Source organism: Desulforamulus profundi (assembly GCF_002607855.1).
Genome location: NZ_AWQQ01000037.1, coordinates 57,672 through 115,342, shown reverse-complemented (window position 1 = coordinate 115,342; position 57,671 = coordinate 57,672). Strand labels below are relative to the sequence as shown.

50 protein-coding genes, 15 pseudogenes and 1 riboswitch (2 of these 66 cut by a window edge) are annotated in these 57,671 nt (G+C 51.7%); of the genes and pseudogenes, 63 read left to right on the top strand and 2 right to left on the bottom strand.

Translation table 11 applies throughout. The annotated features are described in order from the left end of the window. The 33 genes and pseudogenes from fliF to fliY all read left to right on the top strand — a co-directional run. On the top strand, positions 1 to 1,405 hold the 3' portion of the coding sequence (fliF, locus tag P378_RS05395) for a flagellar basal-body MS-ring/collar protein FliF (RefSeq protein WP_238472913.1). Its footprint begins 119 nt before the window's first position; only the last 1,405 of its 1,524 coding nucleotides appear in the window; its start codon lies beyond the left edge, outside the window; its stop codon occupies positions 1,403 to 1,405. A 32-nt stretch (positions 1,406 to 1,437) separates the two neighbouring features. Next, complete coding sequence (fliG, locus tag P378_RS05390) at positions 1,438 to 2,448, top strand: flagellar motor switch protein FliG (RefSeq protein WP_099082528.1); 1,011 nt, start codon at positions 1,438 to 1,440, stop codon at positions 2,446 to 2,448. A gap of 1 nt (position 2,449) precedes the next feature. Continuing rightward, a complete protein-coding gene (locus P378_RS05385) occupies positions 2,450 to 3,148 on the top strand; it encodes a FliH/SctL family protein (protein WP_238472916.1) in 699 nt (232 codons plus the stop codon). Positions 3,149 to 3,152: 4 nt separating this feature from the next. Beyond that, positions 3,153 to 4,482: pseudogene (fliI, locus tag P378_RS05380) on the top strand (flagellar protein export ATPase FliI). Between the two features lie 2 nt (positions 4,483 to 4,484). Further along, positions 4,485 to 4,919: a flagellar export protein FliJ gene (locus tag P378_RS05375; RefSeq protein ID WP_099082526.1), complete on the top strand. Its 435-nt coding sequence runs from the start codon at positions 4,485 to 4,487 to the stop codon at positions 4,917 to 4,919. A 132-nt stretch (positions 4,920 to 5,051) separates the two neighbouring features. After that, positions 5,052 to 6,770 (top strand): flagellar hook-length control protein FliK, encoded by a 1,719-nt coding sequence (locus P378_RS05370; protein WP_238472912.1) that lies wholly within the window; start codon positions 5,052 to 5,054, stop codon positions 6,768 to 6,770. A gap of 11 nt (positions 6,771 to 6,781) precedes the next feature. Beyond that, positions 6,782 to 7,621, top strand: coding sequence for a TIGR02530 family flagellar biosynthesis protein (locus P378_RS21060; RefSeq protein ID WP_238472911.1), 840 nt, complete (start codon positions 6,782 to 6,784; stop codon positions 7,619 to 7,621). Between the two features lie 73 nt (positions 7,622 to 7,694). Beyond that, positions 7,695 to 9,467, top strand: coding sequence for a flagellar hook-basal body complex protein (locus tag P378_RS05355; protein WP_099082525.1), 1,773 nt, complete (start codon positions 7,695 to 7,697; stop codon positions 9,465 to 9,467). A gap of 56 nt (positions 9,468 to 9,523) precedes the next feature. Further along, a complete protein-coding gene (locus P378_RS05350; RefSeq protein WP_099082524.1) occupies positions 9,524 to 9,652 on the top strand; it encodes a flagellar basal body rod C-terminal domain-containing protein in 129 nt (42 codons plus the stop codon). 45 nt (positions 9,653 to 9,697) lie between these two features. Then, complete coding sequence (locus P378_RS05345) at positions 9,698 to 10,180, top strand: flagellar basal body-associated FliL family protein (RefSeq protein ID WP_238472910.1); 483 nt, start codon at positions 9,698 to 9,700, stop codon at positions 10,178 to 10,180. A 9-nt stretch (positions 10,181 to 10,189) separates the two neighbouring features. Beyond that, positions 10,190 to 10,579, top strand: a complete 390-nt coding sequence (locus P378_RS05340) for a FliM/FliN family flagellar motor switch protein (protein ID WP_238472909.1) — start codon at positions 10,190 to 10,192, stop codon at positions 10,577 to 10,579. 32 nt (positions 10,580 to 10,611) lie between these two features. Beyond that, positions 10,612 to 11,004, top strand: a complete 393-nt coding sequence (fliO, locus tag P378_RS05335) for a flagellar biosynthetic protein FliO (protein ID WP_238472908.1) — start codon at positions 10,612 to 10,614, stop codon at positions 11,002 to 11,004. A gap of 40 nt (positions 11,005 to 11,044) precedes the next feature. Beyond that, positions 11,045 to 11,752, top strand: coding sequence for a flagellar type III secretion system pore protein FliP (gene fliP / locus P378_RS05330; protein ID WP_338013837.1), 708 nt, complete (start codon positions 11,045 to 11,047; stop codon positions 11,750 to 11,752). A gap of 11 nt (positions 11,753 to 11,763) precedes the next feature. Beyond that, positions 11,764 to 12,033 carry a flagellar biosynthesis protein FliQ gene (fliQ, locus tag P378_RS05325; RefSeq protein WP_099082521.1) on the top strand — a complete coding sequence of 90 codons (270 nt, stop codon included), beginning with the start codon at positions 11,764 to 11,766 and terminating at the stop codon, positions 12,031 to 12,033. Between the two features lie 59 nt (positions 12,034 to 12,092). Next, positions 12,093 to 12,811: pseudogene (gene fliR, locus P378_RS05320) on the top strand (flagellar biosynthetic protein FliR). A gap of 73 nt (positions 12,812 to 12,884) precedes the next feature. Further along, positions 12,885 to 13,910, top strand: coding sequence for a flagellar biosynthesis protein FlhB (gene flhB, locus P378_RS05315; RefSeq protein WP_238472907.1), 1,026 nt, complete (start codon positions 12,885 to 12,887; stop codon positions 13,908 to 13,910). Then, positions 13,911 to 15,982: pseudogene (gene flhA, locus P378_RS05310) on the top strand (flagellar biosynthesis protein FlhA). It abuts the gene before it with no gap. Further along, a complete protein-coding gene (gene flhF / locus P378_RS05305; RefSeq protein ID WP_238472906.1) occupies positions 15,979 to 17,136 on the top strand; it encodes a flagellar biosynthesis GTPase FlhF in 1,158 nt (385 codons plus the stop codon). Before flhA ends, flhF begins: the two are co-directional and overlap by 4 nt. Next, positions 17,075 to 17,215, top strand: a complete 141-nt coding sequence (locus tag P378_RS22775) for a hypothetical protein (protein ID WP_274378642.1) — start codon at positions 17,075 to 17,077, stop codon at positions 17,213 to 17,215. Before flhF ends, P378_RS22775 begins: the two co-directional genes overlap by 62 nt. Then, a complete protein-coding gene (locus P378_RS05300; RefSeq protein WP_099082520.1) occupies positions 17,196 to 18,056 on the top strand; it encodes a MinD/ParA family protein in 861 nt (286 codons plus the stop codon). The genes P378_RS22775 and P378_RS05300 overlap by 20 nt, the downstream gene beginning before the upstream one ends. Positions 18,057 to 18,060: 4 nt before the next feature. After that, positions 18,061 to 18,207: a hypothetical protein gene (locus tag P378_RS21055; RefSeq protein WP_238472905.1), complete on the top strand. Its 147-nt coding sequence runs from the start codon at positions 18,061 to 18,063 to the stop codon at positions 18,205 to 18,207. Then, positions 18,174 to 18,722, top strand: a complete 549-nt coding sequence (locus tag P378_RS05295; RefSeq protein WP_338013842.1) for a flagellar brake protein — start codon at positions 18,174 to 18,176, stop codon at positions 18,720 to 18,722. Before P378_RS21055 ends, P378_RS05295 begins: the two co-directional genes overlap by 34 nt. A 15-nt stretch (positions 18,723 to 18,737) precedes the next feature. Continuing rightward, positions 18,738 to 18,980: a hypothetical protein gene (locus P378_RS23420; protein WP_338013836.1), complete on the top strand. Its 243-nt coding sequence runs from the start codon at positions 18,738 to 18,740 to the stop codon at positions 18,978 to 18,980. Continuing rightward, entirely contained in the window at positions 18,941 to 19,492 is a 552-nt protein-coding gene (locus P378_RS05290; RefSeq protein WP_338013835.1) for a sigma-70 family RNA polymerase sigma factor, read from the top strand. The genes P378_RS23420 and P378_RS05290 overlap by 40 nt, the downstream gene beginning before the upstream one ends. Before the next feature lie 16 nt (positions 19,493 to 19,508). Then, positions 19,509 to 20,282, top strand: coding sequence for a flagellar basal-body rod protein FlgF (flgF, locus tag P378_RS05285; protein WP_099082519.1), 774 nt, complete (start codon positions 19,509 to 19,511; stop codon positions 20,280 to 20,282). A gap of 44 nt (positions 20,283 to 20,326) precedes the next feature. Then, positions 20,327 to 20,533: a flagellar basal body protein gene (locus P378_RS21050; RefSeq protein WP_238472903.1), complete on the top strand. Its 207-nt coding sequence runs from the start codon at positions 20,327 to 20,329 to the stop codon at positions 20,531 to 20,533. A 2-nt stretch (positions 20,534 to 20,535) separates the two neighbouring features. Further along, positions 20,536 to 21,126: a flagellar hook-basal body protein gene (locus tag P378_RS05280; RefSeq protein ID WP_238472902.1), complete on the top strand. Its 591-nt coding sequence runs from the start codon at positions 20,536 to 20,538 to the stop codon at positions 21,124 to 21,126. 61 nt (positions 21,127 to 21,187) lie between these two features. Beyond that, positions 21,188 to 21,688, top strand: coding sequence for a chemotaxis protein CheD (locus tag P378_RS05275; protein WP_099082518.1), 501 nt, complete (start codon positions 21,188 to 21,190; stop codon positions 21,686 to 21,688). Position 21,689: 1 nt separating this feature from the next. Beyond that, complete coding sequence (locus P378_RS05270; RefSeq protein WP_099082517.1) at positions 21,690 to 22,490, top strand: CheR family methyltransferase; 801 nt, start codon at positions 21,690 to 21,692, stop codon at positions 22,488 to 22,490. Position 22,491: 1 nt separating this feature from the next. Continuing rightward, positions 22,492 to 23,109, top strand: coding sequence for a chemotaxis protein CheC (locus P378_RS05265; protein ID WP_099082516.1), 618 nt, complete (start codon positions 22,492 to 22,494; stop codon positions 23,107 to 23,109). A 20-nt stretch (positions 23,110 to 23,129) separates the two neighbouring features. Next, a pseudogene (locus P378_RS05260) lies at positions 23,130 to 23,497 on the top strand (response regulator). A gap of 36 nt (positions 23,498 to 23,533) precedes the next feature. Continuing rightward, complete coding sequence (gene fliM / locus P378_RS05255; RefSeq protein WP_099082515.1) at positions 23,534 to 24,526, top strand: flagellar motor switch protein FliM; 993 nt, start codon at positions 23,534 to 23,536, stop codon at positions 24,524 to 24,526. Further along, positions 24,519 to 25,748 (top strand): flagellar motor switch phosphatase FliY, encoded by a 1,230-nt coding sequence (fliY, locus tag P378_RS05250; protein ID WP_099082514.1) that lies wholly within the window; start codon positions 24,519 to 24,521, stop codon positions 25,746 to 25,748. The genes fliM and fliY overlap by 8 nt, the downstream gene beginning before the upstream one ends. Positions 25,749 to 25,851: 103 nt before the next feature. On the opposite strand, the gene P378_RS05245 is transcribed toward fliY, so the two are convergent. Together P378_RS05245 and P378_RS05240 are read right to left on the bottom strand one after the other, a co-directional pair. Next, positions 25,852 to 26,283 carry a DUF1015 family protein gene (locus tag P378_RS05245; RefSeq protein ID WP_099082513.1) on the bottom strand — a complete coding sequence of 144 codons (432 nt, stop codon included), beginning with the start codon at positions 26,281 to 26,283 and terminating at the stop codon, positions 25,852 to 25,854. Between the two features lie 21 nt (positions 26,284 to 26,304). Further along, positions 26,305 to 26,633 (bottom strand): annotated as a pseudogene (locus P378_RS05240) (nucleotide pyrophosphohydrolase). 152 nt (positions 26,634 to 26,785) lie between these two features. On the opposite strand from P378_RS05240, the gene P378_RS05235 reads away from it, so the two are divergent. From P378_RS05235 to ligA, 30 genes and pseudogenes are all read left to right on the top strand, one after another. Continuing rightward, positions 26,786 to 27,715: an outer membrane lipoprotein-sorting protein gene (locus P378_RS05235; RefSeq protein ID WP_238472901.1), complete on the top strand. Its 930-nt coding sequence runs from the start codon at positions 26,786 to 26,788 to the stop codon at positions 27,713 to 27,715. Beyond that, entirely contained in the window at positions 27,669 to 28,208 is a 540-nt protein-coding gene (gene hpt, locus P378_RS05230) for a hypoxanthine phosphoribosyltransferase (RefSeq protein ID WP_099082512.1), read from the top strand. Before P378_RS05235 ends, hpt begins: the two co-directional genes overlap by 47 nt. A gap of 69 nt (positions 28,209 to 28,277) precedes the next feature. Then, positions 28,278 to 29,818: pseudogene (gene guaA, locus P378_RS05225) on the top strand (glutamine-hydrolyzing GMP synthase). A gap of 327 nt (positions 29,819 to 30,145) precedes the next feature. Then, positions 30,146 to 30,245, top strand: a riboswitch (purine riboswitch). A gap of 253 nt (positions 30,246 to 30,498) precedes the next feature. After that, positions 30,499 to 31,871: pseudogene (locus P378_RS05220) on the top strand (NCS2 family permease). A gap of 20 nt (positions 31,872 to 31,891) precedes the next feature. Beyond that, positions 31,892 to 32,406, top strand: a pseudogene (gene purE / locus P378_RS05215) (5-(carboxyamino)imidazole ribonucleotide mutase). A gap of 34 nt (positions 32,407 to 32,440) precedes the next feature. Next, positions 32,441 to 33,733 (top strand): adenylosuccinate lyase, encoded by a 1,293-nt coding sequence (purB, locus tag P378_RS05210; protein WP_099082511.1) that lies wholly within the window; start codon positions 32,441 to 32,443, stop codon positions 33,731 to 33,733. A gap of 126 nt (positions 33,734 to 33,859) precedes the next feature. Next, positions 33,860 to 34,567: a phosphoribosylaminoimidazolesuccinocarboxamide synthase gene (gene purC, locus P378_RS05205; RefSeq protein ID WP_099082510.1), complete on the top strand. Its 708-nt coding sequence runs from the start codon at positions 33,860 to 33,862 to the stop codon at positions 34,565 to 34,567. 247 nt (positions 34,568 to 34,814) lie between these two features. Beyond that, a complete protein-coding gene (gene purS / locus P378_RS05200) occupies positions 34,815 to 35,063 on the top strand; it encodes a phosphoribosylformylglycinamidine synthase subunit PurS (protein ID WP_099082509.1) in 249 nt (82 codons plus the stop codon). A gap of 3 nt (positions 35,064 to 35,066) precedes the next feature. Further along, positions 35,067 to 35,768, top strand: coding sequence for a phosphoribosylformylglycinamidine synthase subunit PurQ (gene purQ / locus P378_RS05195; RefSeq protein ID WP_099082508.1), 702 nt, complete (start codon positions 35,067 to 35,069; stop codon positions 35,766 to 35,768). 6 nt (positions 35,769 to 35,774) lie between these two features. Next, positions 35,775 to 37,993 (top strand): annotated as a pseudogene (gene purL / locus P378_RS05190) (phosphoribosylformylglycinamidine synthase subunit PurL). Continuing rightward, on the top strand, positions 37,978 to 39,402 hold the full coding sequence (gene purF, locus P378_RS05185; RefSeq protein ID WP_099082507.1) for an amidophosphoribosyltransferase: 1,425 nt from the start codon (positions 37,978 to 37,980) through the stop codon (positions 39,400 to 39,402). The pseudogene purL and the gene purF overlap by 16 nt, the downstream one beginning before the upstream one ends. A gap of 12 nt (positions 39,403 to 39,414) precedes the next feature. Continuing rightward, a pseudogene (gene purM, locus P378_RS05180) lies at positions 39,415 to 40,465 on the top strand (phosphoribosylformylglycinamidine cyclo-ligase). Between the two features lie 62 nt (positions 40,466 to 40,527). Continuing rightward, a pseudogene (purN, locus tag P378_RS05175) lies at positions 40,528 to 41,165 on the top strand (phosphoribosylglycinamide formyltransferase). Further along, a pseudogene (gene purH, locus P378_RS05170) lies at positions 41,155 to 42,695 on the top strand (bifunctional phosphoribosylaminoimidazolecarboxamide formyltransferase/IMP cyclohydrolase). The pseudogenes purN and purH overlap by 11 nt, the downstream one beginning before the upstream one ends. A 55-nt stretch (positions 42,696 to 42,750) precedes the next feature. Beyond that, complete coding sequence (gene purD, locus P378_RS05165) at positions 42,751 to 44,019, top strand: phosphoribosylamine--glycine ligase (protein ID WP_099082506.1); 1,269 nt, start codon at positions 42,751 to 42,753, stop codon at positions 44,017 to 44,019. Positions 44,020 to 44,471: 452 nt separating this feature from the next. After that, on the top strand, positions 44,472 to 44,789 hold the full coding sequence (locus tag P378_RS05160; RefSeq protein WP_099082505.1) for a YerC/YecD family TrpR-related protein: 318 nt from the start codon (positions 44,472 to 44,474) through the stop codon (positions 44,787 to 44,789). 16 nt (positions 44,790 to 44,805) lie between these two features. After that, the gene (locus P378_RS05155; protein ID WP_274378641.1) at positions 44,806 to 45,600 is read left to right on the top strand and encodes an ATP phosphoribosyltransferase regulatory subunit; all 795 of its coding nucleotides are present in this window, start codon (positions 44,806 to 44,808) and stop codon (positions 45,598 to 45,600) included. Then, positions 45,549 to 45,872, top strand: a complete 324-nt coding sequence (locus tag P378_RS22770) for an ATP phosphoribosyltransferase regulatory subunit (protein WP_338013841.1) — start codon at positions 45,549 to 45,551, stop codon at positions 45,870 to 45,872. The genes P378_RS05155 and P378_RS22770 overlap by 52 nt, the downstream gene beginning before the upstream one ends. A 372-nt stretch (positions 45,873 to 46,244) precedes the next feature. Further along, positions 46,245 to 46,913, top strand: coding sequence for an ATP phosphoribosyltransferase (gene hisG / locus P378_RS05150; protein ID WP_099082504.1), 669 nt, complete (start codon positions 46,245 to 46,247; stop codon positions 46,911 to 46,913). Further along, the gene (hisD, locus tag P378_RS05145; protein ID WP_099082503.1) at positions 46,900 to 48,192 is read left to right on the top strand and encodes a histidinol dehydrogenase; all 1,293 of its coding nucleotides are present in this window, start codon (positions 46,900 to 46,902) and stop codon (positions 48,190 to 48,192) included. The genes hisG and hisD overlap by 14 nt, the downstream gene beginning before the upstream one ends. A 52-nt stretch (positions 48,193 to 48,244) precedes the next feature. Further along, positions 48,245 to 49,336 carry a histidinol-phosphate transaminase gene (gene hisC / locus P378_RS05140; RefSeq protein ID WP_099082502.1) on the top strand — a complete coding sequence of 364 codons (1,092 nt, stop codon included), beginning with the start codon at positions 48,245 to 48,247 and terminating at the stop codon, positions 49,334 to 49,336. Next, positions 49,333 to 49,921: pseudogene (gene hisB / locus P378_RS05135) on the top strand (imidazoleglycerol-phosphate dehydratase HisB). The gene hisC and the pseudogene hisB overlap by 4 nt, the downstream one beginning before the upstream one ends. Further along, on the top strand, positions 49,922 to 50,533 hold the full coding sequence (hisH, locus tag P378_RS05130) for an imidazole glycerol phosphate synthase subunit HisH (RefSeq protein ID WP_099082501.1): 612 nt from the start codon (positions 49,922 to 49,924) through the stop codon (positions 50,531 to 50,533). It abuts the pseudogene before it with no gap. Further along, positions 50,530 to 51,381, top strand: coding sequence for a 1-(5-phosphoribosyl)-5-[(5-phosphoribosylamino)methylideneamino]imidazole-4-carboxamide isomerase (gene hisA, locus P378_RS05125; protein WP_143338416.1), 852 nt, complete (start codon positions 50,530 to 50,532; stop codon positions 51,379 to 51,381). Before hisH ends, hisA begins: the two co-directional genes overlap by 4 nt. After that, positions 51,263 to 52,021 (top strand): imidazole glycerol phosphate synthase subunit HisF, encoded by a 759-nt coding sequence (gene hisF / locus P378_RS05120; RefSeq protein ID WP_099082500.1) that lies wholly within the window; start codon positions 51,263 to 51,265, stop codon positions 52,019 to 52,021. Before hisA ends, hisF begins: the two co-directional genes overlap by 119 nt. 82 nt (positions 52,022 to 52,103) lie before the next feature. After that, complete coding sequence (gene hisIE, locus P378_RS05115) at positions 52,104 to 52,793, top strand: bifunctional phosphoribosyl-AMP cyclohydrolase/phosphoribosyl-ATP diphosphatase HisIE (protein ID WP_099082499.1); 690 nt, start codon at positions 52,104 to 52,106, stop codon at positions 52,791 to 52,793. A 227-nt stretch (positions 52,794 to 53,020) separates the two neighbouring features. Further along, the gene (locus tag P378_RS05110) at positions 53,021 to 53,338 is read left to right on the top strand and encodes a hypothetical protein (RefSeq protein ID WP_099082498.1); all 318 of its coding nucleotides are present in this window, start codon (positions 53,021 to 53,023) and stop codon (positions 53,336 to 53,338) included. A gap of 205 nt (positions 53,339 to 53,543) precedes the next feature. After that, positions 53,544 to 55,706 (top strand): DNA helicase PcrA, encoded by a 2,163-nt coding sequence (pcrA, locus tag P378_RS05105; protein ID WP_099082497.1) that lies wholly within the window; start codon positions 53,544 to 53,546, stop codon positions 55,704 to 55,706. Positions 55,707 to 55,735: 29 nt separating this feature from the next. Then, positions 55,736 to 56,613 (top strand): annotated as a pseudogene (locus P378_RS05100) (lipid II flippase Amj family protein). Positions 56,614 to 56,676: 63 nt separating this feature from the next. Next, positions 56,677 to 57,671, top strand: a pseudogene (gene ligA / locus P378_RS05095) (NAD-dependent DNA ligase LigA); it runs 1,015 nt beyond the window's last position.

Here is a 57,671-nt window from a genome sequence, read left to right as displayed (position 1 = left end):
GGCGACACTCACCCGACCCAGTTATGCCCTACTGCTGGGGGATTTGGAACCCAAGGATGCCGGAGATATTGTCGCCCAGTTGGAAAGTCAGAAAGTTCCGTACCAGTTAACAAACCAGGGAACAACCATTCTGGTCCCCAAGGAGCAAGTGGATGAGATAAGGGTTAAACTGGCCAGTGACGGATTATTAACAGGTGTTGGCCACGGCTTTGAGTTGTTTGATAAAAGTAAGTTCGGCGAAACGGACTTTGAACAACAAATCGCCTACCAGAGGGCGCTGCAGGAAGAACTCAGGCGCACCATCACCAAGGTGGAAGGGGTCGACCAGGCCAGGGTTCACCTGGTGATTCCGCAAAAGAGTGTCTTTATAGAGGAAGAAGGGACAGCCTCTGCCTCGGTGGTGATCAAACTAAAACCGGCAGCCAAACTCAAACCTGAACAGGTTAAAGGTCTTAATGACTTGATTGTCGGTAGTGTGGAAGGGCTAAAGGCCGAAAATGTACATATCATTGACACCGAAGGGAATGTCTTAAACGAATTTCTTAAAGATCCGGCCGGAATAGGCAGCGGTGGCTTTGCCGGAACCGCCGTAGAACGTCAGCAGCAAATTCGCCGGGCCTTTGAAAAGGAACTGGAGAACAGGGTACAAACGATGCTGGCCAAAGTGATGGGGCCCAACAAGGCTGTGGCCATGGTGACCGCAGAACTGGATTTCAATCAGCAGCAAACCAATACCACAGAAGTAGTCCCCGGTCAAATAGTCAGCGAACGAAGCACCAAAGAGAATGGAAGCGACGGTAATGGCGGGGGGGTCCCCGGATCCACCACGCAAATGCCGGGACAAAGTATCCCCGGACAAGTTACCAACGGTCAGAGCAGCTATACAAAGTCTGACGACATTAAGAACTACCAGCATGGCACGAAGGTAGAATCCGTGGTTCAAGCCCCCGGTAAAGTTCTTAAACTTTCCACCGCCGTGGTGTTGGATGAATCGATTAAGAATCTGGATAGAGCCCAGGTTGAACGGATTGTCACGGCAGCCATTGGTTTTGACCAGCAGCGGGGTGACCAAATAACTGTTTCCACCATGACCTTTGACAGGAGTCAATATGATTTGGGTCAGGATTTGGAGAAAACACAACCGGGTAATGAACAGTTATACATGATGATTGCAGCTGCAGCGGGCGGTATACTGTTCCTGTTAGCCCTTATAATCTTCTTTATCCGTCGCCGCAAGAAAAAGACAGAACCGCAGATTATAGAAACCCCGGGCTTACCGGTTGATGAAGCGGCTAAAACCGAGGAAGAGGAAGAGCCTGTGTGGGAGATTCCTCCTCCCAAGGATAAACAAAAGCAGTTAAAGGATCTGGCAGAAGATCGACCTGACGATGTCGCTCGGTATTAAAAGTATGGCTTAGGGAATAAGGTGATAAAACCATGAATTATGATAAACTTACCGGAGAACAAAAAGCAGCCATATTACTTATATCCCTGGGAGCCGATATATCTTCTAAACTCTTAAAGCATGAATTCACGGAGGACGAGGTTGAACGAATTACCGCATCCATTGCGGAAATGGATAAAGTTCCTAATGAAATTCAAAAACAGGTCATTGAGGAATTTATCTATTTGATTCAGGCCAGGGATTATCTGTTAAACGGTGGCGTTAACTATGCCAAGGAACTGCTGGAAAAGACCTATGGCTATGAAAAAGGCTCCGAGATATTAGACAGGATTAGCTCCACCATGCAGTCAATGCCCTTTGGCTCCCTTAGAAAGACCGACCCCAGACATATTTTGAGTTTTATTAGGGAGGAACACCCGCAAACCATTGCCTTTGTCTTGTCCTATTTGAAGCCCGACCAGGCAGCAGTTATCCTGGCCGAGTTGAACCCGCAAATACAAAGCGAGGTTGCCAGGCGGGTGGCTATTTTAGACAGAATTTCACCGGAAGTCGCCAAAGAGGTGGAGAAAGTTCTGGAGAAGAAGCTGGCCTCGGTGGCCCAGCACGAGGAAACGGTGGTTGGCGGCGTGCAGTGTCTGGTTAATATTTTAAACAGGGTAGACCGTGCCACCGAGAAAGCCATCTTCGAGCAACTGGAGCGGGCCGACCCCAACCTCAGCGAAGAGGTTCGCCGCATGATGTTTATCTTTGAGGATATTGTCAAGCTTCACGATATCTCCATTCAAAAGGTGCTGCGTGAAGTGGATAATAAAGATCTGGCACTGGCTATGAAGGGCGCCAACCAGGAGGTGAACAACCGGATTTACAAGAACATGTCCAAACGTGCTGCGGACATGCTCAAGGAAGAAATCGAATACATGGGACCTGTTCGACTAAAGGAAGTAGAAGAGGCCCAGCAGCGCATCGTAAATGTCATCAGGCGTCTGGAAGAAGCCGGAGAAATCGTCATTTCCCGTGGTGGGGAGGATGCGATACTTGTTTAAGGTGATAAAAAGTGCCCCGGTGAATCAGGCCGATCAGGTTTTGCCGTTACGGCAGCTTTCTCTGCCAAGTTCCGTGGAAGACAGTACTCCCACTCCTGAAGAACTTCTAATGACAGCCAAGCACCAGGCCGAAGAAATGATTGCCAGGGCCAAGCACGAAGCAATTCAAATAGTTGAACAGGCAAAAGCGGAGGCTGAACTTATCGCCCGGCAAATAAAGGAGCAGGCAAAGCAGGAAGGCTGGCAGGAAGGAATCAGTGCTTCTGAAGATGAGGCTGAGAGAATTCGCCAACAAGCCAGGGAGGTCTTACAGCAGGCCCGGGAGATATACCGGCACACCCTGAATAAAATGGAACCCGAAATCGTTGACCTGGCGGTGGATATTGCTGAACGGGTGGTCATGACTCAGCTTGCTGTTGAACCACAGACGGTGATGGAAATCGCCAGGGAATGTATGGAATTAGTTAAGAACAGGCCCTTAGTCAATCTCTATGTAAATCATGCTGATCTTCACATTGTAGAAGAAGGCAAGAATCAACTGCTTCAGGGATTACCAGGAAAAGTGGAACTAAACATCCTGGTAGACAACGGTGTTAAGCCCGGGGGCTGCCTTATCGAAACAGACCAGGGACAGGTGGATGCCACCATGGATACCCGGTGGCAGGAAGTATTGAAGGCTTTATACGGCCAGGAGGAATAAACCGATGGAGATTAAGGTTGATATTAACCTTACTCCTTATAAAGAAAGGGTAAACAGGGCCAGAGTTATCAAGCCCATTGGTAAAGTAACCCGGGTTATCGGTCTGATGATTGAGGTTCAGGGGATCATTGCCCGCATTGGAGAGGTCTGCGACATCGTAGTACAGGGAGAACTTGAACCTGTAAGGACTGAGGTGGTGGGCTTCCGGGACAAGCATTCCCTGCTAATGCCACTGGGTGAACTGAGAGGCATTTACCCGGGCTGTGCCGTGGTTCCCACCGGTCGCAACCTAACGATTAAAGTGGGGAAACACTTGTGGGGAAAAGTGTTGGACGGCCTTGGGAGACCCCTTGAGGAAGACGTGAACTTAAGCCTGGGTGAAGAATTTGCCGTGGATAATCGTCCTCCCAATCCTCTTAAACGCCGGCGTATCGACACCGTACTGCTACCGGTGTTCGAGCCATGGATGGATTGCTCACCTGCGGCAAAGGTCAGCGCATTGGTATTTTTGCCGGCAGCGGTGTAGGAAAAAGTACCCTCTTAGGGATGATTGCCCGGCATGGTAGTGCCGATGTAAACGTGATCGCGCTGATTGGGGAGCGGGGGCGTGAGGTGCTGGAATTTCTCCAGGAAGATCTGGGTCCCGAAGGATGGCCCGGTCAATTATTGTGGCCGCCACTTCTGATCAGCCGGCTCTGGTGAGGCTTAAAGGTGCTTTTGTAGCCACCGCCGTCGCTGAATACTTTCGCGATCAGGGTCTGGATGTCATGCTGATGATGGATTCAGTAACCCGTTTTGCCATGGCCCAGCGGGAAGTGGGCCTGGCGGTGGGGGAACCGCCGGCCACCAAAGGCTACACCCCGTCTGTTTTTGCTTTACTGCCCAAACTATTGGAACGTTCCGGGATGGGACAACGGGGTTCGATTACTGCTTTTTATACGGTTCTGGTAGATGGTGACGACTTGAACGAACCCATTGCCGATGCGGTACGCGGTATTTTGGACGGTCATATCGTTTTGACCAGAACCCTTGCTTCCCGCAACCATTATCCAGCCATCGATGTGCTGCAAAGTGTAAGCCGTCTGATGCCGGATATTGCTTCGGAAGAACATAAGGCTCAGGCCGGGATCATTAAAGACTTACTGGCTACCTACCGGCAGTCGGAGGATTTAATTAATATCGGAGCTTATGTTAAGGGGTCTAACCCCAAAATCGATGAAGCTATAGAAAAATATGACAGGATCCTAAGCTTCTTGAAACAATCTCCATCCGAATACAGCGGATACGAGGAGACCTTAAACGGTCTGGCCGATCTGGTGGCAGGGGGTAGATAGTCGTGAAAAAGTTTCAATTCCGACTGGAGCAGGTCCTACAGCAAAAGATAACCAGGGAAGAGCAAGCCCTGCTGGAACAAGTGAAAGCGCAACAGGAATGCAGCCGTTGTGAACAAGAACTGCTGACTACCAAACAAAAGTTAGAGGAAACGCTGTATTACTCCCAAAGGGTTATGGAACCCGGTGAACAAATGCAAACTTTGATGTACCGGGAGCATTTACTTTTAACCATAGACCGCCAAAATAGAAGTTTGCGGCGAGCCCAGGATATATTCCGACTTCGTAAGGATACAGCCATAGCAGCTCGTCAGGAACGCATGGTTTTGGAAAAATTAAAGGAAAAACAATTTGGAGAATATAAAGAACTGGAAATTTATTTGGAGCAAAAAGAGATAGACGAGCTGGCCACCCTCGGTTACTCCCGTAAAGGTTATTAAAAATTTTCAAATGATTGAAAGGAGGTGAAACATGTGCAGATAGGTAAGGTCATGGAAGATTTGGGAGGCTATTTACAGGAAGACGGGTACAGCAAGGTCAACGGGGAAGGGTTTGCCGACCTGCTTCAACTAATGATGGGTTTGGTATCTCAAAGTGACGTTCAAGGGTTGCCGTCATCAAATACGTTACCGTTGGACGGAAAAGAACAGGGATTTCCCGTAACGGCCGAAGCTGGACCAGAAGAAGATGACTTCAACAAGCAAAATAATTTAACTCAAAATAATATTCTCGTTGCAAATCCCGTTTTCTATAACCTGTGCAGCATTGTTCCAGTTAACCAGCCTACGGATATTCAAAGAACTGCCGAAACCTCTCCCGGAGCAGAAGTACCTGCGGGTGGGACATTCGCCAATTTCGGCGGCAATAACTTGACCTCTCAACAAGCATCACAGAACCGTGAGCAATTAGAAATGATGGTAAACCTCAGTCCCTCCGGCAATGAGGGAAACGTCACAATCCAGTCTAAAGCCCTGACTTTGGAACAGGGAAGAGTAACCGGTATTCCCTCATACGACGATGCGGAGCTGACTACATCACCTAAACAAGCGGGTCAAGGAGTTCTGTCACAACCATTGGTTGAGGGGAATTCGCCGTTACAGCTAAATAATGACATACCGCTGAATAAAACTGTTCTGTCTCCAGGGCTGCCGGAGAATAATCAACTCCTGATAACACCTCAAGTGAAAGACGCTACACAACAGGTTGTTTGTGTTTACGATTCCAGCCCTCGCCCCGGAGTATTTGTACAGGAAGCTGATACAGTTATTCGGCCGGTGGAACAAACAGCAACCCCGGACTCTATGGAAGGAAACGCTTTTACACCCGTTAAGGAACGTGGACATTTTACCGGTATTCCCGGTCAAGAAGGCTCAAAATTACAACCTCTTCCCGGAAACATAGATGAACCGGGCAGTGCTGTTGAAATAACAAGAGTTTCCGCAGGCAAGGAGAAGCCGCTGGAGAAGCTGTTAGGACAGGAATCAACACCGAATCTTCCAAACGATCAGGAATTACAGCAGGCAGAGTCCCGGAAAAATGGAACGTCAGTGGTTCCGTCACAGCCTGTCCTAAACCCAAAGGATGAACAACAGGTTGATGCCGGAATAACCCGGGGAAAACCTTCTCTGTCCGTTGATCAACTGGTTGAAACGGGGGATGCAGGGAACCAACCAAATGGTGACCTCTCCGGGGGAAAACAAAACTTAGATCGATCAGCTAAGAAAGAAACTGTTCCCCAAAAGGAAGGGGTTTCGCCAGAGGTAAAATTGCACTACGCTCAGGAAACGATCCATAGTTCTGCTGCCAAGCCGGTGGAACAAAACAACATTTCTTTTTTGAACAGGGAGGTGCCGATAACACACCTACCGGTCCGACTGACTGAAATGATCCGGGCCATGCTGGTTCAGCAAAGCGCCGGGGAGACAACGTTAAAAATGAGGCTTAAGCCTGAACAGTTAGGTGAAGTTACTGTAAAATTGACCTGGTCTAAAGGGGAGCTTACCGCCCAATTTGTTACTTCTTCCGGCATGGCAAAAGAAGCATTGGAGTCTTCCTTTCCTCAGCTAAAGGAAATTTTGGCTCAACATAACATCCGGCTTGGTGAAGCGGCGGTGTTTGTGGGACAGCAGAGTGGGCAAGGGAACCAACACTCTTTCAGCCAGAGTCAACTATGGTACACCAAAGGACAGGGTAAGTATAAAGGGGGATACCCCGGCATCCAAGTTCAAGAGGAACCAACCTCTACCGGTCATATCTTAAATGAGGATACAGGGGTCAATATTGTGGTGTAAGGAGGTGTGGTATGGAAGTTAATCAAACAAACAACAGCAATAACAGCGATCTTTACCTTTCCAATAAAAAGCAGAGGGAACCGATCAAGACCCTGGACAAAGATGCCTTCCTGCAAATTATGATTGCACAGCTAAGGTACCAGGACCCCAGCAGTCCAATGGACAGCAGTAAGTTCATTGAACAAATGGCAGCATTTACCACCTTGGAGCAAATTACAAATTTGAACAGCCATATGGAAAAGTTATATTCCTTACAACAATTCAGCCAGGCTTCGTCCTTGATGGGGTGCGAAGTGACTCTGATGAACGGGGAAGAACCACTTACCGGCACGGTTGAACGGGTTACCATGGGCGAGAAAGACATAAAGCTCTGGGTAAGCGGTATGCCCTACACTTTGGAGCAAGTGATCGCAGTAGAAAGGAGGGCCACTGATGGATCTGAAGAATTACTCCAATTACTCACCAATACTCACCAACAGCAGGCCGGTAGCACCTCCGAAGCGAATCAGCCACAGACGAGGAAGCCGGGGCAGCCGAACCAACCTCATAACGTCTCCTTTGATGAGCTGTTACACCGGGAGCTAAACTGGCAGCAGGAAGTAAAATTATCCGCCCATGCGGAAAAAAGGCTTAAGGAAAGAAACATCTCTTTATCGCAAGAGGACTTCAACAAAATAAACAAGGCCGTTCAACAGGCGGCAGCCAAGGGTTCCAGAGATTCCTTGATTTTATACAGGGATATGGCCCTGGTAACCAGTATTACAAACCGAACAGTCATTACAGCCGTAGACGGCAAGAGTATGGAAGAGCATGTTTTCACCAATATTGACAGTGCAGTAATTGTCAAGTAGCGCAGCTGGCCCGAAAGGAAGCTGCTGAATTCCACTGACCGACTGAAGTGGAATCAAAAAGGAGGATAAATAAATGATTCGTTCTTTATATTCCGGTATTTCGGGCATGAGAAACCACCAAATTCGTATGGACGTGGTGGGTAATAACATCGCCAACGTAAACACCACCGGTTTTAAGGCCGGTCGGGTAAACTTTCAGGATGCCTTGAGTCAGACAATCCGTTCCGGCGGAGACGGCACCAACCCCGCACAGGTGGGTTCGGGAATGTCTGTGGGATCTATTTCTAACAACTTTTCTCAAGGCCCCAAACAGAGCACCGGCAGAACCCTCGATATGGCCATTGATGGCAATGGTTTCTTTGTAGTTAAGGATAGCGCCAACAATGAGTATTACACCAGGGAAGGTATCTTCTTTATGGACGATGAGGGCTACCTGGTAAACGGCGACGGGTTGAGAGTTCAGTCCAGCCAGGGGGATATCAGGGTGTATAACGGCCCCATTTCAACCATTAGCGTTGGCCCCAATGGCGCCATAACCGGTACAAACACTTCGGGAGATCCCTTGATGTTTACTTCAGGTGCCTCAGTTAAACCTCAACCGACCAAAGTTATAGAAGCAAGCCTGGTAGGGGGGGCAATAACAAACCCTGTACCAATTGTTTCATCAAACGGTTCATTAGCTGGGGATGCTATTGTGCCAGCTGTACCTCCGGTAGAGGCAAAGGTAGCCGGCAATAGTGACGGCGTTGTGCAGCTGGGCATATCTTTACCACCGGTTGATATGTCAGGCGCAGCCTATGAACTTACAATTGAGTATAATGACGGTAATACTACAATAGGACCTATTACTCTTAATGGAGGACTAAATAGTGTGTCGAGTTGGCAAGATTTAGCTACCAAACTACAGGCTGCTATCGACGGGTCCGCTATTGGTCCCAATAAGGTTAAAGTCAGCTATAATGAAAGCCCCTTTGGTAGTTTGGTATTCGAGACGATAACTGATCCGGATGCTACTAACGGAGCCGGGGATCCTATTACACCGAGCATTACCTTAGGCGGTGCAGGTGTTGCTAAATATATGGGAAGTGTCACTAACCTAAGTAATGCAGGTACTGCTGTGGTTACCAAAGATTGGTCAGGAAGAACATTTTCCGTTGACGTTGGAGACGGATGGCATAATATAACCACAGATGCTTCCTTTAACGCTATTACAAGTGGTAATGACCTTGCAAGTAAACTTCAAGCTTTAATTGATGCGCAAGCTGGGGGTGCAGGTAATGCAAAAGTAAAGGTAACATGGGATACTGACCACTTGGTCTTTACACCTGCTTCCGGGTACTCCAAAATAACTCTTGGCGGGCCCGATCTCCCGGATTTCGTTGGAGCAGCTTCTACAGCACAAGAAAATAACATGGACTGGAGTAAAAAGGATATCTCCGTTAATTATAACGGGACAACTTACACCTTCACTGAGTATGAAATGAAAATGGCAGGGCTAAATAGCATTACAAGCGGAAGCGCCCTTGCCGCTGCAATGAAAAAACTGATCAATACTAAAATAGGATCCGATAAGGTTGACGTTACCTGGTCTACCGACCACCTTGTTTTTAATACTAAAGATACGACCGGCTTAGGTATTAAGCCTAATATTACTATAACCGGGGCGGATGCCGACGACTTTATTGGAAATAGCCCTATTATCAAAGAAGGAACTGCCAGCATGTTACCGCCACCGGCTTCTCAGGAACCTAATAATGTTATTAAATTGGCTACCTTCCAGAATCCGGAAGGGCTTACCAAGGCAGGCAGAAACTTGTTCCAAACTTCTGCATCATCAGGACGGTAACTTACGGAAGAGGAAACTCTCCCGGCTACGGTACCATCCAATCGGGTTACCTGGAAATGTCCAATGTCGACCTGACAGAAGAATTCACCAACATGATCACCACCCAGCGCGGCTACCAGGCCAGTGCCAGGGTCATCACAGTATCTGACACATTACTTGAGGAACTTATCCAGCTTAAACGGTAGTCCCGTAAGTAAACCAAATTCAAACATGTAAAGGGTGAGTAGAAAGTGGCGGCAGCACCGCAGCAAGCAGCACCGCAGTTGCAGAAAAAGAAATTCTTTACCGTCAAGACCTTGCTGATTATCCTAATTATCCTTTTATTATTAGCCGGTCTGGGTGTAGGGGGCTATATCTACTTGAAAAGCACTCTCGCCAGTGAAAAAAAATCAGGCCCGGACCCTGAAAAATTGGTTACTTTCAGTATGGGCAGCCTGCTGGTGAACCTTGCTGATCCCGGTGGCAGCAACTTTATGCGACTCACCCCGGTATTGGAATACGAGGAAAACAAGAAACTTGGAGAGGAACTCACCAAGAACAAAGTAATTCTGCAAGACTGTATTATACGGGTCATCCGTAAAAAGAAGCTGGCGGATGTTCAACCGCCGGACAGCATTGATAAAGTGGCAGATGAGTTAAAGGCGGAGATTAATAAAAACCTCCACCAAGGCAAGATTCACCGGGTTTATTTTTCGGAATATCTCACTCAGTAAGGGTGATGCATGATGATGACGGAAAAAGAAATAGAGCAGTTTCTGAGTGAGCTGAACGGAACACAGAGCGGGGGGGAAGCGGCCGTGAAAAAGGTCCGCTTTCCTCCCCTGGATTCCTTGCGCCAGGAGAGAACAATTAAAACCAGTTTGGCCCATATTGAAGATGTTAAAGTGACCATCAGCGCTGAACTGGGAGAAATAACGTTAAAGTTTCGTGAAGTGCTGAACCTGGATGTTGGTTCCGTAATTGACCTTGAAAAGTCCGCCGGTGACGCTATTAATGTTTATGTCAATGACAAAAAAGCAGCTCTGGGGGAAATAATTGTAGTAAACGACAGTTTTGCTGTAAGGATAAACAAGCTTATACCCCCGAAAAAGGTCAGGCGAGAGAGTGAATAATGGATAGCGAAACTCTATGGCTGTTTATAAGAATGATCATTCTATTACCTCTGGTGCTGGTGCTGGCCTATTTTACCATTAAATACGGCTTAGCCCGCAACAAAGGGTTTACCGCCGGCGCCCGGCACATGAGGGTTGTGGAGCATTTGCCCCTGGGGCCGAAGGGCGGGCTGACCCTGGTGGAAATCGGAGGACGCTATTATCTGGTGGCCTTCCAGGAAGACAGCATTTCTCTATTAAAAGAATTTGATTCATTACCGGAACCGATCACCGGCACTGGGGCTGGCCCCGGGTCGGTAAAGGATTTTAAAGAAGTTTTGTCCCAGCAGATGAAGCAGTTATCACAACAATACCTGACCGGGTTGCGCCGGCAGGGAAAAAGCGGGAGTGGGTGTCCGGAAGGTGATCAGGAGGAAAAAAAGTAGCAAATTCATTCTATTGATTCTTACAGCGCTGTTTCTATTTATGCTGCCAACCGGGGTTTTTGCGGAACCCCTGATTCCGATACCCAATATTAACTTAAATGTGGAGACAGCCAACCAACCCCAGCAGGTGGTAGACAGTGTCAAGCTGTTAATCTTTTTAACCCTGCTGTCGCTGGTCCCCGCCTTTTTAATAATGCTGACTTCCTTTACCCGGATTATTGTGGTGCTTTCTTTTTTACGCAGTGCCCTGGGCACCCAGACACCGCCCAACCAGGTGTTGATCGGATTGGCCCTCTTTCTTACGATTTTTATCATGTCGCCTGTTTACCAGGACATGAACCGGAATGCCATTCAACCTTATTTAGCCAATCAACTGACCTATGAACAGGCCATGGATAAAGCAGCGGAACCACTGAGGAACTTTATGTCCAGGCAAACCCGGGAAAAGGACCTGGGCTTGTTCCTCGGTGTGGCCAAGATGGACAAGCCCAAGAACATCAATGAAGTTCCCATGTCCGTTCTGGTGCCTGCCTTTGTGATCAGCGAGCTGAAGACGGCCTTTCAAATTGGTTTTATTCTATTCGTACCGTTTCTGGTTATTGACCTTGTGGTGGCCAGCGTCCTGATGTCCATGGGGATGTTTATGCTGCCGCCGGTCATGGTTTCCTTGCCCTTTAAACTGCTGTTGTTTGTGATGGTGGACGGCTGGTACCTGGTGGTTAAATCCCTGGTGGAGAGCTTTAGGTAGGAGGGCTTGCTGTGACTCAAACATACGTATTGCACCTGGCTCGGGAAGCCTTAATGATGGTGGTAATTCTTTCCCTCCCCGCCCTGGGAATGGCTATGCTGGTGGGTCTGATTATCGGTATTTTACAGGCCACCACACAAATCCAGGAACAGACCCTGTCCTTTGTGCCCAAGATGGTGGCGGTCTTTGTAACTTTAATTGTGGCCGCAGGGTGGCTTTTGAATATTGCCATCAGGTTTACCACCCGGCTGTATGAGCAGATCCCCAATCTGGTCCGCTAGGAGTGCAGGAAGTGCTGAATCTTGATTTTATCACTGTTTTCTTTTTGGTATTTATACGGATGGCCTCCTTTGTCTTCTCCTGCCCCCTTTATGCTGTGCCGGGGATTCCCCCGCTGGTAAAGGCCGGACTTTCCTTTATCCTGGCGGTGCTGGTGACTCCCCTGGTGCAGCCGCCCTCCCTGGAGTTTCCCGGCGGCATGTGGGGGTTTGGCCTGGCGGTGTTCAGTGAGGTGGGTGTGGGACTGGCCCTGGGCCTGGTATGCACCTTTGTCTTTAACGTAGTAAAAATTGCCGGGCAACTACTGGACTTTCAAATCGGCTTTGCCATGTCTGCCGTAATGGACCCCTTGAGCGGCAGTATGAATACCCTTATTTCCAAGTTTCTTTTCTTTATGACACTGGTTTTATTCATGAATGTGGACGGGCACCATGCCTGATCAGGGCGCTGATCAAAAGTTACGAGATGGTCCCTTTAACAGCGGCAGGGATTAACGGGGAAGTCACGCTTTTAATCATACGAATTTTTACCGATACCTTTGCCCTGGCCATACAAATCTGCGCGCCGGTGGTGGCAATTTTAGTCATTACCGACCTGGCCATGGGTCTGATTGGTAAGACAGCACCTCAGTTGAACATTTTCCAACTGGGCTTTCCTTTGAAGATTGCGGTGGGGGTTTCGTCGCTGGCCATCCTTTTACCGGCCCTGACCTCCGTCTTTAAATATTTGTTTGATACCCTGCAGAAAGATCTCTTACTCTTAATGAAGGGGTTGGCCTGATGCCGGAAGGTTCTCAGGAAAAACCGAACAGGCGACGCCCAGGCGGTTGCAGGAGGCCAGGCGGAAAGGTCAGGTGCCGAAAAGCGCCGATCTGAACGGGGCTCTCCTGCTGCTGGTGGCCGGATTGTTTGCGCTGTTGTCCAAGGACGATCTGATCACCCAAACCCAGAAGTATTTCTATACATACTTTAACAGCTTTGTGCACCGCCAGCAGCCGGATTCTTATTTAGTAGAACTGCTGATTGGATTTACGGTGAATGTTTTTGCTGTTTTCGTTCCCTTCTTTATCATCCTGATGGTGGTGGCCCTGGGAGCCAATTTGGCCCAAATCGGTTTTTTGTTTGCCCCCGAGGCCATTAAGCCCAGGCTGGACAAATTGAACCCGCTGAACGGCCTGAAAAACATGTTCAGCGGCCGCGCCATGTTTGAGTTGGTTAAATCACTGTTTAAAATTGTTATAGTGGGATGGGTCATTTACGCAGCGGTGATGGGTGAACTGGCCAACCTTCTGGCCATCTTTCACTCGCCCCCGCAAACCATGTTCAATCAGGTCTTGACGGTGGCTCTCAAAGTACTTTTATGGGGTGCCGCGGTTTACCTGGGCATCGCCTTGCTGGACTTAGTCTACCAGCGGTATGCCTTCCAAAAGCAGATGCGGATGAGCAAGCAGGAAGTAAAGGATGAGTATAAGCAGACCGAAGGAGATCCGCAAATCAAGGGCTGGCTGCGCAGGCGCCAGCGCCAGTTATTGATGAATTTGGTCCGTAAGGAAGTACCCCGGGCCACGGTGGTTGTCACCAACCCCACCCATTATGCGGTGGCGTTAAAGTATGAACAACCCATGGCGGCTCCGCTGGTGGTGGCCAAGGGTACAGACCAACTGGCCAAACAGATTCGGCAAATCGCCAAGGAACATAACGTTCCTGTTATAGAAAACGTCGAGGTAGCCCGGTTTCTTTATGCCCATGTGGAGATTGGGCAGGCCATCCCGATAACAATGTACCAGGCAGTGGCAGAAATACTGGCCATGGTATACCGGTTAAGCAGAAAAGAAGGTATTTTTAAAGATAAAGGCAACAAAAATGGAGGTTTGCAATAAGTGGCAGCACCCACATCCCTGGCAGCCAATTTAAAACAGTATAGCGACCTGATCATTGCCGGTCTTGTTATCGGCATTGTGCTGCTGATTATTATTCCCCTGCCCCCGGGCATGCTGGATTTTTTCCTCATTCTCAGCATGTCGTTGGGTCTGGTGATTATGTTAATCACCATGTTTACCACGGAGCCCCTGCAGTTTTCGATTTTTCCGACACTGCTGCTGGTGACCACGCTGTACCGGCTGGCCCTTAATATTTCTTCCACCCGCCTGATCCTGGGGGACGGGGCCGCGGGAAAGGTCATCGAGCCTTTGGCCAGTTTGTGGTGGGCGGCAATTATGTAGTCGGCGCGGTGGTCTTTATTATCATCACCGTTATTCAGTTTGTGGTCATTACCAACGGTTCAGGCCGGGTGGCGGAAGTGGGTGCCCGTTTTACCCTGGATGCCATGCCGGGAAAGCAGATGAGCATCGATGCGGACCTCAACTCCGGCTTAATTACCGAAGATGAGGCCCGGGCCAAAAGGGAACGCTTGCAAAGGGAAGCGGATTTCTTTGGGGCCATGGACGGTGCCAGTAAATTCGTGCGCGGCGATGCCATTGCCGGTATTGTCATTCTACTAATTAATATTTTAGGCGGCTTTGTCATTGGTGTGGTCCAAATGGGCATGCCCATGGACGAGGCCTTAAAAAGGTTCACCATCTTAACCATCGGTGATGGACTGGTGGCCCAGATACCGGCCCTTTTAATCTCCACGGCCGCCGGTATTTTGGTGACCAGGGCCACTTCCGACGGCACCTTTGGCAAGGATTTGTCCAGGCAATTTCTGAATTTCCCCAAGGTGCTGTTGCTGGCGGGGGTTATTCTGGGCATTATCGGCTTGATTCCGGCCATGCCCAACCTTTTAATCCTGTCCATGGCGGCGGTGCTGCTTTACTCGTCCCTGGCCATTACGCGGGAAAGAAACAAGAAAACCTTGGCCGAGCAGCAGGCCCAGGCATTACAGTCCCAGAAGCAGCAAAGACGTGAGCCGGAAAATGTTTTCAGCTACTTTCAGGTGGACCCGCTGGAAATTGAAATTGGCTACAATTTGATTTCCCTTACGGATGAATCCCAGGGCGGCGACCTGCTGCAGAGGTTGGCTGCCGTTCGCCGGCAGTGCGCCTCCGAAATGGGCATTCTTGTGCGGCCTATCCGTATCCGGGATAACATGCAGCTCCCTTACAACGCTTATGTCATTAAAATCCGCGGCGTAGAAGTGGCCGGCGGGGAACTGATGCCGGGGCATCACCTGGCCATGGACCCCCTGGGACAGGACCTCAAGTTCAACGGCATTCCCACCACAGAACCCACCTTTAACCTGCCCGCCTGGTGGGTGACCGGGCAGGACAGGGAGTTTGTGGAGCTCAATGGGTTTACGGTGGTTGATTGTTCCACGGTTCTGGTGACGCACCTCACAGAAATTCTCAAACAGCATGCCCACGAACTGCTGGGCCGGCAGGAAGTAAAAGAATTGGTTGAGGTGGTGAAGGAAAAGAACCCGGCGGTGGTGGAAGAACTGGTGCCGGATATGCTTTCTCTGGGTGAAATCCAAAAGGTGCTGCAAAATTTACTGAAAGAAAGAGTTCCCATTCGGGACCTGGCAACCATTTTGGAAGCCCTGGCGGACGGGGCCAGGTTAAACAAAGACCCGGATTACCTGACAGACAATGCCCGCCAAAGCCTGTCCCGGACCATTTGCCAGCGCTATGCCGACGGGCAGGGCAAGCTGTCTGTTATTACATTGCATCCCAAGTTGGAGCAAAATGTTCAGGAGGCCATTCAGCAAACGCAATTTGGCGCCTACCCTGTCCTTGAGCCCCGACTGGTGAGAAAATTACTGGATAAGCTAAATGCCGTGGTGGAAGATGTCACGATGCGGGGTGCCAACCCGGTGCTGCTTTGCTCCCCCAGGGTACGTTTACCCTTCAGGCGGTTAATCGAAAGGTATCTGCCGAACCTGGCGGTGCTTTCCTTAAATGAAATACCGGCAAATGTAGAAGTGGAAGCCATTGGGACGGTGAGCATTGATTGAAAATAAAAAAATATACCGTCAGCACGATGCAGGAAGCAATTCAGCTCATTAAACAGGATTTAGGTCCTGAGGCAGTTATTGTCAGCAGCTATAAAATAAAAGGCCCCGGTTGGACGGGCTGGTTTCGAAAGATACTGGAGGTTACAGCGGTGCTGGATGACGCCCCGGTACTGGAAGTAAAAAAACTGCCCCCGGCGGCGGAACCGGAGGAAAAGTTAAACTTGAAGCCCCAGCCGGAGCCCCCGAGACCAACCTATTATACAAATTACCAGGTGATACGAAGCCAGGGCACTGCTTATGATACCTTTAACGGCCGCGTTGAGCGGGTGAAACTACCGGAAACCAATTTTCAACCTTTACTGGACGAGGCGCTGCTGCAGATGGCGGAAATAGACCTTGGAACGAAGGTGAAAGGCATGGAACTACATGGCAGAAACAATCATGTATACCAGCGCTGGCTTGACAAACTGCTGGATATGGATATCCAGGAGGGAGTGGCCAGGGCTTTGCTGGAGGCAACCCTGCGGGAAGTCAGAGAGTACGTGTCCGATGATATGATCGAGCTGTCATTGATAAATAAGACCGCCGAAATTTTAAAGTCCGCTTGCCGTAGAGAAGAGGACGCTCGTTTTATGACCTTTGTGGGGCAGCCCGGCGTTGGAAAAACTACCACTCTGACAAAACTGGCTACCCGATTCCAGCTGCTGCAAAAGAAAAAAGTGGTTCTAATTACCATTTATACCTATCGATACGGTTCTACCGATCAATTAAAGGTCTATGGGGAAACCCTTGACGTGCCGGTGGAAGTGGTCATGACCCCTGCCGAACTGCGCCAGGCCATTGAAAAACATACTGATAAAGATCACCTTTTAATTGATACCGTTGGCCGTTCTGCCAAAAATACCGGGCAGGTACTGGAACTGAAGGCTTTTTGGAAGTCATTCCCAATGAACAGGATATTTTCCTGGTTCTTAATGCCAGCACCAAGGACCGGGATATGTTCCGTACCATCAAGGACTTCCGCATTGCCCATTTTAATAAATTTATCTTTACTAAGACTGACGAAACCGAAACACTGGCTCCATATTAAATGTGGTAAGCCGCACCGGGTTGCCCATTGCATATTATACGGACGGGCAGAGTATTCCCGATGACCTGGAAAAGGCTCATCCCAAAAAGTTAGCCAATTTATTGTTTAGGAGTGCCGATCGTTATGAGGAGTCCGGATCATAACTTGCTTCAGACAGTCAACCGAAGAAGTGACTCCGGGTCCAGGGTTATTGCAGTAACCAGTGGTAAGGGGGGCGTTGGGAAATCCAATCTGGTGGTAAACCTGGCCGTAGAACTCAACCGGCGTGGCTACCGGGTGGCTATTTTTGATGCCGACCTGGGAATGGCCAATGCCGAGGTGCTGTTGGGGATTGTCCCAAAGTACACTTTATACGATTATTTGTTTAACGGAAAAAGCATTGATGAAATTCTGGCGTCTTCCCCCCAGGGAATTGAGATCATTTCAGGGGGTTCCGGCTTTGTGGAACTGGCCAACCTGGACCATCAGGCTAGAAAGCGGCTGGGGCGAGGACTGCAGGAACTTGACCGCAAGTTTGACTTTGTACTGGTGGATACCGGTGCCGGTATTTCCAGGACAGTCCTGGGATTTGTTGCCGCGGCGGACGAGGTCATTGTCGTTATTACGCCGGAGCCAACCTCCCTTACGGATGCCTATGGATTAATTAAAGTTCTTTCAAAATATAATGTTCATAACGAAATGATGGTTGTTGTTAACCGGGCCACCGACGAAAGGGAAGCCCAGCGAACCTACCAGTCTATGGAATCAGCCACAGGTCAATTTCTGCAAGTTCGCCTGATCAACCTGGGTTACCTGCCGGAAGACAGTACGGTAGTCCAGGCAGTAAAACACCAGCAACCTTTTATCAAGATGGCTCCTGCCGCCCCGGCATCACAGAATTTGGCAAAAATCGCCAGCCACCTGATTTCAGGCAGAGAGGAAGAACCCATGGGGATACAAGGTTTCTTTGGTAAGCTAATTCGTTTGTTTGGTAAAGGGAGCTAAAAGTATGAAAGTAGAAAAGTTAAAAATCGGACAGAAGGTTACCATTTTTCCTGTGGATCAGGACGAACAGTATGTGAGTTCGGTATATGACATTGATGCCAGAGGCATTTATGTACTATCCCCTTTGCCGGTGCTCGCCCGCTGGTACTGACCCACGGGCATAAGGTTCAGTTGAAATACCTGGGGGAAGGCAGTGCCTACATTTTTGTTACCGAAGCCATCGGCAGGAAAAGTGAGCAGGACAGGCTCCCCATGTACATATTTAAACATCCCCCGGATTCGGAAATCAGAAGAATCCAAATGCGGGAATTTGTCCGGGTGCCTGTTACGATCAAGGTGCAATATGCCCCGCCCCATGAAAAGGATACAGCTGTTCTCAAAAAAGCTTACACCGTTGATATAAGCGGCGGTGGAATGAAGGTTGCCGTTAAGGAGCCCATTAACAAAGGGACCATGGTTCTGTTAACCTTTACGCTGAATATAAAGACCAAGAAAAAACAGCAGGAATTTAAGTTACCGGCCCAGGCTGTTCGATGCCAGTTGGTTGATGAAGATACAAAGGTGTATCACGTGGGATTCAAATTTCTGGATATCAAGCCACCCCAGCAGGACTTGATAATGGCTTATGTTTTTGAGCGTATGGTGGAGATAAAACGCAGACAGTAACTGGAAGTGGAAAGTATGTCGATAAACCTGGCATGGGAAAAGTTTATAACGACCCGGGATGAGGAAGCCAGGCAGAAACTTATTATTCACCACCTGCCTTTGGTCAAACATTTGGCCGGCCGGGTGGCGGTAAAACTGCCCGCCCTTATTCAACGGGAGGACCTGGAAAGTTATGGAGTCATCGGACTGATGGAGCACTGGACAAATATGACCCTGCCATGGGGAACAGCTTTGATTCCTATGCCTACCACCGCATAAGGGGGGCCATGCTGGATGAAGTTCGCCGGCAAAACTGGCTGCCCAGGACCGCCTGGCAAAAGTTTCAACTTTTGAAAAGCACCCGGGAGCGTCTGGAAGCAGAACTGGGACAAGCTGTTTCTGATGTGGTGTTGGCCAGAGAAATGGGGATACCCGTGGAGGAGCTGCACCAGTTGATTTTTCACGCCAACCGCATGTACTTGCAGTCACTGGACGAAGAACTGTCCGGCAATGACGGCAGTCTCATGAGCAAACTGGATTTGGTGGAAGACATAAACAGCCCGGATCCCTTAAGCATTGTGGAGGAGAAGGAAAATAAGAGGCTTTTAACGCAAGCCATCGAGATGCTGGGAGAAAGGGATAAGCTGATCCTGTCTCTTTACTATAGTGAAGGTTTAACTTTAAAAGAAATTGGTCAGGTGTTGGAGGTATCGGAATCCAGGGTTTGCCAGCTGCATACCCAGGTCATGAAAAGGTTGAGAGAAACCCTGCAGGATATGCTAAATCGTTAGTTCGGAGGGGAAAGAAATGCTGCGAGGTCTGTATATCACCATGAACAGCCTGGACGTTCAACAGGCGAAATTAAACAATATCTCGAATAATTTGGCAAACCTTGCCACAACCGGATACAAAAAGAACAATGTGGTGGTAAACCAATTTTCCGAAACCCTGCAACTGGCTTTGGAGGCCAACGGTCCCGGCGGCAAGCGTCAACCCATCGGCCAGGGCAACCTGGGCAATATGGTTACCCAGGTGCATATCGATTATAAACCGGGCCCCCTGACAGAAACCGGCAATTTAACGGATTTGGCCCTGGAAGGGAAAGGATTTTTTGTCGTGGAAAACGACAACGGCGACCAGCTCTATACCCGGGACGGTTCCTTTCATGTGGATGCCGAAGGCAATCTTTTGAGCAGTGAAGGATACCGGGTGCTGGGCGAAGGGGGACCAATAACCCTCGAAGACCCGGAACACCTGGCGATACGGGAAGACGGCACCATTTTTTCGGGCGAGGGTGAAGAGGTCGAAGAAGTGGATAAACTCCAGATCGTAGAGTTTGCAGACCCTGCTTTGTTAAAAAAGACAGAAGGCAATTATTTTACCGACCCGGAAGGGTCCGCTGAACCGGCTGTATCCACCACGGTGGTGCAGGGATGGCTGGAAAGATCCAATGTGGACCCGGTGCAGGAAATGATTGATATCATTCCTGTGGCCCGTATCTATGAGTCCAGCCAGAAATTGGTTCAAGTGAACGATGAACTGCTGGATAAGGTCATCAACCAGGTAGGGCGTGTCAAGTAGACTTGGGACTTTATCATATAAAATTTTTATAAGCGGGTGATCGAATGATTATTAAGACCCTGGCCAGCGGAGCCTCCGGCATGCGGGCCCACCAAGTAAAGTTAGACACCATCGGCAATAACATCGCCAATGTCAATACCACCGGCTTTAAAAGAAGCAGGGCCAATTTTGCGGATATCGTCCGGCAGGCCTTAGGAGATGAAGGTGTTCCTACCACCGATGATCCAGGCCTGAGGGAGGTTCCGGGGTAAGGATGGTGTCCATCGCCAGAATCATTGATCAGGGGGACTTGATGCAAACCGGTCGTGACCTGGATTTAGCCATTGAAGGGCAGGGGTTCTTCAAGGTGATGCCTGCCAGCGGAGAGGATGATAAAGAATACTATACCAGAGACGGTTCCTTTTACATTACTACCGTCGATGACGAACCGAAATTAGTAAATTCAAGCGGTTATAAGTTGGACTGGGACGGTGAACTGGACCCGGAAACCTATAAAGTCTATACCGTAGACGAAAAGGGTAAGGTCTGGGGCCAAAAAATTGCAGATGGCAAAATGGAGGAGTTAGGGACCATTGAACTGCATACCTTCCCGGCTCCAGGCAATCTACTGAATAAAGGCAACAACCTTTATATTCCAACTGAAGCCAGCGGCGAGGCTACATCCGGGGCACCCGGCGAAGAGGGGCTGGGATTGATACGGTCGGGCTATCTGGAACGCTCCAACGTGGACCTGGCCACGGAAATGATCGGCATGATTGAGGCCCAGCGGGCCTATGCGGCCAATTCCCGCACCATTCAAACAGCTGATGAAATGTGGGACCGGGCCAATAATTTACGAAAATAAGGTAAATCTGCCTTAATATAGAGAGATTGGACATGATATCATAGCCTAAAGGGGGGCAGACATGGAGCTGTCAAAGGGAAATGCGGAAATCCAGGTCGGCATCGCCGACTACAAGGTCGCAACTTCCCCCCATCGACTGATAACCCTGGGTCTGGGTTCCTGTGTTGGGGTGGCGCTATACGATTCTGTTACGAAGGTAGGGGGGCTTTTACACATCATGCTTCCCGACAGTACACAATTTAACAACGTAACCAAGCTGGCGAAGTTTGCGGATACAGGGATTCCGATCATGATCGAAGACATTAAGCGCAGGGGCGGCAACCCGAGCCGGTTAACCGCCAAACTGGCAGGGGGAGCCCAGATGTTCTCGGGGCTGGATGAAAAATTTGTATTAAACATCGGACAACGAAACTCAGCCATGGTCCGTGACATCTTATGCAGAATAGGGATCCGCATCCTGGCCGAAGAACTGGGCGGCAACCGGGGCCGAACCATGATCTTTGATACTTCCAACGGGCAGGTAACGATACGAACAATCGGATCTCCCTTAAAGGTGATATAAAATGACAGACTTTGAACGTTTTAAGGAGAGGGTTTATCAAACCTTTGGTCTGGATCTTAACAGTTATAAAGAGAACCAACTGAAAAGACGTTTGGATAATTTATTAACCCGCAAGCAATATGCAGATTGCCAGGTTTTCTTTAACTACTTGAATAGCAACCGAAATGCCTGGCACGAGTTTTTGGACTATCTGACCATCAATGTCTCGGAATTCTTTCGGGATGTTAAAATGTTTCAAACCTTGGAGTCCAAAATATTGCCGGAGCTGTTGCAGAAAAGGGGCAGTCTGAAAGTCTGGAGCGCAGCATGTTCCAACGGGTGCGAGCCCTATACCATCTCCATCATTCTGGAGGAGATCGCTCCCGGAAAGAGACATCAAATCGATGCCACTGATATCGACAGCACCATCCTGCAGGCGGCAGCGGTGGGCAGCTACGGTGCGGATGCGGTAAGAAATGTGGCAAAGGAACGGTTAGCCAGATATTTTACCCTGGAACAAGGGAAATATCACATTTCCAGTAAAATAAAATCGAAAGTTACCTTTAAGCAGCATAACCTGTTGGCCGATAATTATCCTAAAGGCTACGATTTGATTGCCTGTAGAAATGTGACCATCTATTTTACCCGGGAAGCCCAGGATAAGGTGAACTTCAAATTTGCCCAGTCCTTGAACCCCGGAGGGTACTTATTTATCGGTGGCAGTGAAACGATCTTCAATTATGCAGAAATGGGCTTTGAAAAGGTTTCTCCGTGTTTCTACCGAAAAAATAACCAGTTGACGGTGGCTGAAAGGATGGGATGAAATGGCCGGTAACCGGGTTTTGACAGATACCCATATGGACGTACTGAAGGAAATTGGCAATATAGGTCTTGGTAATGCAGCTACCGCTTTGGCTACCATGGTCAATAAACGTATCAATATGGCAGTTCCCCAGAGCAGGTTCCTGTCTCTGGAAGAGTTGATGGAGCTGGTGGGCGGTTCGGAAGAAGTAGTTTGCTGCGTGAGCCTACGGCTGGAAGGAGATGTGCCGGGACAGATCCTGTTTTTATTCAACCTGGAAAGCACACTTAACCTGGTGGATATGCTGATGGGCCTGGAAAAGGGAACTACCCGGGAACTGGATGAAATGGGAGAGTCGGTGGTCAAGGAAATAGGTAATGTTTTAACAGGCTCTTTTCTCAGCGCCATCGGTACCATGACCGGGCTGAAACTGCTGCCCACCGTTCCCATGTTTGCCACCGATATGCTGGCTGCGGTGCTGAGCGCTTCGCTGGTTGCCGGGGGTTACGTTGAGGAGCATATTTTGATGATTGAAACATTGTTGTTTGAGGACCAGGAACAAATCAGGGGGCACTTTTTCCTAATTACTGAACAGGGCTCACTGCAAACGCTATTTAGTTCTTTAGGGCTCACACTATAATTATTAGGGGGATTAGTAGAATGAGCAAGCGTATTCTTATTGTGGATGATGCTGCCTTTATGCGTATGATGATTAAAAATATACTGACCAAGAATGGTTATGAGGTTGTGGGAGAAGCTGAAAACGCTGCAATCGCACTGCAAATGTACAAGGAACTAAAGCCGGATTTAGTAACAATGGATATTACGATGCCCGAAATGGATGGCATCCAGGGTGTAAAGGCCATCCGGGCAGTGGATCCCAACGCAAATATCATTATGTGCAGTGCCATGGGCCAGCAGTCCATGGTTATGGAGCCATTCAGGCCGGAGCCAAGGACTTCATTGTTAAGCCCTTCCAGCAGGACCGCATTCTGCAGGCCATTGAACGTGTACTTTCCCGGGGTTAATCTGAAAAGTATCCTGGTTTAGAGGGGGTGTAAAAGTTGTCCAAGGAAGTTCTGAGCCAGGGGGAAATAGACTCGCTGCTGGCGGCGTTAATGGCAGGAGACGTACCCCGGGAAACCATGGAAAACAAGGAACATAGAAAGTTAAAGCTCTACGATTTCCGGAGGCCTAATAAATTTACCAAGGAACAGCTGCGCACCCTTCAGGTATTGCACGAGGGTTTTGCCCGGCTGCTCTCCAACTTTTTATCAGGTTATTTAAGATCTTCCATCTCCATTGAAGTTGCTTCCATGGGGCAATTTACATATGAGGAATTTATAAATTCAGTCCCCAGTCCAACGGTGATGACGGTCTTCAGCCTGGCGCCCCTTAAGGGAACAGCCTTGATGGAAACCAACCTGCAGTTTTTATTCCCGGTGCTCGACCTTCAATTCGGCGGGCCAGGAGAATTGCCCTTTAAAATGAGAGAGCTGACGGATATTGAACTTTCTGTGGCCAACCGTATTATCAAAAGACTTTTGGATCATTTAACCATCACCTGGAAAGATATTGTCAGCATTACGCCCAAGGTGGAATCAATCGATGCCAACCCGCACCTGCACCAGTTGATGTCGCCCAACGATATCGTTGCGGTGATCACCTTTTCCGCCGGTGTGGGAGAGGAAGTGCGGGGACTTATCAATCTCTGCCTGCCTTACAGCCTGCTTGATTCCGTACTTTCCAGATTTTCTATGGCCAACCAGTTTACCAGGGAGACCGAGCAGGAAGAGAAGGACCTGCAGGCGCTGGAGTTCTGGCTGGGCGAGTCAGACGTAGAAGTCAGTGTCATTGCAGGACATGCAGACATTGCTGTAAAGGATTTCCTGCAGCTTCAGGTGGGGGATGTACTGCCCTTGAACAGAGGTTTTACCCAGGATCTTGATCTGTATGTGGATGATGAACTTAAATATAAAGTCCAAGTGGGAACGGTCGGCCAGAGCCTGGCGGTTCAGGTGACCTCACTGGCCGAGGAGGCGTGGGAAATTGTCTAAACTGTTAAGCCAGGAAGAAATTGATGCTTTAATGAGAGCCCAAATAACGGGCAGCAACCCGGACTTGTCACCGGAAACAGAGGCGGCGGTGGAAAGTGCCGGGGCCCTGCCCGAGGAACCGGCAGGCATCGCGGCCATGCCGGGAGACCAATTGGAAAATCTGGATATAACCGGATTAATGACCCCTGAGGAAATGGACGCCCTGGGGGAAATCGGCAACATATCCATGGGGTCTGCTTCGACCACCCTATCGGAAATTTTAAGTCAGAAGGTCAGTATAACCAGCCCGCGAGTTAGAATTCTAACCAAGAAGGAATTATTTGATTCTTTTGTTGTTCCTTATCTGGTGATTAAGGTTGATTTTAGCGAAGGGCTGAGTGGATATAATTTATTGGTCATTCGTTTAAATGATGCTGCCACCATGGCCAGCCTGATGATGGGGGGAGACGGCACCCCCATGTCCGAGGAAATCTCGGACCTGGAAATCAGTGCAGCGTCCGAGGCCATGAATATGATGATTGGTACGGCCGCGACCTCCCTGTCACAGATGTTCCACCGTCCAATTAACATTTCACCGCCTGAGACCAATCTTTTGAGAACAAAGGAAGATCCGCTGGCGCACCCGCCGGAAAAGATAGAGGACATTATTGTTGCTGTCTCCTTTGATATGAAGATCGGTGATTTGGTTGATACCGAGATCATGCAGATCATGAGTGTGGAGACGGCCAAAGAGGAAGCGAACCTTCTCTTAAGGGACATCATGGGCACACCGGAACCACAGCCTGAGGCAGCCAAAGAGGAATTATCCGGTGTACCCAGCTCGGATAAGTTGGGCGAACTGGTAGGCATGTTACCGCAGGAGAGTACCCCCCCGCCGGCCCCGGCGCCTGTAGCGCCGCCGCCCGTTGTCCAACCGGAATATAAACCCTTGTCTCTGGGATCCCTGGAGCAAAGGAACCTGGATTTGATCCTGGATATCCCCCTGCGGGTCAGCGTTGTTCTGGGAAGAACGAAACGCCCCATCAAGGATGTATTAAAGATTGCTCCCGGTTCAGTGGTTGAATTGGATGCCCTGGCCGATGAACCGGTGGAAGTTTTGGTGAACGGAACTTTGGTGGCCACCGGTGAAGTGGTGGTTGTCAACGAAAACTTCGGCATTCGCATTACCAATATCATTAGTCCCATGGAGAGAATTAAGAGGTTGGGCAATAAAAGATTTTAAAAAGAACAGTTAGAGGTGAGACGGGTAATTCGGTAAACGGATTCCCTTCTCACCTCTTTTTGCTTGACTGATTGGAGATTGCCGTCAATCCGGTGACGGACAGCTATTCATTCAGTATGAAGACGAACGAATATTGGGCTTCATCTACGGCTTTCAGGGCGGAGGCCAGGTCTTCGGTGTAAGTGACATTTTCCCCTTGCTCCCGGGGGTCCAGGCCCAGGATACCTTCCAATACCTCCTGTTTAAAGACAGCCAGGGTTTTATCCTTTTCATTGGGAGAAATGGTTTGTAAAAGGCTGCTTTTTTCCTTTAATGTATTGATGAACGAGCAGTCTCCTCCCGCGAATAAAACAAAGACCGGCCGCTTCTCGCCGTCGGCACGCCGGCTGAGGGCATGTATTCTGCTTAACAAAAGGTCAAGGTTCCGGTATTCCTGGTACAAGATAAAATCCTCTTGAACAAAGTCCCTGGTTAGCCTGTCCAGCAGGGAAAGGGGATGCATGCCGGACTGTTTAATTAAAGCCGCCTTAGCCATCTGCATCTACCTCCGTATACATTATTCTTCCTCCGGCTGGATGCGAGTCCAGCGGTTGCTGTCCCGCTGCCGGTATTTCTCCATCATTTCCTGAAAGGCCTTGTCCAGATCAATATTCAATGAATTGGCGAAACAGCGACGATAAACAAAATATCCGCTAACTCCAGATCGAGGTTACCCTCCGGTTCCCCTTCCTTTTTGGGCTTTTGGCCATACAGGTGGTTAACCTCCCGGGCCAGTTCACCCACTTCCTCGGTCAAGCGGGCCAGCATGGACAGGGGGTGCCAGTAGCCCTCTTCAAACTGGCTAATCCATTCGTGTACATTCTTTTGCATGTCTTTGAGACTCACAGAACCCCTCCCGATTAGACAAAATCAAACAGGTATATTATACCATTGACTCCCTTTTATTGTTACCCCTGGCGTCTTTTTCATGTGATATTGGTATAAAGTAGAAGTCTCAACAGTATTATTTAAAAAGAACTTAGCCTGGGGGGATTTTTGTGCTCACACCGAGATGGATATTTTTAAACAGGCGCAGGCTCGGCCCGATGGCGGCCGTGGCAGGAATTATTATTGGCATTGTTTTTTTAAGCAGCTGGTTGTTTTCAGGGACCGGCCAGGTAGATGAGGAAAAAACCTTTGAAACAGCCCTGGATAACACCTTCGCCAGCCGGAGCTTTCGCTTTGTGGTGGAATCAAAGCTCCTGGGGGAGAATGAGTTTTACAGCAAGGTGGAAGGCGAGCGGGTGATGCCCGATAAGGTTCATATCAAGGGCACGGTCCTGAAAACACCGGTAGAATTTACCCAGGTTGAAGACAATACCTATATGAAGGATCCCTTCTCCGGCAAATGGCTGACCCTGAAGGATTTAAAGCTGTCGCAAACTGAATTGTTTATTTCGGAGTTAAACCCTTTGGCCAATTTTAATTTTAAAGATATCCCGGAACTGGCCCTGGTTGGTGAGGAAAGGTTGGACGGGGAAAAATGCCTGGTCTATGAACTGAAGCCCAATGTGGAGAACGTGTTTTTAGAAGACCAATTTGATGATTTTTATTATAAAGTTTGGGTGGATAAAAAAGATACAAACATTCGCCAGGCCATGATCAGAGCAAACAAGATGGACACGAATACCGGTGGACTGGAAATGCTGATCAAAATATGGGATTATGACCGTGACCTGAAGATTGAGGTCCCGCCGGAAATACGAAAAACTCTGGAGACTCAGCCTAGTAAAGTTTTCTATGCCGTTCCCAAAGGGAGCGGCATTTTTATCCCGATATCGGAAAATCTAAACAGTGGAACTTGGACATCAACTATTGACGAAAAAAAGGTTTTTTTGTTATGCTCAGTTGGTAGGCAATTACTGGCAAGGAGTGAAGATGATGCATCCCCATGTGGAAAAAATACTTTTAGACGAGAACCATATTAATGAACGGGTAAGGCAGTTAGGGCAGCAAATCACACAGGATTACCAGGGTGAAAGCATCCTGATGGTCGGTATCCTCAAGGGTGCCATGATCTTCCTGGCAGACCTGGTGCGTCACATCGAAGTAACCACTTTTTTTGATTTTATGGCCGTTTCCAGTTACGGTGCCGGCACCATTTCGTCCGGAGTTGTACGGATATTAAAGGACCTGGACAAGAGTATTGAAGGGAAGCACGTCATTATCGTGGAAGACATCGTCGATACCGGGCTGACCCTGCGGTACATGGTGGAAAATATGAAATCCCGGGGTCCGGCCAGTCTAAAAATTTGCACGCTCCTGGATAAGCCCGACCGCCGCAAAGTGGAGGTTCCCATCGATTATAACGGGTTCAGCATCCCGGATGAGTTTGTGGTGGGTTACGGTTTGGACTACAACGAGCGTTATCGTAATTTACCTTACATCGCTGTACTGAAGCCGGAAATATACAAGGGCTAATTCGAGGTTCGATTAATGTAGGGAGTACAACTTCTTAACAAGAGTTTTACTGAACGGAGGAATAACTTTATGTCTTTAGCTGAGCAGGAGCTCATCTTGGTCCTGGATTTCGGTGGACAGTATACCCAGCTCATTGCCCGTCGTATTCGGGACTGTAATGTATACTGCGAAATTGAACCCCATAACGTTTCCATTGACAAGATCAAGGGGAAGAATCCCAAAGGCATCATCTTTTCCGGCGGCCCGTCCAGTGTTTACGTGCAAAACGCACCCACTGTCGATCCGGCAGTTTATGAACTGGGCGTACCCGTACTGGGCATTTGTTACGGCATGCAGTTGATGACCCATCAATTGAGGGGGAAAGTGGTTTCCGCCGAACAGCATGAGTACGGCCGCACTAATTTGAAAGTAATGCAGTGCGACAATATTTTTAAAAACCTGATGGCCGATGAGGAATGCTGGATGAGTCATGGCGACCGGGTTGAAGAGGCGCCGCCGGGCTTTCAAGTCACCGCCAGAACCGAAAAAGCTCCTGTGGCTGCCATGGCCAACCCGGAACAGAAGTTATATGCCGTTCAATTTCACCCGGAGGTCGTTCATACTCCCAAGGGAATGGAGATTCTAAAGAGCTTTTTGTTTGACATTTGCGGCTGCACCGGCTCTTGGAACATGGGTTCCTTCCTGGAGGAAGCCGTGCATGACGTCAGGCAAAAGGTGGGGGATCGCCAGGTATTGTGTGCCTTAAGCGGCGGGGTGGATTCTTCCGTTGCCGCGGTGCTGGTGCACAGGGCGGTGGGGGACAAGTTGACCTGTGTGTTTGTGGATCACGGGTTGTTGAGGAAAAACGAAGCACAGCAGGTGGTAAATACCTTCCGCAACCAGTTTAATATTAAGCTGGTACACGTGGATGCCTCGGAACGGTTCCTGGGGAAACTCAAGGGTGTCACCGACCCCGAACAAAAACGTAAAATCATCGGCACCGAGTTTATCCGGGTGTTCGAAGAAGAGGCCAGAAAACTGGGAGAAATCGATTTCCTGGTCCAGGGGACCCTGTATCCGGACGTAGTTGAGAGCGGCACCGCTACAGCGGCGGTGATTAAATCCCACCACAATGTAGGCGGCCTGCCGGAAGATATGAAGTTTCAACTGGTTGAACCCCTGCGCTGGCTGTTTAAGGATGAGGTGCGCCGGTTAGGCGAAGAATTGGGCCTGCCGGAGGAGATTGTCTGGCGTCAGCCCTTCCCCGGCCCCGGACTGGCTGTCAGGATCCTCGGGGAGATTACCAAGCCAAAATTGGAGATTTTAAGAGAGGCCGACTTTGTGGTGACCGATGAGATTAAAAGGGCCGGCCTGTCCAGAGAGATCTGGCAGTACTTTGCGGTGCTGCCGGATATGCGCAGCGTTGGCGTAATGGGTGACGGGCGTACCTACGCCTACGCCATCGTGGTGCGGGCTGTTTACAGCCACGACGGCATGACTGCCGACTGGGCACGCATTCCCCACGATGTACTGGCCAACATCTCCACCCGCCTGGTGAACGAGGTGGAAGAGATAAACCGGGTCTCTACGACATCACTTCCAAACCTCCGGGAACCATTGAGTGGGAGTAGGTCGGTAGAGGCGTGGTGCCTCGAATTGAAAGTCCTTAAAGCATTATGAGTTATTATTACTGGTGGTTTTGATTTCTAAACAATTTAGGAGATCAAAACCACTAATAACTAAATTGTTGGGATTTTGCCAATTAATTCCATAATTTTTAGGAGTTTAGAAGAAAATACGGGTTAAACAAATACTATTTGCAGTGGAATTATAGTTAAACTATTATACCGTTTCTCCTTTGCTGAAAATACCCTTGTTAGTAAGCTTACATCCGCAGATTAAGCACTGTAAAATTTGTCCTAGCTCGTTGACAAATTTACACGGTCTTGCTAGTATTGGATTGTACAAATCAATCGTTCCGTATATGCTTGGGAATTGGCCCAAGTGTTTCTACCAGGCAACCGTAATTGCCGGACTACGGGAGGGAAAGTGTACCTAGGGTTCCACAACCCATGAGGGTTGGTTTGGTCCAAGCGGTACAGGCGTTTTGCGCTACACCGATAGGGATAAAAGCCCAGGCGGTAGGTTTCACTCTGCTTTAGAATGAAACCTATCGTTCTGGGCTTTTTTGACTTTGTGTGGCTTGTAAAAACCTGTTAACGCATTATAAATTTTCTAGGGGTAATAATAATCTAGAAAAATGAACCCGGGACACTGTGAATCTCATTTAAATAAGGAGGAAGTCTGGAAAGTGCTGGAACAGCTATTCAAGCTCAAAGAGAACAAAACCACCGTAAGGACAGAAGTGGTGGCAGGTCTGACGACTTTTATGACCATGGCCTACATTTTGTTCCTGAACCCCAACATCCTGTCCGCCACCGGTATGGATAAGAATGCTGTGTTCTTTGCCACAGCCGCGGCAGCCGGTTTGGTAACCATTGCCATGGGTCTGTTTGTTAATTTCCCCATCGCCCTGGCACCCGGTATGGGTCTTAACGCGTTTTTCGCCGCCGTGGCCGCCCAGCATGTAGGTATGCCCTGGCAAGTGGCCCTTGGCGCTGTGTTTATTTCCGGTATTATCTTTGTTATTCTTACGGTGACCAAGGTGCGCCAAATTCTGGTTCTGGCTGTGCCAAACTCCCTCAAACGGGCCATCACCGTTGGTATTGGCTTGTTTATTACCATTATCGGTTTGAAACTTTCCGAACTTACCATTGTTAAAGCGGGTCCCGTTATCCCCCCAACATTGGAGGCCCTGCAAAAAGGCGGGGTAGCCACCCTGAAATTCTTTGAATGGAACAGCTTCCTGGGATCTTTTCATAACCCCGCCACCATGTTAACCCTGATCGGTCTCGCCATCACTGCGGTTTTAATGGCCAACCGGGTGAAAGGGTCCCTGCTGATCGGGATTCTGGCTTCCACCTCATCGGGATTCCCATGGGCGTTACCGTAATTCCTGAAAATTTTACTCCCTTTGCTTTACCGGATTTCGGCAATCTTTATGTGGGTGAACTGGACATTCTGGGTGCCTTGAATATGGGCATCTGGACCGTTGTGTTTACCTTTACCTTCGTAGAACTGTTTGATACCTTCGGAACCCTGGTGGGTACCGCCGATAAAGCCGGTTTGCTGGACGAAAAGGGCCAGTCCCCGAAAATCGGCAGGGCCATGCTGGTTGATGCTCTGGGTGTTTCCTTCGGCGCTTTTATGGGCACCAGTACCGTCACCGCCTACGTGGAAAGTGCCGCCGGCATCGGTGAAGGCGGCCGGACCGGTCTGACTGCCGTCACCACCGGTGTTCTGTTCCTGCTGGCCCTGGCCCTGGCGCCTCTGGCCGGTCTGATCCCCAGCGCTGCCACAGCGCCGGCTTTGATTATCGTCGGGGTGCTGATGGTTTCCGCTGTACGGGATATTAACTTCGATGACTTTACCGAAGGCTTTCCGGCCTTTATGACCTTTGCTTTAATGCCCTTTACTTACAGCATCGCCAACGGCATTGCCGCAGGGATTATTTTCTACACCGGTTTAAAGGTTCTCTCCGGGCGTGCAAAAGAAGTTCACTGGATGATGTACATTCTGTTTGCCCTGGTGGTTACCCGCTTTATTTTCCTGGGCGGTGAATAAAAATTGAAGGAGGTTTCGCCATGACAGCCCTGGTTGGTATTGTACTTGGCAGCGATTCTGACCTGCCCCTGATGAAAGACGCTGTAAAAACCCTTGAGAAATTCGGTATCCCCTATGAATTGTCCATCTCTTCCGCCCACCGGGCGCCGGATAAAACCGCCGCCTATGCCCGGACCGCCGAGTCCAGGGGATTAAAGGTACTTATTGCCGCCGCCGGCCTGGCAGCGCACCTGCCGGGTGTCGTGGCAGCCCACACTGTTCTGCCGGTCATCGGGGTACCGGTTAAATCCGCGCCCTGGACGGGGTGGATGCCCTTTATTCCATTGCGCAAATGCCCCCGGGCATTCCGGTGGCATCAGTGGCCATTAACGGGGCGAAGAATGCTGCCATCTTAGCTGTGCAGATGATCGCCCTATCCGATGACACCGTCCGGGAAAAACTACACCGGTTCAAGGAAGAGCTGGCCAGGGAAGTGGAGGCCAAAGACGCCCGGATCAAAGAACTGGGTGTAGACGGTTACCTGGCCGCCAAATAGGGATTGTAAAGGAAACGGAGGACTCTTTTGCCATATGATTGAACGTTATACTTTACCGGAAATGAAGCATATCTGGTCAGATCAAAATAAGTTTCAAAAATGGCTGGACGTAGAGATTGCTGCCTGTGAGGCCATGGCAGAGCTGGGCCAGGTGCCGGCGGAAGCGCTGGCGAACATCAAAGCCAGGGCGGCCTTCAGCGTGGAACGCATCCTGGAAATCGAGGAAGTCACCCGTCATGACGTAATCGCCTTTTTAACCTGCGTGGCGGAAAACGTCGGGGAGGACTCTAAGTATATTCACATGGGCCTGACATCCTCCGACGTAGTGGACACCGCCCAGTGTGTGCGCATGAAAGAAGCTGGCGAACTGATCCTGAAAAGGTTGGAACGCTTGCGTGAGGTGCTGCTGGAAAAAGCCAAGGAACACCGGAATACCCTGATGATCGGGCGCACCCACGGCATTCATGCCGAACCCATGACTTTCGGCCTTAAGATGTTGCTCTGGGTGGCGGAGACCGAACGAAATATCGAAAGATTGCAGCATGCCGTTAAGACCGTCAGTGTCGGCGCCATTTCCGGCGCTGTGGGCACCTATGCCAACATTGATCCCAAAATTGAAGCCTACGTTTGCAAAAGACTGGGGCTGAAACCTGCCAGAGTATCCACCCAAATCCTCCAGCGGGACCGCCATGCGGAATATCTCTGCACCATGGCTGTCATTGCCGCCTCCCTTGATAAGTTTGCCACAGAAATTCGCAATTTGCAGCGGACAGACATTCTGGAAGTGGAAGAATACTTCAATAAAGGGCAAAAGGGCTCCTCGGCCATGCCCCACAAGCGAAACCCCATTACAGCGGAAAACGTGTCCGGTCTGTCCCGGGTGGTCAAGGCCAATGCCATGGCCGCCCTGGAGAATGTAACCCTCTGGCACGAGCGGGACATCACCCACTCCTCCGCCGAGCGGGTGATTATCCCGGACAGCACCACCGCCCTGGATTTCATGCTGTACAGGTTTACCGGCATCATGGAAAAACTGCTGGTCTACCCGGAAAACATGAAACGAAACCTGGAAAAAACCCTTGGCCTGGTCTTTTCCCAGCGGGTGCTGCTGGCCCTGGTGGACAAGGGACTGACCCGGGAACGGGCCTACGAACTGGTACAGCGCAACGCCATGGAGGCCTGGCGTACCGGCACCAAATTCCTGGATCTTTTAGAGGCCGATGCGGACATTAAGGCCCATTTAACCTCCGAAGAACTGGCGGGACTGTTTGATTACAGTTACCACTTGAAACATATCGACGATATCTACTCCCGCTTTGGACTGTAAGCAAAACGAAATTTGGTAGAGGATAAATATTAAGAAGTGTAAAGTGAGGGGTAGAAGTTTTAAGTATTAAATCTCACCTCTAACCTCTCGCATCTCACTTCTCATTTTAAGGGAGGAGTTCACAGCATGCAAAAACTGGAAATGATTTATGAAGGCAAGGCCAAAAAGGTATACCGCACCGACAACCCCGATTATTTCTGGGTGGAGTACAAGGACGACGCCACCGCCTTTAACGGGCAAAAGAAGGGCACCATTGACAACAAAGGGGTGGTCAACAACAAAGTATCGGCGGTATTTTTCAAACTGCTGGAAAGCAAAGGCATCCCCACCCACTTTGTGGAGCTGGTCAACGACCGTGAAATGATTGTCAAGGCTTTAGATATCATTAAGGTGGAAGTTGTGGTCCGCAACATTGTGGCAGGTTCTCTGGCCAAAAGAGTGGGTCTGCCTGAAGGAACCATTCTGCCCAAGACCGTGCTTGAATATTATTATAAAGACGACGCCCTGGGCGACCCCTTAATCAACGCCTCGCACATCGCAGCACTGGAACTGGCCACCCCGGAACAAATGGCATTGATCAAGGAAATGGCGCTGAAAGTGAACGAAATCATGCGGGAGTATTTAGCCCCGGTAAATATTGATCTGATTGATTACAAACTGGAGTTTGGCCTGCACAAGGGCCAGGTGCTTCTGGGAGACGAAATCTCCCCGGACACCTGCCGCTTCTGGGACAAAACCACCGGCGAGAAACTGGACAAAGACCGCTTCCGCCGGGACCTCGGCAACGTGGAAGACGCCTACCAGGAAGTTTTAAGGAGATTGACCGGGGAGTAGATTCGCTTACGGGCATTGCTTCGGGGTCCGGCCCTCAGCCATCAGCCTTCAGATTTTTTATTTAGCTGTTGGCCATTGGCTATCAGTATGATGGCAAGGGTGTTTATCTTAACTGGATAATTTGAATAGAAAACAATTGAAAAATATGGGACTTAATCATAAGAGTAAAACATTTTTATAAAATGAAACCTAAAAAAAGCCGACGTCTGACGACCGACGACCGACGTCTGAAGAAGGAGGGTTTGACGTGTTTCAAGCTAAGATTTACGTAACCCTTAGGAAAAGTGTATTAGACCCGCAGGGCAGCGTGGTGCGGAAGTCTCTGTTCGCCCTGGGCTACCATAACGTGCCGGAAGTACGCATCGGACGTTATATGGTGGTGGATCTGGAGGTTGCCGACCGGGCCGAAGCGGCAAAACAGGTCAAGGACATGTGTGATAAATTGCTGGTGAACCCGGTGATTGAAGACTATACTTTTGAACTGGTGGAGGTGTAAAGCGTGAAATTTGGAGTGGTGGTGTTCCCCGGCTCCAATTGTGACGCCGACTGCCTGCATGCCATTCAAACCGTAACCGGGCAGCCGGTGGAATACATTTGGCATAAGTCCGGCAGTGTCGATGGGTTTGACTGCATCGTACTGCCCGGCGGATTTTCTTACGGAGACTACTTGAGATGCGGTGCTGTGGCCAGGTTTTCGCCGGTGATGACGCCGGTGATTGAGTTTGCCCAAAAGGGAGGCCTGGTGATCGGCATTTGCAACGGGTTCCAGGTCCTGACCGAGGCCGGGCTGCTGCCCGGCACGCTGCACCGCAATAAAAACCTGCAGTTCCTGTGTCATGACACCTTTTTACGAGTTGAAAACAATACCACCCCCTTTACTTGCCGGGCTTCCCTGGGACAAGTCATCAAAGTTCCCATTGCCCATGGCGAAGGAAATTACTATGCTGGCCCTGAAACGATCCGGCAGTTGGAGGAAAATAAACAAATTTTATTCCGCTACTGTGACCCCCACGGGGAAATCACCCCGGAAGCCAATCCAAACGGTTCTCTCAACAACATCGCCGGCATTTGCAACGAACGGGGCAACGTGCTGGGCATGATGCCTCACCCCGAGCGCTGTGCCGAGTCAGTTCTGGGCAATACCGACGGACAACTTATCTTTCAATCCCTACTGGATTTCTGGCAGAGGAGGTGCGGCTAGATGGCGATGGACCCCAAAGTAAGGCGAGAAATGGGCCTGACCGACTCTGAATATGAAAAAATTGTAGAAATATTGGGCCGGGAACCTAACTACGTGGAAGTGGGCATTTTTGCCGTCATGTGGTCGGAGCACTGCAGTTATAAAACCTCCCGACCGGCTTTGAAAACGCTGCCCACCGAGGGACCGGCCATTTTACAAGGGCCTGGCGAGAATGCCGGCATTGTGGATATCGGCGACGGACAGGCCGTGGTCTTTAAAATCGAAAGCCACAACCACCCGTCTGCCATTGAACCTTACCAGGGCGCTGCCACCGGCGTGGGCGGCATTTTACGGGATATCTTCACCATGGGGGCCAGACCCGTGGCAGTGCTGGACAGCCTGCGCTTCGGGGAACTGGACAAGCCCAGGGTACGCTACCTGTTTGACGGCGTGGTGGCGGGCATCAGCGGTTACGGCAACTGCATCGGTGTACCCACCGTGGGCGGTGAAGTGTATTTTGCCGACAGTTATGAAGACAATTGCCTGGTCAATGTCATGTGCGTGGGTCTCATTGACCAGAAGGATATTAAAAAAGGGCTTGCTGCGGGCATCGGCAACCCGGTCATGGTGGTGGGCGCCAAAACGGGCCGCGACGGCATCCACGGGGCCACCTTCGCCTCCGAGGAGTTATCGGAAGAAGCGGCCGAAAGACGCCCCGCCGTTCAGGTGGGGGACCCCTTTATGGAAAAACTTCTGCTGGAGGCCTGCCTGGAAGTCATCAAAACCGGCTACGTGGTGGGCATTCAAGATATGGGAGCGGCGGGTCTCACCAGTTCTTCCTGTGAAATGGCCAGCCGGGCCGGCACCGGGCTGGAAATGGACCTGGCCCTGGTGCCCAGGCGGGAAGAGGGTATGACCCCCTATGAATTGATGCTTTCGGAATCCCAGGAGCGGATGCTGCTGGTGGTAGAGAAAGGCACTGAAGAAAAGGTAAAAGAGATTTTTGCCAAATGGGATCTGGACGCCGTGGTGGTGGGTCAGGTTACCGGTGACGGTATTCTTCGTTTAAAGGAAGGCGCCCAGGTGGTGGCGGAGATTCCCGCCAGGGCTTTAACGGAAGAGGCGCCGGTTTATCACCGTCCCACCCGGGTGCCGGCTTATCTGGAAGAAGTGCAAAACTACCCGGTGGATTCCCTCAATATGCCGCACGATTATAACGAAGTGCTGCTGAAATTACTGGCTTCCCCCAACATTGCCAGCAAGGAATATGCTTACAAGCAATACGATTACATGGTGGGTCTCAATACGGTGGTACAGCCCGGTTCCGATGCTGCGGTTCTACGGGTGAAGGGCACCAAAAAGGGGATTGCCATGACCACCGACTGCAACGGTCGTTACTGCTACCTGGACCCCAAAACCGGCGCTGCCATTGCGGTGGCGGAGGCTGCCCGCAATCTGGTCTGTTCCGGCGCCAGGCCCCTGGCCATCACCAACTGCCTGAACTTTGGCAACCCGGAAAAGCCGGAAGTCATGTGGACCTTCTGGCAGTGCATTGAAGCATGGCCGAGGCCTGCCGGACTTTGGAAACCCCGGTAACCGGCGGCAACGTGAGTCTATACAACGAAACCAGGGGCAACGCGGTTTATCCCACGCCCACCATCGGCATGGTTGGCCTGGTGGAAGACCTGGATAAAGTTTGCACCCAGGGCTTTCAGCAAGAGGGAGATGCCATTTTCCTCATTGGCGAAAACCTACCGGAACTGGGTGGCAGCGAGTACCTGAAAGTTCATTTCGGCCTGGAAAAAGGAAAACCCCCGGTTCTTAATTTAGAGTTGGAGAAAAAAGTGCAAAAGTTTGTGCTTGAAGAAATCCAGAGCGGGCTCATAAAATCTGCCCACGACTGCTCCGAAGGTGGGTTGGCGGTGGCCCTGGCCGAATGCTGCATTTCCGGCGGCATTGGCGCGGAAATCACCATGGTGCGCCGTTTCAGGGGCGATGCCCTGCTTTTTGGCGAGTCCCAGTCCCGCATCATAATTAGCGTTAACAGAGACAAAGGCGTTGAGCTGGTGAAGAAACTGGTGGACGCCGGCGTTCCCTATACCCAGCTGGGCAGCGTGGGAGGCGACTCACTGGTCCTGAATGTGGTGAATCCCGGCTGCACCGGCTGCGGCGGCAATTTAGTAAACCTGCCCGTGACAAAGATGGAAGAAACCTGGCTGGGGGCGATACCATGTTTAATGAAGTAAATCCCTTTGTGCTGCCGGACAAACCCGTTGAAGAGTGCGGTGTTTTCGGGCTCTACGCTCCCGGGCTGGATGTGGCCAGGGTTACCTATTACGGTCTGTACGCCCTGCAGCACCGGGGACAGGAAAGCGCCGGCATTGCGGTGGCGGACGGCAGGCAGGTACAGCTGCACAAAGGAATGGGCCTGGTGCCGGAGGTGTTTACCGAGCATACGCTGGATCAATTCTGCGGCCATGTGGCCATCGGTCATGTCCGCTATTCCACCACCGGCGCCAGCCAGCCCCTCAATGCCCAGCCCCTGGTGTTTCGCTATGCCAAAGGCATGCTGGGTTTGGCCCATAACGGCAATTTAACCAACATTACCGACTTGAGGGCACAGCTTGCCTCCACCGGCTCGGTGTTCCAGTCCTCCACCGACAGTGAGGTGCTGGTGAACCTGATTGCCCGCTACAATGCCAACAGTCTGGAAGAAGCCCTGATGAAATGCATGATTGATGTTAAAGGGGCATACTCCTTGCTCATTATCACCGAGAACGCCCTGTACGCCGCCCGGGACCCCCACGGCTTCCGGCCCCTGTGCCTGGGCCGTCTGGGGGACAGCTATGTCGTCGCGTCGGAATCCTGCGCCCTGACCACGGTGGGGGCCACCTTCCTGCGGGATGTGGAACCCGGGGAGATCATCCGCATTGACCGTGCGGGTCTGACCTCCACCCGGGGCTTTCAAGCGCACAACCCGGCCCACTGTATTTTTGAATATATTTACTTTGCCCGGCCGGACAGCACCATGGACAGTTTTAATGTGAACAAAGTACGCCGGGAGATGGGACGCCAGTTGGCCAGGGAGTACCCGGTGGAAGCGGATATTGTCATTCCGGTACCGGACTCCGGTACTGCCGCGGCCAGGGGCTATGCCGAGGAATCCGGCATACCCTTTGAAGAGGGGCTGATGAAAAACCGCTATATTGGCCGCACCTTCATTCAGCCCACCCAGGAAATGCGTGAAATCGGTGTCAGATTGAAGCTGAACCCCATCCGGGAAGTGCTGCAGGGGAAGCGGGTGGTCATGGTGGATGACTCCATCGTGCGGGGCACCACCAGTCAAAAACTGGTGGCCATGCTGCGGGAGGCCGGAGCCAGGGAAGTGCACCTGTGCGTCAGCTCCCCGCCGGTGCTGCGGTCCTGTTACTACGGCATCGACACCTCGGATGAACAGGAACTCATTGCGGCCCAGAAGCCTCTGGAAGAGATCCGGCGCAGCATCAATGCGGACGGTCTGCATTACCTGAGCCTGGAGGGGCTGCTGGACATCTTTGCGCCCAAGCAAGACCACTTCTGCACCGCCTGCTTTAACGGCAACTACCCGGTGGAAGTGCCCAAGCCAAAGGAGAGCGGCAAATACAGTTTGGAATAGGGGAGTGTACCCATGTCTTTGCAAAAATTACAACCCCTCACCTACGCCGGAGCGGGGGTGGACATAGAAGCCGGCAACCGGGCGGTGTCTCTTATGAAGCAGGCGGTGCGCAGCACCTGCCGCCCGGGGGTGCTTACCGACATCGGCGGTTTCGGCGGGCTGTTTGCCCTGGACACCGTAAAATACAAGGAACCGGTCCTGGTCTCCGGCACCGACGGCGTGGGCACCAAACTCCGGGTGGCCCAGCTAACGGGTATTCATAACACCATCGGCGTTGATGCGGTGGCCATGTGCGTCAACGATATTCTGGTGCAGGGGGCGGAACCGCTGTTTTTCTTGGATTACCTGGCGGTGGGGAAGCTGGTCCCGGAAAGGGTGGCGGACATTGTCAGCGGCGTGGCCGAAGCTGCCGCCAGGCCGGCTGTGCCTGATCGGCGGGGAAACCGCCGAGATGCCGGGCTTTTACGCCGAAGAGGAGTACGACATTGCCGGTTTTGCGGTGGGTGTCGTGGACCGCAGTAAAATCATTGACGGGAAAAACATAACTGCCGGGGACGTGGTAATCGGTCTGCCCTCCTCGGGACTGCACAGCAACGGTTATTCCCTGGCCCGCAAGGCCCTGCTGGAAGTGGCGGGCTACCAGGTAAGCGATTTTGTGCAGGAACTGGATCGTACCGTGGGGGAAGAACTGCTGACCCCCACCCGCATTTATGTGAAAGCGGTCCTGCCGCTGCTGGAACAATTCAAGATCAAGGGGTTGGCCCATATTACCGGGGGCGGCCTGACCGAAAACATTCCCAGGATTCTGCCCCGGGGGGTGAAGGTGGTGCTGGACCGTGCAGCCTGGCCGGTGCCGCCTGTCTTTCAGTTGATCCGGCAGATTGGCCAGGTGGCGGAAGAAGAGATGCTGCGCACCTTCAACATGGGTATCGGCATGGTCCTGGTGGTGTCCCCGGAGCAGGCCCCGTTGGTGCTGCAAGAACTGGAAAACCTGGGTGAAACTGCCTACCGCATCGGCAGGGTTGAAACAGGAGACCCGGTGGTAGAGTATATTCGAGGTTAGAGGCTCGATGTTCGAAGTTTGACTTTTACTTATTACTGTATTTGTTTTTTGGGAGATAAATCATGGGAAAACTACGTGTAGGTGTGCTGGCTTCCGGCCGGGGATCCAACCTTCAATCAATCATGGACCAGTGCCGGCAGGGTTTAATCCCGGCGGAAGTGGCGGTGGTCATCAGTGACAAGCCCGGGGCCTATGCCTGGAACGGGCCAAAACGGCGGGCATTCCTGCCTGTTTGGTAGACCTCAAGGCCTTTGAGAGCAAAGGGGACTACGAAAGAGCCGTGGTGAAGATTCTACAGGACCACGGGGTTCAACTGGTCTGCCTGGCGGGCTACATGCGTTTGGTGGGGGAACCCCTGCTGAAGGCCTTCCCCAACAGGATTATGAACATTCATCCCGCACTGCTGCCTTCCTTTCCCGGCCTGCACGGTCAAAGGGACGCCCTGGCTTACGGGGTAAAGATCTCCGGCTGTACCGTTCATCTTGTGGACGAAGGCATGGATACCGGTCCCATTATTTTGCAGGCGGCGGTGCCGGTTTTGGATGACGATACGGAAGAAACCCTGGCAGCCAGGATTCTCGAGCAAGAGCACCGGCTCTATCCCGAGGCTGTCAAACTGTATGCCCAGGGACGTTTGCGGGTGCAAGGGAGAAAAGTGTTTATAGATAAAAATAAGGGGCGTGGTATTGGTGAAAATTAAACGCGCTTTACTTAGTGTATCGGATAAAACCGGGCTGGTGGAATTTGCCCGGGGGCTGTCAGCCTGGGGGTTGAAATTGTTTCCACCGGCGGCACGGCAAAAACCCTGCGGGAGGCCGGCGTGCCGGTGGTCTATATTTCCGATGTAACCGGTTTTCCGGAGATCCTGGGTGGTCGGGTGAAAACCATGCACCCCAATGTGCACGGCGGCATCCTGGCCCTGCGGACCGAGGAGCACTTAAACCAGTTAAGGGAGCATCAAATTACCCCCATCGACCTGGTGGTGGTCAACCTCTATCCCTTCCGTGAAACCATCGCCCGGCCCGGGGTGACACTGGCCGATGCCATCGAAAATATTGATATCGGCGGTCCCACCATGGTGCGGGCGGCCGCCAAAAACCACGCCTATGTGGGCATCGTGGTAAATCCGCAGCGCTATGGCCAGGTGCTTGAAGCCCTGGAGAAGGAGGGAGAACTTGCCGCTCCCCTGCGCCTGGAGCTGGCCGGGGAAGCCTTTGCCCATACAGCCGCTTACGATACGGCCATTGCCAACTACCTGAACGGCGTCATTGGCACAGAGGAATTTCAGCCGGAATTCAACCTGTCCCTGGTCAAGGCACAAAACCTGCGTTACGGGGAGAACCCCCACCAGAAAGCGGCTTTTTACAGGGACCCTGCCATTAGCGGCCCCTGCATTGCCAACGCGGAACAACTCCATGGCAAAGAACTTTCCTATAATAATATTCTGGACGCCAACAGTGCCCTGGAACTGGTGCGGGAATTCAGCGACCCCTGCGCCGTGATTATAAAACATAACAATCCCTGCGGCACCGCTACCGCTGAATCTCTGGTGGCGGCTTATAAAAAAGCCTTTGAAACGGATCCTGTTTCCGCCTTTGGCGGCATTGTGGCATGCAATAGAAGCGTTGATGCCGACACCGCCAACGAGATGTCTCAAATTTTCCTGGAGGCCGTGGTGGCCCCGGATTTTACCGCCGATGCCCTGGAGATATTAAGGAAGAAAGCAAACCTGCGGCTTCTCAAGACCGGCGATTTGACGGAACAGACCCGTGATGTTCTGGAAGTGAGAAAGGTAAACGGCGGTCTGCTGGTGCAGGAGGCAGACAGGGTGGTTGCCGATCCGGCTGAGCTCAAGGTTGTGACCGAACGCCAGCCTTCAGCGGAAGAGTTAAAGGAAATGATCTTCGCCATGGCGGTGGTAAAGCACGTTAAGTCCAACGCCATCGTGCTTTCCAAAGACGGTCAGGTGATCGGGGTTGGCGCCGGTCAGATGAACCGGGTGGGTTCCGCACGCATCGCCTTTGAACAGGCCGCTGACAAGGCCAAAGGAGCTGTACTGGCCAGCGATGCCTTCTTCCCCTTCCGGGATACCGTGGATGAGGCAGCCAAAGCAGGTGTTACCGCCATCATTCAGCCGGGCGGCTCCATTCGGGATGAGGAGTCCATCCAGGCCTGCAATGAGCATGGCATCGCCATGGTGTTTACCGGCCTGCGGCATTTTAAACACTAATTTGGTCATCGTAACCTTAATTTAAGGCTAAAAAATAAGTGGAGTGGTACATGCAATGAAGATATTGGTGGTTGGCGGCGGCGGCCGGGAACATGCGCTGGTATGGAAACTCCGGCAAAGCCCCAGGGTGGATCAGGTCTTTTGCGCGCCCGGCAATGCCGGGATCAGCAGTTTGGCCACCTGTGTGAACGTTCCGGCGGAGGATATCAACGGCCTGCTGGAGTTTGCCAAACAGGAGCAAATTGATCTTACAGTGGTGGGACCGGAAATACCTTTGACCAATGGCATTGTGGATTTGTTTGAAAAAGAGGGCTTGAAAATATTCGGTCCTTCCAAGGCAGCCGCTGAAATTGAGGGCAGCAAAGCCCTGGCCAAGGACCTGATGGCGAAATACAACATCCCCACGGCCCGTTACGCCACCTTTGACAGGGCGGAGGAAGCCCGGGAGTATGTTAAAAAGTACGGCGCTCCCTGCGTCATCAAGGCCGACGGCCTGGCGGCGGGCAAGGGCGTCATTGTGGCCATGGACGATGAGACAGCCCTGGCGGCTGTGGACATCATCATGGCTGAGCGGGCCTTTGGCCGGGCCGGGGACAGGGTGGTTATTGAAGAGTTTTTGCAAGGTGAGGAGGTCAGCGTGCTGGCCTTTGTGGACGGGGAAACCATTGTTCCCATGCTGGCCTCCCAGGACCACAAGCGGGTGGGGGACAACGACACCGGCCCCAACACCGGGGGCATGGGCGCCTACGCGCCGGCGCCGGTCTACACACCGGAACTGGCGGAAACAGTGGAGAGAGAAGTTCTCTATCCCACCGTCCGGGCCATGGCTGCCGAAGGCAGGCATTACCGGGGCGTTTTGTATGCCGGGCTGATGGTCACCCGGGACGGGCCGAAGGTGCTGGAGTTCAATGCCCGGTTTGGTGATCCCGAGACCCAGCCTGTGCTGAGCCTGCTGGAGACAGACCTGGTGGATATCATTGAAGCCATTTTGGAGGGACGCCTGGCCCAACAGCCGGTCCAATGGAAAGAGGGAGCGGCGGTCTGTGTGGTTATGGCTGCCGGGGGATACCCCGGCAAATATGAAAAGGGAAAAGAAATCAAAGGTTTCGACCAGGTGCCCGCCGGTGTGGAGGTGTTTCACGCGGGAACTGCCCGGCGGGAAGGCAAAGTCGTTACCGCCGGCGGCAGGGTGCTGGGTGTCACCGCCACCGGCAGGGACATTCCCGAGGCCATTACCCTGGTCTACCAGGGAGTGGCGGCCCTTCATTTTGAAGGGGCGCATTATCGGAAGGATATCGGTCAAAAGGCGATCAACAGGAGCTAAAGAAAAAGGGGCGTTAAGCCCCTTTTTTGTTTAGGAAATTATAATCTTAATAACTTAAGTACCTGGTACCTAAGTTATTCGCCCAAAAGCGAATTTGTTCTTTTGTTCCTCGTTTATTCCTTTGTTTCTCATAGCCAAAAACCTCGCCTCGTGCCTGCTAACCATCGCCAGGGTGTGATAATTGTCATGTCCCAAGTCAGATAACCTCTTCCTTGTTTCCTCGCAGTACTCAGTCAGCCTGGCAGTTTGCTCGTAGATGCTATTATATAACCTGTCCGACCCTATTCATAGACTTTTTCCTGAGTTGTATGAAAAAATTTCAGTACAGCATTTTCTTTCGTTACAATAATAAATTAATAAAGGATTTAACTCTTTAACGTCGAAAAGGGGAATAGAAAAGATGGGGAAGGCTTTTCCTGGTCATAATAAAAGATAACACAGGAGGGATTTCCTTGGAGTATACTGGGAAGCTAAGAGATAAATTAAATGACCGCCTGTTCCAGGCTATTCTTACCTTGAAAGATATCGACGAGTGCTACCGGTTCTTTGAGGACATCTGTACGGTTTCCGAGCTGCGCTCTCTGGCCCAGCGGTTGGAGGTGGCCAAGATGCTGGAGGCCAACCGTACCTATGGCGAGATTGCCGGCAAGACCGGTGCCAGCACCGCCACCATCAGCCGGGTGAAACGTTGTTTGAACTACGGCGCCGACGGCTATAAGCTGGTACTGTCCCGGCTGCCGGATCCCGGCCCACTGAAAGAGGATAATTAGGATAAGAGGTGAAGCAATGATATCCAGCAGATTTGGACGTTTGGCCCCGGGGGTAAGGGATGTCCTGCCGGCGGAGGCCCACCGGATGAGGGGACTAAAGGATCAGTTTAGCAAGCTGGTTGAGGGTTGGGGTTATAAAGAGGTGGTAACCCCTACCTTTGAATATATGGAGAACCTTGCTTCGGAAGAAATCCAGGAAGACAAATTTTTTAAATTTCTTGACCGCCAGGGCCACCTGATGGCCCTGCGACCGGATATGACCCGGCCCATAGCACGGCTGGTGGCCACCCGGATGAAGGGAGTTACACCACCCCTGCGGCTGTTTTACCTGGCCAATGTGTTTAATTACGAGCAGCCCCAGGTAGGCAGGCAGAGGGAATTTAACCAGGCCGGGGTGGAATTGATGGGAACCTCGTCACCGGAGGCAGATGCCGAAGTGGTGGCGCTGGTGACCGAATATTTAATGAAAACCGGGCTGGGAGATTTTCAAATCAGTATCGGCCATGTGGGGATCTTCCACGGGCTGGTGGAGCAGTTGGGTTTACCCAAAGAGGTGGCCCAAGACCTAAAGGAAGCTCTGGGAAACAAGGATTTCGTAAAGGTAGAAGAGATTTTCGCCTCCCATGCCGCTACCCCGGAGGAAGCCAGGCGGGCGCTGGATCTCATTGAATTGCGGGGTGGACCGGAAATTCTGGACAGGGCGACGGAACTGGCCCAGGAGGGCCCGGCCTCGGATGCCATCGAGAACCTGCGGCAGTTATACCAGGGGATTGCCTGTTACGGGGTGGAGCGATATATTACCTTGATTTAGGGCTGCTGCGGGGACTGGACTATTATACGGGCCTGGTCTTTGAAGGCTATACCGTGGCCATGGGCTTCCCCATCTGCGGCGGCGGCCGGTATAATCAACTGCTGGCGCACTTTAGTTATCCCATGCCGGCCACCGGCTTTGCTGTCAACCTGGAGCGGGTGCTGGTGGCTTTGGAACGGCTGCAGGGACCGCCGGAGGAACCAATGACGGACGTACTGGTGGCCTGGGAGGATGAAAGTATGGCCAGGGCCTGGAGGCTACCCGGGAATTAAGAAAGCAGGGACTCAAAGTAGTGACCGCCTTGTTTGAATATCCCCCCGCCAAAGCCAGGTCCGAGGCCAGAATTCTTGGCGCTTCCCGTGTGATTTATTTTTACAACAACGGCACCAGCGAAGAATTCGCTCTTTAAATAGAGAATGTAGCTGTTATCAGCAAGCTAAACGCCGGCCTCCCGGCGTTTTTTGCAAGTCAGAATGAATACTTTTAGTTTTGTACAAAGGGAATTAAAGCTGGTGCCTGCGCTTTAGGGCACGGAGCCAGCCAGTTTTTTCTAATAACCTGAGAAATTTATTCTTGACAGCACTATGATGCTGTTTTACCATGTTATTGTGTTAGTAATTTAATAAACTAAAGAGGTGGTTTCCTTGGTTGCAGCCCGAGATCTTTTAACCATTGCCTTGCCAAAAGGAACCCTATATCATGAATCCGTAAAATTATTAGGTCTGGCAGGTTTGGACATAGACTTTATCAAAGAGCCGGGACGCCAGTTGCTGCTGTATTCGGAAAAGGACGCGGTTCGCTTTATTATTTGCCGGCCCACGGATATCCCCACCTATGTGGAATACGGCGCTGCGGATTTGGGCCTGGCGGGAAAAGACACCATTGTGGAGCAGCATAAAGATGTCTATGAATTACTGGACCTAAAATTCGGCGGCTGCCGTTTTGTGGTGGCGGTGCCGGAGGGAAAGGAACAGGACCTTCAATACTGGAACCAGACCCGGGTGGCCACAAAATTTCCCCGTATCGCAGAGGAATTTTTCCGCCAGCAGAGCATGCAAATGGAAATTATCAAGCTCCATGGCAACATTGAACTGGCCCCCATTGTGGGTCTGGCTGAAATGATTGTAGATTTGGTTTCCACCGGCCGCACCATGAGGGAAAATAAGCTGGTGCCGGTGGCGGATGTGCTCAGTTCAACCACTCGCTTAATCGCTAACCGGGTCAGCCACCGGCTGAAAAGTGAACGAATCAATCCCCTGGTGGAAAGGATCCGCCAGGTGGTGGAGGAGGGGAGTTTCAATGGATGTTGTTAGAATTATTAAGTCTTCTGAGGAGACGGAAATAAACTCCTTACTGGAAAGCCGGGCCACCAACCAGGCAGCGTTTGCCGGTCGTGTGGCAGCCATTATGGAGGAGGTACAGCAAAGGGGAGACGATGCCCTCTGCGGTTTTTCCAGACGCTTTGACGGGGCTGATTTAAAACCGACCCAATTAAGGGTATCCCAAGAAGAAATCGATCAGGCCTACCGGGAGGTTGACAGTGAAGTCCTGTCCTCCCTGAAACTGGCCAAAGACAGAATTGAACGCTTTCATCAAAAACAGCTGTCCCGTTCCTGGTTTCAACCGGAGCCGGACGGCACTGTCCTGGGTCAGTTAATTATCCCCCTGGACCGGGTGGGCATTTATGTGCCCGGAGGTACGGCTTCCTACCCCTCTTCGGTATTGATGAATGCAGTCCCTGCCAGGGTGGCCGGGGTAAAACAGGTTGTTATGGTGACACCGCCCACGTCAGAGGGGAAAGTAAACCCCTACACCCTGGTGGCCGCCGCAGAAGCCGGGGTGGATGAAATTTACAAAGTGGGCGGCGCCCAGGCCATTGCTGCACTGGCTTATGGTACCGGGACCATTGCCCCGGTCGACAAGATCACAGGGCCGGGGAATATTTATGTGACGCTGGCCAAACGGATGGTTTACGGCCAGGTAGGCATTGACATGCTGGCCGGGCCCAGTGAAGTTCTGGTAGTGGCGGATGCCTCTGCCAACCCCGTGTATGCTGCGGCAGACATGCTTTCCCAGGCGGAGCATGATACCCTGGCATCGGCCATTTTACTTACCCACGACCAGACCCTGGCCCTGGCGGTCAGTCAGGAACTGGAGCGCCAAGTTGCGGAACTGCCAAGGCAGGACATCGCCCGGCAAGCCCTGACTAACCACAGCGCCATCATTATCACCGGAGGTTTAAGCGAATCATTGGAACTGGCCAATCTTTTTGCGCCGGAACACCTGGAACTGCTGGTGGAAGAACCCTTTCAATGGTTGGGTCAGATCCGGCACGCCGGGGCTGTTTTCCTGGGTCATTACTCACCGGAACCGGTGGGGGATTACCTGGCCGGTCCCAACCATGTACTGCCCACCGGCGGCACCGCCCGCTTTTACTCTCCCTTAAACGTGGATACCTTTATGAAAAAATCCAGCGTTATTTCCTTCTCCCGGGAGAGCTTAAACAAGTTGGGACCGGACATCATCCGGCTGGCGGAGGTGGAGGGGCTGCAGGCCCATGCCAATGCCGTCAGGGTGCGGTTAAAGGGATAATTTTGTGCGGCGGTTGTTAAATATAAGATTTTAGATAAAGGAAGTGATTGGGTTGCGTGCCCCCTTTGCTGTTACAAGTCTCATTCGTGAAGGCCTGGATAAACTGATTCCTTATGATGCGCACCTGTACCCCGGGGTTATTAAACTGGATGCCAACGAAAACCCCTACCCCTTTCCGGAGGAAGTGTCACGCCGTATCGGGCAGCTGGCCGCCGGGGACCTGTTAAGCCGTTATCCGGACAGTGAAGCCAGCGAACTGCGCAGGGCCATCGCGGCATACGCAGGGGTGACACCGGAGCAGGTGATGGTGGGCAACGGCTCGGATGAATTGATTTTAAACATTCTGTTAACCTTTGGTACCGAAGGCCGGGTGCTGATCACCAACCCCACCTTTTCCATGTATAAAATTCACTCCCTGGTGGCCGGGGCCAGACCGATACCGGTGCCCCGCCGCAGTGATTTCTCCGTAGACGTGCCGGCCCTGGTCTGTTATGCCAGGCAGCCGGAGTCCCGGGTGATCTTTATTTGCTCCCCCAACAACCCGACGGGCAACGCCTCCACCCTGGAAGAAATCGAAAGTGTGCTGCAGCAGGTAAGTTGCCTGGTGGTGGTAGATCAAGCCTATCTGGAATTTGGCGGGGAAGACTGTGTATCCCTGTTAAACCGCTATCCCAATCTAGTGATTATGCGGACCTTCTCCAAGGCCTTTGCCCTGGCCGGCCTCCGGGTGGGCTATATGCTGGCCAACCCGGATGTCCTGCGGCAAATCAAGAAGGTAAAACAACCCTTTAACTTAAACTCCTTTTCCCAGGCAGCTGCCAGGGTAGTATTGGAGTACCGGGACCTGTTCAGAAAACAAATCCAGGATATTCTTCAACAGCGGGAAGAGCTCTGGCAAGGGCTGCAGAATATTGAGGGGGTCACCGCCTATCCTTCGGTAGCAAACTATATCCTCTTCCGCACCAACCACGAGAGCAAAGCAATTTACCAGGGGCTTTTGGAGAAGGGGATTTTAATTCGCAGGCTGGGCGGACCGGAACTGCCCGGCTTCCTCCGGGTATCCGTGGGAACACCGGAGGAAAACAGACCTTTTTTACAGGCACTGGCCGAAGTACTGAAGCAGGCAGGGAGGGAGTTGCAATGATGCAGCGGCAGGCACAGGTGGAACGCAGGACCGGTGAAACGGACATAAAAATTGCCATTTCTCTGGACGGCTCAGGAGACTACCGGATCAAAACGGGCGTTGGCTTTTTAGACCACATGCTCTGCCTGTTTGCCAAACACGGCGCCCTGGATTTGACCCTGGAGGCCGCAGGGATACCCATATCGATGATCACCACACCGTTGAGGACATCGGCATTACCCTGGGCCAGGCCATCCGGCAGGCCCTGGGTGATAAACGGGGAATCAACCGCTACGGCCATGCCTGATCCCCATGGATGAAGCGCTGGTGCTGTTGGCCCTGGATGTCAGCGGCCGGGGGCACCTGGAGTTTGATTTGCCGTTGCCGGCAGCCAAAGTGGGGTCCTTTGACACCGAACTGGTGGAGGAATTTTTCCGGGCCCTGGCCCTCAACGGCGGCATTACCCTGCATGTTCGAATGTTAAGCGGGCGCAATACCCATCATATTATCGAGGGGACCTTCAAGGCCCTGGGGCGGGCTTTGCGCCAGGCGGTAACTAATGATGAAAAAATACCAGGCATACCTTCCACCAAGGGGGTGCTGTAAATGATTGCCATTATTGATTACGGTATGGGCAATTTACGCAGTGTACAAAAGGCTTTTCAACGGGTGGGCTGCCAGGCGGAGATCGTCCAGGATCCGGCGGCCGTCGAGGCGGCCCCGGCAGTGGTACTGCCCGGCGTCGGGGCCTTTGCAGACGCTATGGAAAACTTAAAAAAGTCCGGTATGATTGAGGCCATTCACCGGGCGATTAATTCGGGCAAGCCCTTTTTGGGCATCTGCCTGGGCCAGCAGCTGCTCTTTGAATCCAGCGTAGAATTTGGTACCACCCGGGGACTGGGGATTTTTCCCGGCACCGTCAAGCGCTTCCCCGGGGGAGACCTGAAGGTGCCTCATATGGGCTGGAACCAGGTGGAAATCGCCAAACCCTCCCCGCTGCTGGAGGGAGTTCCCGCTGGAGCGGCCTTTTATTTTGTGCATTCCTATTACGTTGAACCCGCCGACCCTGAACTGGCCGTTACGCTTACGGAGTACGGGTTGAAATTTGCCTCGGTGGTGGGCCGCAACAATGTTTTCGGCATTCAGTTCCACCCGGAAAAGAGCAGCACCCTGGGGCTTCGTATTCTCGAAAACTTTGGAAAGATGGTGAAGTCATGATCCTGTTTCCCGCCATAGATTTAAAGGAAGGCCAGTGCGTCCGCCTGATTGAAGGCCGCATGGACAGCGCCACCGTATATTCCCATGACCCTGGCAGCACTGCCAAGGCCTGGCAGGAGCAGGGGGCAGCGTTTATTCACGTGGTGGACCTGGACGGGGCCTTTGCCGGGCAGCCACGCAACCGGCAGTCCATTGCTCGGATTGTACAGTCCGTGGACGTTCCGGTACAGGTGGGCGGCGGCATCCGGGACATGGAGACCCTGGAGGACCTGCTTTCCCTGGGCGTGAACCGGGTCATTCTGGGCAGTGCGGCCATTTTAAGGCCGGCACTGGTAGCCGAAGCCTGCCGGAAGTACGGCGACCGGGTCCTGGTGGGCATTGACGCCCGGGACGGCCGGGTGGCCATCCAGGGCTGGGGTGAAACGGTGGAGAAAACCGCCCTGGCCCTGGCACTGGAAGTAAAAGAGCTGGGCATTGGGCGCATTGTTTTTACCGATATTCGGAGGGACGGCAAACTGACCGGACCGAACCTGGCTGCTACCGGAGAGCTGGCCAGGGCCAGCGGCCTGAAGGTGATTGCCTCCGGCGGGGTGTCCTCCCTGGAGGACATCCGGGCACTGAAATCGCTGGAGCCGGACGGGGTGGAGGGGGCCATCATGGGCAAGGCCCTTTATTCCGGAGCCGTCAGGCTGCCGGAGGCCCTGGCCATTGCCCGGGGGAGGATTCAACATGCTGATGAAAAGAATTATCCCCTGCCTGGATGTAACCGGCGGCAGGGTGGTGAAGGGAACCAATTTCGTCAATCTAAGGGACGCCGGCGACCCGGTGGAACTGGCGGCGCTGTATGACCGGGAGGGCGCCGATGAACTGGTCTTTCTGGACATCACCGCTTCCTCCGACGGCCGGGCCACCATGCTGGACGTGGTGCGCCGGACTGCCGAAGAGGTGTTTATTCCCTTTACGGTGGGCGGGGGCATCCGCACCGTAGAGGACATGCGGCTGATGTTAAAGGCCGGGGCGGATAAAATCGGCATCAACACCGCCGCCATTAAAAATCCCCAGGTCATTTCCGAAGGGGCCGTCAAGTTTGGCAGCCAGTGCATTGTGGTGGCCATTGACGCCCGGCAGGTGGGTCCGGATAGATGGGAAGTCTATATTCACGGGGGCCGCACCCCCACCGGCCTGGATGCGGTGGAATGGGCCGTTAAAGCAGAGGAACTGGGCGCCGGTGAAATCCTGCTTACCAGCATGGACCGGGACGGCACCAAGGAAGGTTTTGACCTGGCCCTGACCAGCACCATCGCCCGGCATGTGAAGATTCCGGTCATCGCCTCCGGCGGCGTCGGCAACCTGCAGCACATCGCCCAGGGCCTCACCGAGGGCCAGGCTGACGCCGCCCTGGCGGCCTCCATCTTCCACTTCGGCGAATACACCATCCGGCAAACCAAAGAATACTTAAGGCAACGTGATATCCCCGTCAGAATATAACAATTCAAATTGGGGACGGTTCTTGACTTGAATTCGGATTAAAGTTATTTGTTAAGTAAGATAAAAAGCTGGTGATTGGAATATGCAGTTCAATATAGAGACCCTGAAGTTTAACGAAGCCGGGTTAATCCCGGCTATCGTTCAGGATGTATATACAAAGGAAGTTTTAATGATGGCCTGGATGAACCGGGATGCGGTGGAGAAGACCCTTGGCACCGGGGAAACCTGGTTTTACAGCCGCAGCCGGCAGAAAATGTGGAAGAAGGGCGAGACCTCCGGCCATGTGCAAAGAGTAAAAGGTTTTTACTACGACTGCGATGCGGACACCCTGCTGGTGCTGGCGGAGCAGGTGGGAGGGGCCGCCTGCCATGAGGGCTACACTTCCTGCTTCCATAATCAAGTACAGCCGGACGGTTCCGTTACAGTAGCGGGAGAAAAAAGGTTTGATCCCTCCGAGGTCTACGGACAGGGGCAGCAGGCGGGGGTTTCCACCAGTCCCGCCATCATTGATGAGCTATATGAGGTGATCCTGAGCCGCAAGGCGGAAAGACCGGAGGGTTCCTACACCACCTACCTTTTTGATAAAGGGATTGATAAAATTTGCAAAAAGGTAGGGGAAGAATGCGCCGAAGTGATTATCGGGGCCAAGAACAGCAAAGAGGAACTCGTATACGAGTCCGCTGATCTCATCTACCACCTGCTGGTCCTGCTGGCCAACCAAGGGGTAGCCGTTGAAGAAATCTACCAGCAGTTGTCCAAAAGAAGAAAGTAGAAAAGGATTATTGGGGGCGGTTTGAAAGCGCCGGGATAAACCGGCTGTGGTCAATAGGACTCCCCTAGCCCGTAATGTCATGGCCGCTGCAATACATATGTTTTAAAAAACAAGTGGAATCCTCACTGCTATGTGATACAATAAGGAAAATGGTGGAAGGGAAATTGTTATTGCTTGGTGCTAAACTTTCGTGACTTAACCAGATTAAATCCGAAAGGAGTAGACCGATGAGTGAGGTTTTATTAAAAGAAATCCTTAATGAACTCAAGGGCGTGAAAACCGAGCTGGTTTCTCTTAACCGGCGTGTGGGAAAACTTGAAGAGGGGCAGGCCAGACTTGAAGAAGCACAGTCCAGACTTGAAGGGAACCAACAAAAATTAGAAGTCAAGATCGAGAATGAAGTGATAGATAAAATTCGTGCTTTGTTTGATGACAGAGAAATGCAAAACCACAGGCTCGACCGCATTGAAGTAAAGTTAGAGAATGTTATTGTTGATCTGGGCTATCTGGTAACAAAGGTGGCCAGAATGGAGAGAATGGCCTAGTAATTATATAACTGGTTCTTAACCTTATTAAAGTGAGACATCAGAAAGAGAATGTTCACCAAGGATGCTTGGACGTTCTCTTTTTCTTTTTTAGAGTGTGGAGAAAAGAAAAACTAAATTTGAACCATGAATTTCTAACTTTGAACCTTGGATGTGATATAATGTAGAGTGTTTTCTTTATAACATTTTCCAAACGGAGGAAATAATGGACATTTTAGCGAATCTTAACCCCGCCCAGGCAGAGGCGGTGCAGTATACCGAAGGCCCCCTGCTGGTGCTGGCCGGCGCGGGCTCAGGCAAAACCCGGGTGTTGACCCACCGGATCGCCCGGATCCTGAGCCAGGGGGTTCCTCCTTATAACATACTGGCCATCACCTTTACCAATAAAGCGGCGGCAGAAATGAGGACCAGGGTGGAAAACCTGGTGCCGGAGGCGGCCAGGGACCTGTGGGTCACCACCTTTCACAGTGCCTGCCTGCGTATCCTCAGAAGGGAAATTCAAGCCCTTGGTTACGGCTCCAACTTTTCCATTTACGACGATGCGGACCAGCAAACGTTAATCAAGGAATGCCTCAAGGAACTGGAGATTGATGAAAAGCAGTTTCAACCGCGTGCCATGCTGGGGGTCATCTCCGGGGCCAAGAACAAGCTCCTGACGCCGGACCAGTATGATCGGCAGGCCTTTGATTACTTTGAACAGGTGGCCGGGCGGGTCTACCGCTTGTACCAGGAGAAGCTGTTTAAAAACAATGCGGTGGATTTTGATGACTTGCTGATGCTCACGGTACGGCTGTTTAAAGAGCATCCCCATGTGCTGGGCTACTACCAGACAAAGTTTAAATATATCCTGGTGGACGAGTACCAGGACACCAACCATACCCAGTACGTCCTGGTAACCATGCTGGCGGAGCGTTACCGCAATGTCTGCGTGGTGGGGGACCCCAACCAGTCCATTTATAAATGGCGGGGGGCGGACATCAACAACATCTTAAGCTTTGAGCGGGATTACCCCGAGGCAAAGGTGGTCAAGCTGGAGCAAAATTACCGCTCCACCGGCAACATTCTGGAAGCGGCTAATACCGTTATCAAAAACAACACAGAAGCCAAGGACATGAAACTATGGACTGCCAAAGGGGCCGGCCGGTTAATTCATGTCTACCGGGCGGAGAGTGAGCGGTTTGAAGCCCATTATGTGGCCGACAGGATCAAGGACCTGCGCTTTTCCCACAATCGAAAGTACCGTGAGATGGCGATTCTTTACCGGACCCATGCCCAATCCCGGGTCTTTGAAGAAGCTTTCCTGCGCCTGGGCATCCCCTATACCATTTTCGGGGGGCTCAAGTTCTATGACCGCAAGGAAATCAAAGATCTGCTGGCTTACCTGCGGGTACTTGTTAACCCGGCGGACGGCCAGAGCCTGTTCCGCATTATCAATGTGCCCAAACGGGGCATCGGGGCAGCCTCCCTGGAGAAAATCACAAACTTCGCCCTGGAGCGGGGTTTAAGCCTTTTACAGACCCTGGCCATGGCAGATGACATCCCGGGGATTCCTGCCAAAGCCCGCAAACAGTGCAGTCTGCTGGCGGACCTGGTCGACAGCCTGGCAAAACAGGCCGAGTTCCTTTCCGTAACAGAAATTACCGAAGAGGTTCTCAGCCGGACCGGCTACCGGGCGGAACTGGAGGCCGAGGATACTGTGGAAGCCAGGACCCGGCTGGAGAACCTGCAGGAATTCCTTTCGGTGACCAAGGAGTATGACAAGCAGCAGGGAGAGGAAGCCGGTCTGGAGGATTTCCTCTCCACCATCTCGCTGGTGACCGATCTGGACCGGCATGACCCGGCAGCCGACCAGGTGGTGCTGATGACCCTGCACAGCGCTAAAGGCCTGGAATTTCCCGTGGTATTTTTAACTGGTATGGAGGAGGGTGTCTTCCCCCACAGCCGGGCCCTTTATGACCAGGAGGAACTGGAAGAGGAGCGCCGCCTGGCCTATGTGGGAATTACCCGGGCCGAGGAGGAACTCTATTTGACCCACTGCTGGGAGAGGACCCTCTTTGGCCGCACCAACATGAACCCGAGATCCAGATTTTTGGAAGAAATCCCAATCGAATTAACGGCGGGACAAAAGCCCTTGAAGAAGCCGGTAACTTCCGGCGCCGGAGTAAGCAGCGGCAGCACGGCCGGCACCCGGCCTGCGGCATCTCCCGAAACATTTTTACTGGGAGACAGGGTGCGCCATCGCAAATGGGGAGAAGGCGTTGTTGTCAAGGTGAAGGGTGAAGGCGGCGATGCTGAACTGACGGTGGCTTTCCCGGCACAGGGTTTAAAAACCCTCATCGCCCAGTTCGCGCCACTAGAAAAGGTCTAATCTGGGAACACTAATGGCGGAGGAAAAAAATGGACCGCTTAATGGCAGTGGTGGTTTTAACCGCCATCATACATTTGATTAATACTTTGATCTTTGCAGTTCGACCGGCAGGGGTCATGACCAAACGGCTGGCTACGGCCTATTCCCTGTTTAATGTAATCTTCCTGATTGCCCAAACTGCCAACATGCTGCAGGCACCTTTGCTGGGTTCCATTATTGACCTGGCCATCGAGCGGGGCATGCAGGCGGCCGGTTCCGCAGTAAACCTGTTAAGCACCCCTGTCTACCAGCAGGAACTGCTGATTCTGGATTACCAGATCCGGACCATTATTTTAGGAGCCACCGTCGGTACCCTGATCGGAGCCATCTTTATTCCCACGTTTATTACCTTTTTTATTAAAGGGATTGATGTCTTTTACCAGGTTAAATCGGTACCCAAAATGATCGGCATGGTGATTTTCTCACCGGCAAAGGTGGCCCGCATGGCTAAGTCTGCTGTGCGAATTCCCAACAGGGAATTTTTTAAACAGGCCATTTCGGAGAAGTTAACCATCCCCAAAAAGTTTCTGGTATTGAATGTTTTTGTGACCGGCATTTATACCACCTCGGTTCTTTCAGCGGTGTATGCCTGTGCCCTGTATCCGGAATTTCGGACCACAGCTTCGATGCTTTCAGGCATTATCAACGGCATTGCCACCATCCTGTTTGCCACCGTGGTGGATCCCACCGCTGCAGGCATTACCGACCAGGCCTGCGGGGAGAAAGACCGGAGAAGGATATCAAGCAAATGTCCTTTTACCTGGCGGTCACCCGTCTAATAGGAACCGTCCTGGCCCAGCTTTTCTTTGTGCCGGCTGCTCTGGTTATTAAGTACGTGGCACAGATTATCGCCCGTGGCGGTTTTTAAAGAAACTAAATTCAAGTTAAGAACCGTCCCCACTTGAATTAGTGAGGATAGGAGGGAAAAATTGTGTCGGAGGTTACCCGGGAAATCAAGGCCAGGGTGGAAGAACTGCGCCGGGAGATCAATCATCATAATACTTTGTATTACGTACTGGACAAACCCAGCATCACCGATGCCCAGTACGACCGGTTGATGCAGGAATTGATACAACTGGAAGGTGCTCACCCGGAACTCATCATACCGGATTCCCCTACCCAGCGGGTGGGGGGCAGGTGCAGCAGGGTTTTCAGGCAGTCCCCCACCGGGTCCCCATGCTGAGTCTGGGCAACGCCTTTGGGGAGGGTGATTTACGGGAGTTTGACCGCCGGGTGCGGACCCTTTTACCCGGTGAAGAAGTTGAATATGTAGTGGAACTGAAGATCGACGGGTTGGCTGTCTCCCTCTGGTATGAGAACGGGCTGCTGGTCAGGGGGGCCACCCGGGGAGACGGCGAGTATGGCGAAGACATCACCGCCAACCTCCGTACCGTAAAGGCTATTCCCCTTCGCTTAAAGGAGGCTGTTCCCTTCCTGGAGGTGCGGGGCGAAGCCTACATGCCAAGGATTCCTTTGCCCGTCTCAATGAAGCCAGGGAAGAGGCCGGGGAACCGCTCTTTGCCAACCCCCGCAACGCGGCGGCGGGCAGTTTGCGGCAGCTGGACCCCAGGGTAACGGCTTCCCGCAATCTCAGCATATTTATGTATGCCATCGGCTACCTGGAAGGAGCCGACCACCGCAGCCATGGCGCGGGACTGGCCTGGTTAAAGCAACAGGGCTTCCGGGTCAACCAGCAGTACAAGGTTTGCCAGGATATCGACCAGGTGCTTGATTACTGTGAAAAGTGGCAGGACAAACGGTTCGACCTGCCCTATGCCATTGACGGGCTGGTGATCAAGGTCAACTCCCTGGACCAGCAGCAGCGGTTGGGAGCCACCCTGAAAAGCCCCCGCTGGGCCATCGCTTATAAATTCCCGGCGGAGCAGGCAGTGAGCACCATCAAGAACATTATTCTCCGGGTGGGTC

Bases quoted from the DNA above. Each gene is read 5' to 3' on its own strand.
- P378_RS05280 (WP_238472902.1), top strand. From the start codon at position 20,536: ATGGTGTCCATCGCCAGAATCATTGATCAGGGGGACTTGATGCAAACC.
- purB (WP_099082511.1), top strand. From the start codon at position 32,441: ATGATTGAACGTTATACTTTACCGGAAATGAAGCATATCTGGTCAGAT.
- hisH (WP_099082501.1), top strand. From the start codon at position 49,922: ATGATTGCCATTATTGATTACGGTATGGGCAATTTACGCAGTGTACAA.
- pcrA (WP_099082497.1), top strand. From the start codon at position 53,544: ATGGACATTTTAGCGAATCTTAACCCCGCCCAGGCAGAGGCGGTGCAG.
- P378_RS05110 (WP_099082498.1), top strand. From the start codon at position 53,021: ATGAGTGAGGTTTTATTAAAAGAAATCCTTAATGAACTCAAGGGCGTG.
- fliP (WP_338013837.1), top strand. From the start codon at position 11,045: ATGCTGCCAACCGGGGTTTTTGCGGAACCCCTGATTCCGATACCCAAT.
- hpt (WP_099082512.1), top strand. From the start codon at position 27,669: ATGCATCCCCATGTGGAAAAAATACTTTTAGACGAGAACCATATTAAT.
- hisA (WP_143338416.1), top strand. From the start codon at position 50,530: ATGATCCTGTTTCCCGCCATAGATTTAAAGGAAGGCCAGTGCGTCCGC.
- purF (WP_099082507.1), top strand. From the start codon at position 37,978: ATGTTTAATGAAGTAAATCCCTTTGTGCTGCCGGACAAACCCGTTGAA.
- P378_RS23420 (WP_338013836.1), top strand. From the start codon at position 18,738: ATGTCGATAAACCTGGCATGGGAAAAGTTTATAACGACCCGGGATGAG.
- P378_RS21055 (WP_238472905.1), top strand. From the start codon at position 18,061: ATGAAAGTAGAAAAGTTAAAAATCGGACAGAAGGTTACCATTTTTCCT.
- P378_RS05155 (WP_274378641.1), top strand. From the start codon at position 44,806: ATGATATCCAGCAGATTTGGACGTTTGGCCCCGGGGGTAAGGGATGTC.
- P378_RS05300 (WP_099082520.1), top strand. From the start codon at position 17,196: ATGAGGAGTCCGGATCATAACTTGCTTCAGACAGTCAACCGAAGAAGT.
- P378_RS05245 (WP_099082513.1), bottom strand. From the start codon at position 26,283: ATGGCTAAGGCGGCTTTAATTAAACAGTCCGGCATGCATCCCCTTTCC.
- P378_RS05340 (WP_238472909.1), top strand. From the start codon at position 10,190: ATGATGATGACGGAAAAAGAAATAGAGCAGTTTCTGAGTGAGCTGAAC.
- hisF (WP_099082500.1), top strand. From the start codon at position 51,263: ATGCTGATGAAAAGAATTATCCCCTGCCTGGATGTAACCGGCGGCAGG.
- P378_RS05270 (WP_099082517.1), top strand. From the start codon at position 21,690: ATGACAGACTTTGAACGTTTTAAGGAGAGGGTTTATCAAACCTTTGGT.
- P378_RS05290 (WP_338013835.1), top strand. From the start codon at position 18,941: ATGGGGAACAGCTTTGATTCCTATGCCTACCACCGCATAAGGGGGGCC.
- flgF (WP_099082519.1), top strand. From the start codon at position 19,509: ATGCTGCGAGGTCTGTATATCACCATGAACAGCCTGGACGTTCAACAG.
- P378_RS05275 (WP_099082518.1), top strand. From the start codon at position 21,188: ATGGAGCTGTCAAAGGGAAATGCGGAAATCCAGGTCGGCATCGCCGAC.
- hisD (WP_099082503.1), top strand. From the start codon at position 46,900: ATGGATGTTGTTAGAATTATTAAGTCTTCTGAGGAGACGGAAATAAAC.
- fliO (WP_238472908.1), top strand. From the start codon at position 10,612: ATGATCATTCTATTACCTCTGGTGCTGGTGCTGGCCTATTTTACCATT.
- purD (WP_099082506.1), top strand. From the start codon at position 42,751: ATGAAGATATTGGTGGTTGGCGGCGGCGGCCGGGAACATGCGCTGGTA.
- P378_RS05350 (WP_099082524.1), top strand. From the start codon at position 9,524: ATGTCCAATGTCGACCTGACAGAAGAATTCACCAACATGATCACCACC.
- fliG (WP_099082528.1), top strand. From the start codon at position 1,438: ATGAATTATGATAAACTTACCGGAGAACAAAAAGCAGCCATATTACTT.
- purC (WP_099082510.1), top strand. From the start codon at position 33,860: ATGCAAAAACTGGAAATGATTTATGAAGGCAAGGCCAAAAAGGTATAC.
- P378_RS05355 (WP_099082525.1), top strand. From the start codon at position 7,695: ATGATTCGTTCTTTATATTCCGGTATTTCGGGCATGAGAAACCACCAA.
- P378_RS05370 (WP_238472912.1), top strand. From the start codon at position 5,052: ATGATGGGTTTGGTATCTCAAAGTGACGTTCAAGGGTTGCCGTCATCA.
- P378_RS21050 (WP_238472903.1), top strand. From the start codon at position 20,327: ATGATTATTAAGACCCTGGCCAGCGGAGCCTCCGGCATGCGGGCCCAC.
- P378_RS05265 (WP_099082516.1), top strand. From the start codon at position 22,492: ATGGCCGGTAACCGGGTTTTGACAGATACCCATATGGACGTACTGAAG.
- hisIE (WP_099082499.1), top strand. From the start codon at position 52,104: ATGCAGTTCAATATAGAGACCCTGAAGTTTAACGAAGCCGGGTTAATC.
- P378_RS21060 (WP_238472911.1), top strand. From the start codon at position 6,782: ATGGAAGTTAATCAAACAAACAACAGCAATAACAGCGATCTTTACCTT.